Source organism: Desulfovibrio diazotrophicus (assembly GCF_902498985.2).
Lineage (GTDB): Bacteria > Desulfobacterota > Desulfovibrionia > Desulfovibrionales > Desulfovibrionaceae > Desulfovibrio > Desulfovibrio legallii.
Map to the genome: position 1 here is coordinate 2525001 of NZ_OX346397.1, position 57671 is coordinate 2582671.

The following is a 57671-nucleotide window of genomic DNA, read 5'->3' on the forward strand; positions in this document are numbered from 1 at the left end:
GAAGAAGGGGTGCTCTTTTGGGTAAAGTTGATTCACTTAACCAGCCCGAGGGAGCCGCAGAGAAATGGTGGTGGCGACTGTTTACTAAAAACATAGGTCTGTGCCAAGTCGTAAAGACGACGTATACGGACTGACGCCTGCCCGGTGCCGGAAGGTTAAAAGGAGGGGTCAGCGCAAGCGAAGCTCCGAATTGAAGCCCCGGTAAACGGCGGCCGTAACTATAACGGTCCTAAGGTAGCGAAATTCCTTGTCGGGTAAGTTCCGACCTGCACGAATGGCGTAACGATCTCCACACTGTCTCGGCCAGAGACTCGGTGAAATTGAAGTCGCGGTGAAAATGCCGTGTACCCGCAGAAAGACGGAAAGACCCTGTGCACCTTTACTATAGCTTGACATTGGGATTTGGACCAGCATGTGTAGGATAGGTGGGAGACTGTGAACCCTGTACGCTAGTATGGGGGGAGTCATTGTTGAAATACCACCCTTGTTTTTTCAGGTCCCTAACCCTCCACCGTGATCCGGTGAGGGAACAGTGTCTGGTGGGTAGTTTGACTGGGGCGGTCGCCTCCTAAAGAGTAACGGAGGCATGCAAAGGTTCCCTCAGGCTGATTGGAAACCAGCCGTCGAGTGCAAACGCAAAAGGGAGCTTGACTGCAAGAGAGACATCTCGAGCAGGTACGAAAGTAGGTGTTAGTGATCCGGTGGTCCCGTATGGAAGGGCCATCGCTCATTGGATAAAAGGTACGCCGGGGATAACAGGCTGATCGCATCCAAGAGTTCACATCGACGATGCGGTTTGGCACCTCGATGTCGGCTCATCACATCCTGGGGCTGAAGCAGGTCCCAAGGGTACGGCTGTTCGCCGTTTAAAGTGGTACGCGAGCTGGGTTTAAAACGTCGTGAGACAGTTTGGTCCCTATCTTCTGTGGGCGCTGGAGAATTGAAAGGGCCTGTCCCTAGTACGAGAGGACCGGGATGGACGCACCCCTGGTGGACCTGTTGTCGTGCCAACGGCACAGCAGGGTAGCTATGTGCGGAAGGGATAACCGCTGAAAGCATCTAAGCGGGAAGCCTGCCTTAAGATAAGTTCTCCCTGGAGCAATCCCTGAAGGGCCGAGGTAGACTACCTCGTCGATAGGCTGGAGGTGGAAGCGCCGCGAGGCGTGGAGCTGACCAGTACTAATAGCCCGTGCGGCTTGTTTGAAATCAACTTCCTTCCTTCCCTGTCAATTATATTTTTGACAAATTTCTTTGGTGACCATGGAGGAGAGGGTACACCCGAACCCATTCCGAACTCGGTAGTTAAGCTCTCCATCGCCGATGATACTGCATAACGTCATGTGGGAAAGTAGGCCGTCGCCAAAGATTGCTCATAAACGCCCCTCGCCGCTCAACAGCGCGAGGGGCGTTTGTTTTTGCGCGCTGTTCTCGTTGCGGTTGCGCGCGGTACTCGTTGCGGTTGCGCGCTGACCGCGCACTGACCGGCTGTCCTTGCCCGTAAGCCGTCTTAGAGCATTTAACACTTGAAGTGCTCGCTTACGGCAGGCAAAAGCCTGCCTTCTCGCATTTCGTGGCAAGGATTTTCAAGAAAATCCTTGCAGAGCAGTTAGCTCATTTCATTCGCTAACTGCTCTAAAATTTGCCGGCCTGGCAGATTTGTCCTTCGCCAAAGAGCGCCAGCTCGCCGGCCGCAAAGGCCTTCAGGCAGTCCGCCACGCTGGGCAGCCCCGCGTGGTGGTATACGGCCATGCCCGCGGCCTGCAGTTCGCGTAGGGGCCGCAGGCCCAGGCCGCCGGCCAGCACTGCCCCCACGCCCATATCCCGCAAAGCCTGTACCACGGCGGCGCAGTCGCCCTGTTCGTGGTGCAGCCCCGCGCGCACGCGCACTTCGCCTACCACGCCGTTGTGCACGCGCGCCAGAGTGAAGGTGGTGCAGCGCCCGAAATGGGGCTCCGGGGCGGCGGCCAGCCCGCCGGGGGCTTGAGAGGGCACGGCCGCCAGCAATCCGTCCGTCGGGGGCGTGGCTTCTTCTTCCTCAGCGCCGCCCACGGCACAGACGCCGCCTTCAATGCGCAGGGCCTGGCTGTGCACCAGCGCGCCGGCCACGCACTGCCGCGCCCGGCGCAGCAGGCGGCCAAAGGTGTGGCGCGAAACGCCCATGCGCGCGGCGGCGGCGTCCATGTTCAGACCTTCCTGATCGGCCAGGCGTAAGGCCTCCAGGCCGTCCAGGGTAAGCACGGCCTCTTCCAGTTCGGTCATGGGCACGCCGCGCGGTTTGAAATAGCGGGCTTTGGGCAGGCCGCTGACGCGGCGACAGTGACAGGGACGGGCCATAGGCAATCCAAAAGGGGCGTTTGTAGGCTCAGACGCCGAATTCCGTTGCGCCGTGGGGGCTGTCGCCCTCCAGCAGCAGGACGTGGGCATAGCGGCCGCTTTTGCGGGCCTTGTCCGCCAGCTCCCGGCCCAGGGTGCGGCAGTGGGGGCAGGCGTGGCGCGGCGCGAGCAGGCAAAGGGAGCGGGCCACCCGCTCCGAACTGGTTTCCCAGCGGCCCAGACCGGAACAGTCCGGGCAGAGCCGCCAGCTTTCCCGCTGTTGTTCGCGCAGCATATCCGTATCATAAAAAATGTGTTTGGCGCGCGTCCACCAGCCGTCTTGGGCCTGGCCTTCCGTGGGCTGCTTGGGCGGGTGGAAGTAGACGTCCCGCACCTGCTCGCAGAGCCGGGCGATGTATTCGCCCACTTCCGGGCGCTGGCGGGTGGCTTCCGGCGTCCAGCCCGGTTCGCGGATGTCGGTGGCGGGCAGGCCGGCCAGGGCCAGGCAGATGCCCAGGTTGACGTAGGGCAGGGCTCCGCGGATGGCGTACCCGCCCTCCAGTACGGCGATGTGCGGCTTGAGGGCCGCGTTGAGGGCGGCGTAGCCCTGGGCCGAGAGTTTCATGTTGGCCAGGGGGTCGGTAAAGTGGTTGTCCTGCCCGGCGGAATTGATGATCAGGTCGGGCTGGAAATCTTCCAGCATGGGCAGCACAGCGTGGGTGATGGCGTAGAGGTAGCCTTCGTCGGAGGTTTCCGGCGGCAGGGGGATGTTGATGGTGCGGCCCAGTGCGCCGGGGCCGCCGCATTCACGCGGAAAGCCCGTGCCGGGATAGAGGGTGCGGCCGTCCTGGTGTAGCGAGATGAACAGGGTGTGCGGGTCGTTCCAGAAAATGTCCTGGGAGCCGTCGCCGTGGTGCACGTCCGTATCCACAATGGCTATACGCAGGGGGCGGCCGTCGGGGCGGGGATAGTGGTCGCGGATGTATTCCACCATGACGGCTTCATTGTTGATATTGCAGAAGCCGCGGTTGCCGTGCACCACGCGCATGGCGTGGTGCCCCGGAGGCCGCACCAGGGCAAAGGCGCGGTCTTCATGGCCTTCCAGCACCAGACGCGCGGCGCGGATGGCGCCGCCCGCCGAGGCCAGGTGCGAGTCGGTGCTCACCGCGCCCACCGAGGGCAGGCAAAAATGCACGCGGGCGAGCTGCTCCCGCGTGGCAAAGTCCGGCCGGTATTCGGTAATGCCGGGAATGTCGAACAGGCCTTCTTCCAGCAGCTGGTCTCGGGTGTAGAGCAGGCGCTCTTCCCGTTCGGGATGGGTGGGCGCTATGGCCCAGTCAAAGGCCGGAAAAAACACGACCCCCAGCCGTTGCACAGCCTGCAAGGGGGCGGACGCCTGTAGCGCGGATTCAGTCATGGTCGTCCAGATCCTCAAAAATGTCGGCCCCGTAGCGGGCATCGGCCACCAGGCGCCCCATGTGCGCCAGGCCGAGCCCGTAGGCCAGATTGCTTTCCGCCAGGGCGGCGCAAAGGCGGCCATCCCCATCGTGGAGCACAAACAGCCCGCCGGGGCCGTCGGTCCTGCGGTAGACCGCGCAGTGTAACAGGTCGGGATCGCCCAGCCGGGTCGTCAGGGTATAGCCTTCGGGCGGCGCGCCGTGTTCCGCAACGTGCGGGCCCCCTTCGGGCAGGGGCGCGAAGCGCACGCCCGCGCCTTCCGGTTCCAGTACATAGTATTCGTTCATAGGACACCGCCTGTGTAGATTTCGGGAGCGGCTCCCGCGTGGAGCACCCCTGTAAAGCCGGACGCGCAGCCGTTTGCAGCCAACGTAAAAGTCTTGGGAGGGGGAGCATGGGGGCAGGGCCCCTTGCTCAAAAGGCTCCCTTAGAGTGTTTAACACTTGAAATGCTCGCTTACGGCAGGCAAAAGCCTGCCTTCTCGCATTTCGTGGCAAGGATTTTCAAGAAAATCCTTGCAGAGCAATTAACTCATTTCATTCGTAAACTGCTCTAGCGCAAAGCCGCACAAGTCCGCGCTCGCGCTAGTCCAGCCCCCTGCCGCGCCTGCCCAGATGCGTTTCCAGGGCCGAACGGCACTGCAGGGCCACATCTTCGGGCGGCTGGGCCGCGTCAATAATGGCAAAGCGTTCTGGTTCCTCTTCGGCCAGGGCGCGGTAGCCCGTGCGTACGCGTTCGTGAAAGTCCAGGCTTTCGCTGTCGAAGCGTCCTTCGGAAACAACCAGCCCTTTGATCCGGTTGCGCTCACCGGCGCGGCCCAGGCCGCAGCGTACGGGCAGATCCAGCAGCAGGGTCAGGTCCGGCGCAAGGCCGCCTGTGGCCGCATCGTTAAGGCGGCGCAGATATTCCGTATCCAGACCGCGCCCGTAGCCCTGGTAGGCCAGGGTGGAATCGGTGTAGCGGTCGCAGAGCACAATTTGCCCGGCCTCCAGGGCGGGGCGGACGATTTCGGCCACGTGCTGGGCCCGGTCGGCCAGAAAAAGAAAGAGCTCCGCCCGGCTGGAAAGCCCGCGCGTGCGGCCATCCAGCAAAATGGAACGCAGACTGCGGCCCAAGTTGCAGCCCCCCGGTTCACGGGTGAGCACGGGGTCCAGCCCGTGGTCCGCCAGGTAGGCGGCCAGCGCCTCCATGACTGTGGATTTGCCGGCGCCCTCTATGCCTTCAAAAGAGATAAACATTCTTCTTTCACCACCTTCTGGGGAGCCGTCCTGGGGGGCGTCGTTTTTTTGGCGGCGGGCTGCGGCGTGTGCGCGGCCCGATAGAGGGGGCGGCTCAATGTGGCCTGCCAGGGGGTCCAGTCCTGCCCGGTTTCGCCCAGTTGGGCAAAAAGCCCCCGGCACTGGGCCATTTTGGCGTCCAGGTTGTCCGCATAGTGCAGAGCCAGGGCTTCGGGCGTCTGCGGCAGGCGCACGGCGCCGAATTCCAGCGTGCCGTGATGGCTCAGGACAAGGTGCTTGAAATGCTCCTGCAGGGCTGCGTCCAGGCCGGATTTGGCCAGCAGGGGGGAGAGCATCTCCAGCCCCAGCATAAGGTGCCCCAGAAGCCGGCCCTCGGTGGTGTAGTCGTTGGCCACGCCGCCGGAAAATTCCCGGATTTTGCCCACATCGTGAAACAGCGCGCCGGCCAGCAGGGTCTGGCGGTCCAGTTCGGGATACTGGTCGGCAATGCGGCGGCAGAGGGTGAAGACCCCCAGGGTGTGTTCCAGCAGGCCGCCCACATAGGCGTGGTGCACGCTTTTGGCTGCCGGGCAGACGCGGAAGCGGGCGCGCAGATCCGCATGGTGCAGAAAGCCCAGCGCCAGCTTGCGCCACGCCGGGTACACAAACTCCGCCTTGCAGAGGTTGGTGAGCTGGTCCAGCATGTCGTCCAGCGGATAGGGGCTGGCGGGCAGCAGGGCGGCCTGGTCCACTGCGGCGCATTCTTCAGGCGTGAGCAGGCGCAGCTGCTCCACAGAAAGCTGCACCTGGTCGCGATAAAGGCCGGCACGGCCTTCGGCCCAGACCAGCGTGCCCACGGGGATGGCGTTAAAGGCCGCGCTGAGGGGGTGCCAGATCTTGGCCTCCAGCGCGCCGCTGGCGTCGGCCAGGGTCAGCCGCCAATAGGGGCCGTTGCGGGACTGCCCCTGCACGGCCTGACTCACGGCAAACAGCCCTCGCGCCTCGCCGGGGGGGGTAATGTCTTTGACGTAGCAGCCTTTTTCCATATATCTTCCCTGAACGCGGCCGGATGTCGGCGCGCTACTGACCCAAATTTCCCTTGTTTGCGAGGTATTGTCAAATGAAGGTTCTGCTCACCAACGACGACGGCATCCGCGCGCCCGGCCTGCGCGCCCTGTACGCGGCCCTGCGCGAGGCCGGCCACACGGTGTGGGTGGTGGCGCCCATGCGCCAGCAGTCGGGCGTGGGGCACTCCCTGACCGTTTTCGAGCCCGTGCGCTCTATGGATATTGTGGAGCCGGACTTTACGGGCACGGGGATTTTCGGCACGCCCACGGACTGCGTGAAGCTGGCCTTGGGCCGCCTGCTGCCGGAACGGCCGGATATGGTCATTTCCGGCATCAATGCCGGGCCCAACGTGGGGCCGGACATTCTCTATTCCGGCACTGTGGGCGCAGCCACCGAGGCCGCCCACGAAGATCTGCCCAGTATGGCCGTTTCTCACGACCTCAACGGCGGCCCCACCGTGGACCCCCTGCCCCAGGCCCGGCACGCCGTGGCCCTGGCCGAGCGGGTGGACTGGGCTCGTCTGGGCCATCGCCGGGTGCTCAACGTCAATTATCCCGCCCGTCCGCTGGATGCGGCCCTGGGCCTGCGCGTCTGCGTGCAGACCAGTGCAGTGTGGAAAAACACCTACCTGGAGCGCAAAGACCCGCGCGGCGCGCCCTATTGGTGGCTGGAAGGCGAAATCCCGCCCGAAACCATCGAACCGCAGTCGGACAAAGACCTGCTCAGCCAGGGCTACATCACCCTGACGCCGCTCTGCTTCGAGTTTACGGACCGCCAGGGCCTGCAGGCCCTGGAAAGCATGAATCTGGACGCGCGATAAGGACTTTTTGCCTGTTTTGGCGGGCCCCGGCGGCTAACCGACCTGTCCCCGCCCGCATACTCTTGTTGCTGCCGCGAACCGGGCGAAAAGCCCGCCGTGTTCACGCGCCCTTTTTGCCGCACGGGGCGCGGGCCATTCCCCTTTGCGCGGATTTGGTGTATGGAAGATCTTGCCCCGCACGGGCTGTGAAGGTATATTCCCGCCCCGCATCGCCAGTAACCCCCGGAGGAAGTCATGCCCCTTACCAGTCCCAAAGAGATGTTTGCCGCAGCCTATGCCGGCGGCTACGCCGTCGGCGCGTTTAACGTCAATAACATGGAAATCATCCAGGGCATCATGGGGGCGGCCGCTTCGGAAAAATCGCCTGTTATTCTGCAGGTTTCTGCAGGTGCGCGCAAGTATGCGGGCCAGGTCTACATCATGAAGCTGGTAGAGGCCGCCCTGCAGGAAGACCCCTCCATTCCCGTGGTGGTGCACCTGGACCACGGCCCCAGCTTTGAAATGTGCCGGGACTGCATTGACGGCGGCTTTACCTCCGTCATGATCGACGGCTCTCACCTGCCCTATGAGGAAAATATCGCCATCACCAAACAGGTGGTGGACTACGCCCACCCCCGCGGCGTGTGGGTGGAAGCCGAGCTGGGCAAGCTGGCCGGCATTGAAGAGCACGTTTCTTCGGCCGAGCACGTCTACACCGACCCGGACGAGGCCGTGGACTTTGTGCGCCGCACGGGCTGCGACTCCCTGGCCGTAGCCATCGGCACCAGCCACGGCGCTTACAAATTCAAGGGCGAAGCCAGGCTGGACTTTGAGCGCCTGCAGACCATCAGCAATAAGCTGCCCGGCTACCCCCTGGTGCTGCACGGGGCTTCCAGCGTGCCGCAGGAGTTTGTGGCCCTTTGCAACAAGTACGGCGGCCAGGTGGGCGGCGCCAAGGGCGTGCCCGAAGATATGCTGCGCAAGGCTGCGGGCATGGGCGTGTGCAAGATCAACGTGGATACGGATATCCGTCTGGCCCTCACCGCCTCCATCCGTCAGTTTCTTACGGAGCACCCGGAGCAGTTCGATCCCAGAGGCTACCTCAAGCCGGCCCGCGACGCTGTGCAGAACATGGTGGCCCACAAAATCCGCAACGTCATGGGGTCGTCCGGCAAGGCCTAGGGCGCGGGGCGTTTTGCCCCGGCCAGGGCCTTTTCGGCCAGACCCCGGTATATAGCAACATCTTCACGCATTAAGGAGCGCCCCATGCCCGTCAAACTGGGACTGAACGGCTTCGGCCGCATCGGCCGGTATCTGCTGCGGCTCATGGCCGACGAACAGGACATGACCATTGCCGCCATCAATGCCCGCGCCGACAACGCGGCTCTGGCCTATCTCTTCAAATATGACTCCACCTACGGCACGTTTGCCGGCAGTGTGGATCATGATGCGGACGGCATCATCGTCAACGGCCGGCATATTGCCGTCACCCGCTGCAAGGCCGGTGAATGGGAATGGGACCGCCTGGGCGTGAGCCTGGCCGTAGAGACTACGGGCACTATCAAGGACCGTGAAGGCCTGAGCAGACACCTGGATCGCGGGGCCAAAAAGGTGGTCATTTCCGCGCCCGGCAAGGATGTGGACGCCATGATCGTCATGGGCGTGAACCACGATATCTACGACGGCGGCAAGCACAAGGTCATCTCTGCCGCCTCTTGCACCACCAACTGTCTGGCCCCGGCGGCCAAGGTGTTGCACGAGCTCTGCGGCATCCGCCACGGGCTCATGACCACCATCCACTCCTACACCATGAGCCAGCGCATTCTGGACGGCTCCCACAAAGACTGGCGTCGCGGCCGCGCGGCGGCGGTTTCCATGGTGCCTTCCAGCACGGGCGCGGCCAAGGCCGTGGGGCAGGTGCTGCCGGAACTGGCGGGCAAGCTCAACGGCATGTCCGTGCGCGTGCCCACCTTTGACTGCTCTCTGGTGGACCTGACCTGCGAGGTGGAGCGCCCCTGCGACGCGGCCGCCGTCAATGCCGCCTTCAAGGCCGCCAGCGCCGGGCCCTTGGGCGCGCATTTCGGCTATTCCGACGAGCCGCTGGTTTCCATCGACTACAAGGGCAGTACCTGTGGCGGCGTGCTGGACGCCCTCTCCACCCAGGTGCTGGACCAGACCATGGTCAAGCTGCTGCTCTGGTACGATAATGAGGCCGGCTTCACCAACCAGCTGCTGCGCCTGCTGCGCATGGTGGCCAAGGACTGCTGAGCCCGTCAGCGTCAAGGATGCCCATGTTCCTTTGCCCTGAAATCCTGTTTGACGCCGGGCGCGTGCCCACACCCTGCTTTGTGCTGGACGCGGACCGCCTGCGCGCCAACGTCGCCGTGCTGGACCAGGTGCAGCAACGCACCGGAGCCAGAATCCTGCTGGCGCTCAAGGGCTTTGCGGCCTGGGCCACCTTTCCGTTGCTGTCGCGATTTAAAGGTACGGGCCCCCTGTGGGGGGCCTGCGCCAGCTCTGTGGACGAGGCCCGCCTGGCGCGGGAGGCGTTTGGCGGGGAGGTGCACGCCTTTGCCGCCGCCTGGAACGCGCGCGAAATGGCCGAGCTGCTCCCCCTCACAGACCACCTGGTGTTCAATTCCACGGCTCAGTGGCGGCAGTTTCGCCCCGCCATTGCCATGCACAATCAGAGCCGCTGTCCGGACCGGCGTATCCAGTGCGGGCTGAGGATCAATCCGGAGCATTCCGAGGGCGCGGCGGCCATCTACGACCCCTGCGCGCCGGGGTCGCGCCTGGGCATCCGGCGCAAAGATTTTGACCCCACGGCTCTGGAGGGCATCTCCGGCCTGCATTTCCATACCCTTTGCGAGCAGAACGCCGACGCCCTGCAGCGCACCCTGGCCGCCGTGGAGGAAAAATTCGGCCCCTGGCTGTCCCAGTGCCGCTGGATCAACATGGGCGGCGGGCACCACATCACCCGGCCGGACTACGACCTGGACCTGCTCTGCCGCCTGCTTACGGACTGGCGGGACCGTTACCATGCGCAAATCTATCTGGAGCCGGGCGAAGCCGTGGCCCTGAACGCGGGCTGGCTTACAGCCACCGTGCTGGACGTGGTGCAGGCCGACATGCCCGTGGCCATCCTGGATCTGGGCGTGCCTTGCCACATGCCCGACGTGCTGGAAATGCCCTACCGGCCCAATGTGCTTTTTCTGGCCGAAGACGGTTTGCCCTCCCGCGCGGGCCTGCCCGGAAAACAGGCCTGGACCTGCCGCCTGGCGGGCAAATCCTGCCTGGCCGGGGACGTGGCCGGGGAATACTCCTTCAGCGCGCCCTTGCTGCCCGGCCAACGCCTGGCCTTTGAGGATATGGCCATCTACAGCATGGTCAAAACCACCACCTTCAACGGCCTGCGCCTGCCCTCTATCGGTATTTGCGAAGCTGATGCCGCGGGCGGCCAGGGCTTTCGTCTGCTGCGCCAGTTCGGCTACGAAGATTTTAAAGGCAGATTGTCGTAATGCCCAAACTCCCCACAGAACGCCGCAAGGCACGGTTGCTCCAGGTGCTGGCCCACCGGCAGGACGACCTTACCCTGGTGCTGGCCAATATTCACGACCCGCACAATGTTTCGGCCATCTACCGCTCCTGCGACGCCTTTGGGGTCAGCCGCGTGCACCTCTACTATACGGATACCCCCTTTCCCGTACTGGGGCGCAAAACCTCGGCCTCAGCCCGCAAATGGGTAGAAAGTTCCCGCCACAAAAATGCTGCAGATCTCTTCGGCGACCTCAACGCCCGGGGCATGCAGATTCTGGCCACCTCCTGCGAGCCTGGGGCCCGCCCTCTGCGCCAGTGGGACTTCACCCGGCCCACGGCCGTCATCATGGGCAACGAGCACAGCGGCGTGGCCCCGGACCTGCTGCGCCAGGCCCACGGGTCGCTCTACATCCCCATGTACGGCATGATCCAGAGCTTCAACGTCTCCGTGGCCGCCGCCATTATTCTGGCCGAGGCCGCCCGCCAGCGCGAGGCCGCGGGCTTCTACGCCGCGCCCCGCGTGAGCGAGGAGGCCCTGGAAGCCCGCTTGAACGCCTGGCTGGAAAAATAGCTCGCCGCACATAAGAATTTTGCGCAGCCAACAATATTGCGGACCCCAAACCAGCGCTGTTGGGGGCTGGAACGTAGATTGCCTTTGAGAAGAATGCCTTCTCAAAGGCAATCTGCGTTGCGCGCGGGGAAAGCGCTGCGGCCGCAAAAACGCGGGTCAGGCTGCGCTTGCGGCTCCGGGGCGGGCGTCTGCTTACGCAGAGCCGCTAGGGCAGTTAGCGAATGAAATGAGCTAACTGCTCTGCAAGGATTTTCTTGAAAATCCTTGCCACAAAATGCGAGAAGGCAGGCTTTTGCCTGCCGTAAGCGAGCATTTCAAGTGTTAAATGCTCTAGGGCGGGACAACGCTGCAAGGCCCTAAGCGTCGGCAGGGTCGTCGGCGTCTGGGTGTTTTTCAAGGTTTTCCTGGATGCAGCGCAGCACATAGGTATTTTTTTCCATGCTCAGGACCACAAGAAACATGGTGAAAAAGATAAAAACGCCCAAGGCGATCGCTGCCGTGTAAAAGACCACGCCGGACTGCGCTTTTTTGAGCATGACCTGTTCCCTTTCCTGGGCGATGCTCCTGCGCTGCGCGGCAATACTGCTGTCAATCTGTGCAAAATAATCGTCCAGAAAAAGCGCCCAGGTGATGTAGTCCGGGGCGGTCTGCGGCAGGGCCCGGATGCGATCCGCATCGGCTTCAAGGGCCTTGGCCTCCACGTCAAGCTGCGCCAGCAGACTGCTGACGCTGAAATGTGCGGTGTACTGCGTGGCGGCTTTATAAATGCGAAAGCGAAGTTTGTTGCCGGGAGAGAGCTGCTGCGCCTTGTTGGCAAAGCTGACGATGGATTTTTCAATGCTGTTCAGGACGTCCAGGTATTCTGCGGGAATAGCTTCAGGATTGGCGGGCGGGGTCTTGTCCCCCTGAGGGGTGGCGGGAGCCTGCTGTTGGGCCTTTGCCTGCTCCACAGCGGCCTTGGCCTGGGCCCTTTCGCGCTTGAGTCGTTCATAGGAAGGCGTGGGCTGCGTAAACCTTTCTTGCGGGCTGGCATTGTGCAGGTACAGGCCGTAAAGGCCAAGCCCAAAGGCGGTGACAAGACTTATTGAAGTAACAACAAAGAAAAAAAACTGACTGATTTTAAAAAACTTGCGTTCCACAGGCGTTTTCATCGGCGCACTTCCCCTTGCGGCGGTATCAGAAGTTTCTGAGCTGGACTGCCAACTTTGCAGCGAAAAAGACAGGTCTACTGGGAACTACTTCAACGGGCTGAAATCAGCTCCATTTTTCTGAAGCCTTGATTTGATCCAGCAACAGATTTGCTTCACGTTTTTTGTCTGCCTGGGCGAGATGCCGCAGCGAAGCGGCCAGCAATTCTTTCGCCTTGTCGTACTGCCGCCTTTCCATGTGGATTTTAGCCAGGTAAAAATAACAATTGGCGCGTGTTTCCCGGGGCAGAGCCTCGCTCTGCACGGCTTTGGACAAATCTTCAAAGGCCCCGTCGGGCTGGTGCGCCAGGAAGCGTGCGGCCCCGCGTCGGGCATAAAATACAGGAACGGAGGGGTCCAGGGATATGGCTTTATCCATGTCTGCCAGGGCCTTTTCCATCTGGCCCGATTCTCGGTAGGCCAAACCACGCAGGCTGTAGGCCCCGGCATTGATGGGCGTTACGGCAATGGCTTTGTCCAGGGATTTGACGGCGTTTTCATACTGCTGCGCCTGGAAGTAGAGGATGCCGAGTTTTTCGTGATAGCGGCCGTTGTCGGGAGCCAGTTCGGCGGCTTTGGCGCAATAGGTGATGGCTTCCTGCGGATTCTTCTCGGCGAGGCTGTAGAGGTAATAGGCCATGGCCTTGTATTCGTTGCTGGTATGCACGTCGTTGATGACGGCTTTGACCAGGTCTCTGGCCCTTTCGGGCTGGCCTCTTTCCAGCGCTTTTACCGCCGCATTGAGCTCGTCTATGGCATCGGCAAAACAGGGTGAAACCGGCGCAAGAAGCAAACAAAGAAGAAGGAACCCTCTGAGCATGGCATTCTCCGGTAGTGTTGCGGTAATGGGCACAAATATATAATACTATATTTATAATTGCAATATTTTTATATAAAAATAATTAATAAAATAATTTTATGCAGTTAAAGTTTTAATTGGCGTGGGTGTCCGGGGCGGCAAAACTCGGCAGAAGGGGGGATGTGTGCCTGTAAGGCCTGCGGCGCGACAGGCGGCACGGCAGCCCGTCAGGCAAACGGCCTGCCCGTTCGGGGCAGGCCGTTTGCCTTCCTGGGGAAGATTTTTGAAGGATGCGGGCGCCTGGGGTCAGGGAGCTTTTGTGCAAACGCCCTGCCCCTGACAGCTAGGCTTCCTGTCCGTTCTGGAGGCGTGTGAAAAAGGTTTTGCCTTCGTCCGTGCCAAGAATGGTCTGGAGGGCGGCGATCACCTGTGGGTCGTAGCTGGGCGGCGTGGTTTTGAGCAGCTTGAGGGCCGCGTCCACGGGCAAGGCGGTGCGGTAGGAGCGGGGACGGACCAGGGCGCAGAAGGTATTGGCCACGGCCAGGATGCGGGCGTTGGGGCAGATGTTCTCGCCCTGGAGGTGGTCGGGATAGCCGGAGCCGTCCAGGCGTTCGTGCATCTGGGTCATGGCTTCCAGCACGGGCAGGCCAAAGTCAATGCCGGCCAGGGCTTCGCGGGCGTAGTCCACGTGGCGTTCCAGCTGGGCTCGTTCGTCGGGGGTGAGGCTGCCGGACTTGGTAAGCAGCTCTTTGGGCAGCTGGATCATGCCCAGTTGGGAGAGCTTGGCGGCGGTGCGCAGGGTGGCCAGGGTTTCCGGGTCGTCGCGGCCCAGCTGGCGAGCCAGGAGGACGGCCAGCTGGGCGGTGAAGTCGGAATGTCCGCGCAGGTAGGCGTCCACGGCCTCGATGGCGCGCACAAAGGCGTTGACGGCCTGCGTGACCATAAGCTGGGCGCGTTGCTGGGCCAGGGCCAGCTCGGTCATGTCGCTGTAGACGGAAACCACGCCGGTGATGCGGCTCTGTTCGTCGCGGAAAGGCGTGCAGGAGGTCAAAAAGTAGCGGGTCTGCCCCCGGATAGGCAGGGTTTCGGTAAAGCTGGAAAGGCTTTGCGTCTGGTAGACGGCCAGGGTGTGGGTGACCAGGCTGCGGGCCAGGTCCGGACCCAGGTCGGTGTGGGCCATGCCGGGCAGCTGTTCGGCGGGCAGACCTGTCATGCGGGCAAAGCCTTGGTTGGCGTAGAAGAGGCGGCCGTTAAAGTCGTTGAGCACAATACCGGCGGAAAGGGCGGAATTGACGCCGTCCATAATCTGTTTCTGCTGGTTGACCACGCGGTAGAGGCGGCGCAGCTGGTCGGCCACGGCGCGTTCGTTGCGGCCTACCAACCACCACCAGAGGGCAGCCAGCATGATGCCTGCCAGGGCCGTGAACACCAGGGAGGCCAGCAGGGCGTTTTTACGGATATGCGCGTACTGGGCCTCCAACTCCGGAGCGGGCACGCCCTGGGCCACCAGCCAGGGCAGGCCGGGTACGGGTTCTGCCAGACAGTAGCTCTGCCGCCAGTGTTCGGGCAGGGCGTTGTCTTCGCGCATGGCCGGGGGCAGGCGGCCGTTTTCCAGCTGCCAGCCGGGCAGGTTGTGGGGGCCGGTTTGGGGGTCCAGGCGTTGCAGGCTGTTGCCGAGGGCCTGCAGGATGGCCGATTCGCCAGTACGGGAAACGGCCTTGACCACGGGCGATACGTTGGCGCTGAGCAGCAGCACGGCGGGCACGCCGACGCCGGAAGCGTCCATGTAGAGGGGGGTGAACACGGGGTAGGCCATGTCCATGACCAGCAGGCCGTCTTCACGGCGTGCGGGCAGAAAAACGGGCTGTTTGTCGCTGAAGGCTTTAAGCGCGCTCGTGCGCTGGGCCTCGTCCAATTGGGGCGGCTTGCCCGCGGACAAGAAAATTTCGCCTGCGGCATTGAGCAACGAAACCCGGAGAAAACTATTCTTTTCTTTAAAATCACGCAATTGCCGCAACGTCGCAGGCAGGCGCGGGGCCAGGGCCGCCAGGGGCGCGGCGGTATCCTGCAGGGGGGCCGTCAGGGACATGGGCTCGGCCTCCAGCGTGGCCGCCAGCTCCAGAACGGCGGCGGCGGGCTGGCCCGTGTTGGCCGCCTCTGCGGCAAACAGGCGCAGCCAGTCCTGGCCGACAAAAGTGCGGACCTGATCTGTAAGGCTGCCGGACCAGACCGTGAGCAGCGCTACTTGGTTGGCGGTCTGCACGCTGAGGCTCTGGGCCGTTTCATGCCATTGGCGCTGGCGGGCGTTGCGCAGATACCAGTTGGCGCTGACGGCAATGCAGACCACGGCCAGGGCAAACAGACCCAGCATGGCCAGACCGGCGCGGCGGTTGTGTCGGCGGGATTTCTGGTCGGGATTTTCCTGCGTGGACATGTTCCGCACCTCTCAACGTTCCCGCAAGGCGTTTTGTTTGGCCTTGAGAATGGGCTTGAGCAGATAGTCCAACACGGTTTTTTTGCCGATGAGGATATCCGCGGTCACCACCATGCCGGGGATGATGGGCAACAGCTGGTTATGGTAGGCAATGGCGTTTTTGCGGGTGCGCACCTTGACCAGATAGAAGTGGTCGCCCCTTTTGTCCTCGATGGTGTCGGCGCTGATGGATTCCAGCTTGCCTTCCAGGCCGCCGTAGATGGAAAAATCGTAGGCGGAAACCTTGACCATCACTTCCTGACCGGGCCGCAGAAAGGCCACGTCCTGCGGCCTGACGCGGGCTTCCACCAGCAGTGTGTCGTCCAGGGGCACCAGGTCCATGATGGGTTCGCCCGGCTTGACCACGCCGCCTACGGTGGTGATGTAGATCTGTTTGACCGTGCTGCGCACCGGGGCGCGCAGTTCGGTGCGGGTCACTCTGTCGCGCCCGGCGGAAAGACTTTCACGCAGGGAGTTGAGATCCTGACGGCGCTTGTTTATTTCGTCCGTAACGGCGGCGGCCTGTTCGGCCCGGCGGGAGGCGATGCGCTGTTTGGATTCTTCCGCTGCGGCCTGGGCTTTGGGGAGGCTGGCGGCCAGGGCGTCGATCTGCCCCTGCAGCTCCACCACGCGCTGCTGCAGGCCCAGGTATTCCATTTTGGAAAAGTTGTGGCGCTGCACCAGGGCATAGGCCGTGTCGCGCTGTTCCATCGCCAGGGCCAGGCTGCGGTCCAGTTGCAGCTTGCGGGCGCTCTGCTCCTCCACGTCGTGGGTGCGCTGCACATATTGGGAGCCCAGCACTTCAATTTCCGCGTGGAGCTGATCCTGCCGGCTGTGCCAGGCATTGGTCTGGTCGCGCACAATCTGCCGGGCGCGGGCCAGCACGTCGCCGTCCACCTGACGCCCCACCAGCTGGGCGGCCCAGGCGTCCAGATCTTCGGGAAAGGCGGGTTCCTGGTCTTTGAGCTCGGCTTCCAGGCGCAAAATGGCCAGGCTGTTTTCCATGGCCTTATTCACGGCGTCACGGTAGGCGCTTTCGGCCATTTCATTGTCCAGCTGGGCCAGCACCTCGCCTTTTTCCACAATCTGTCCTTCGTGCACCAGCACCGCGCGCAAAATGCCGCCTTCCAGGTTCTGGATGGTCTGAGTGCGCTGAGAACCCACCACCGAACCTTCGGCGTGGGTCACCTCGTCCACATTGGCAAAAGCCGCCCAGAGCAGCAGGCAGAACAGCATGCCCGCCACGCACACGGAAAGGGCGCGGGCCCCGAAGCGCGGACGGCGGGCCAGGGCGGCGTCCACTTCATTGGCAAACTGGATGTCGTCGGGGGTAAGCCCGCGCAGGGGCGCGTCCATGGCCGCAAACAGGCCGGGATTGGGCTGCGGCGGCAGGGGGGGCGCGCCTGCAGGTCCGGCGGCCGCCGCAGGGTTCTGGCCGTGCCCGGCAATCTGGGCCACGGTTTCGGCCAGGCTCTGGCGCAGAGTTTTATCGGGTTTTTGTTCCTGGTCGCCGCCCAGCAGGAGTTCCCGGAAAAAGGCTTTGGCCCCCTGGGCTTCGGGAGAGGGTTCCTGCGGCGTGACCGGGTTTTCGGGCAGGCCTGGCCCCAGCAGAGAGAGGGGCAAGCCGCCGTCCGGCCGGGGCGCTGCAGGCTGGCCTTCGCTTGGGGGCGGGGCGCCGGGCATGGCGGGCAGGGGGCCGGCCTCTGCGCCAGGGGGCTGCGGCAGAAAGGGCAGGCCAAGTTCGCCCCAGGGGCAGGCCTCGCCTTCGCGCAGGGGTACGCGAAAGGCGTCGGGCGCGGGGCCGCTTTGCAGGGGTGGGGGCATTGTGGGGCCGGGGGCGGGCCTTTCGTGCGCGGGGGCTTCCTGCGGGCGCGGGGCGGCCTCGGCAAGGCCTGCGGGCCGGGCGCGCGCGTCGGCGGGGTTGACGTCTGCAGGGCTCATGCCTGTGGTGTTGGCGTCTGCGGGCGGGCGCATCAGGCGTGCTCCGCCGCGGCTTGCTGTGCGCGGTTGACGGTGGCCACGGTCTGCCGGGAGCGTTCGCGCAGGCGCTGGAGCACCTTGTCGCGCGGGCCATCCAGTTTGATTTGTCCGTCTTCCATGACAATAAGCCTGTCCACAATGCGCAGCATGGAGAGGCGGTGCGTGATGAGCACCACGGTGCGGCCGCCCATGGCGGCCTGAAGACGTTTTTGCAGCAGAAGTTCGGAATCCGTGTCCATATTGCTGGTGGGTTCGTCCAGGATGAGCACTTCGGGATCGCGCACCAAGGCGCGAGCCAGGGCCACGGCCTGGCGCTGTCCGCCGGAAAGGGCCCTGCCCTGTTCGCCCACCTGTGCGGCAAACCCGGCGGGATTGTTGCGCAAAAAGTCCGCCACGCCGGCCAGGGCCGCGGCGCGCAGCACCAGATGGTCGTTGATGGTGGGGTCGCCCAGGGCGATATTGTCGCGGATGCTGCCGTAAAAGAGCACCACGTCCTGAGGCAGCACGCCCACGCGGCCACGCAGGTCGGCCCCGGGGATCTGGCGGATGTCCACATCGCCGAACTTCACCGCGCCCTCCTTGGGCTGGTAGAGGCCGATGAGCAGCTTGCCCAGGGTGCTTTTGCCCGACCCCATGGGGCCGATGACGCCCACATGCTCACCCGGCTCGATGCGCAAAGAAATATTGTTGAGGGCCTGGCGTTCCTGGTGGGGGTAGGCGAAGGAGACGTTTTCCATGCTGAAAGAAGGCCGCAGCATGCCGAAATCCATGCAGGTTTTTTCCGCCTGGTTTTCCGAGGGCAGGGTCATGAGCAGGTCCAGGGCCTTGAGGGCCACATGGGAGTTCTGGAGCCGCGTGAGCAGGGAGGCCATCTGCAGCAGGGGGGCCATGCTGCGGCCCACCAGGATGTTGACGCCGATGAGCGCGCCCATGGTCATCTGCCCGTCGGCGATGCGGTAGACGCCCCAGACGATGCAGGCCACGGTGACCACCTGGGTAACCAGCATGGAAAGGGTGACGGCCAAGTTGTTGTATTTGCGGGCCTCGCTGCTGGATTTGGCCGAAAGCCCCACCACCGATTCCCAGAGTTTTTGCATCCGGCTTTCGGCCATGCAGGCCTTGAGGGTTTCCAGGCCGCCGACGATTTCCACCAGCAGGGCGTTTTTCTGCATGTTCTGGCGGTAACCGGCTTCGGCGCTGCGGCGCGAGCGGTGCTGCAGGGTGAGCCCCAGACCGATGAGGATGGGCATGGCCCCCAGGGGCAGGAAAACCAGGGGCCCGCCGATGAAGGCGATGAGCAGAAGAAAGATGACCAGAAAGGGCAGGTCGATGCAGGCCAGCAGACTGGATGAGCTGAAAAATTCACGCAGTTGTTCAAATTCGCGCAGGTTATTGACCAGCGCGCCCGTGGATTCGGGCTTGGCGTCCAGCCGCATGGAAAGGACTTTTTCCACCAGCGCGCTGGAGAGCACAATATCCGCATTGCGGCCAGCCACGTCCACAAAATGGGTGCGCAGGGCCGAGAGCAGAAAGTTGAAAAGGTAGACGATGAAGATGCCTATGGCCAGAACCCAGAGGGTTTCCATGGCGTTGTTGGGCACCACCCGGTCATAGACGTTCATGACAAACAGGGGGCTGCCCACGGCAATGAGGTTGATGACCACGCTGGCCAGGGCCACATGGCGGTAAATGGGCGCGTAATAGCGCAGCACGTCCCAAAACCAGCGCTTGCCGTGCGAGATGCTCAGGCGGTCGGCCCGGTGGTCGGGCGCGGCCTCTACGGCGGCGAACAGGGCGTAGCCGGAATACTCTTCGCGCAGGGCCTCCAGGGGCACCACCTGGCTGGTTTCGCCCGTTTCGGGAAAGATGACCTCGGCCATCTCGCCGTCCAGGGCCGTAAGCACGCAGGAGCGGTCGTTGGTGAGCAGGAGGATGCAGGGCAGAACCAGGCCGGGGATGTTTTCCAATTGCGGGCGGTAGGCGATGCGGCCTGAAAGCCCCACCTTGCGCGCGGCCCGCAGGCAGGCCTGCGGCGTGACCCGGCTGCCCGTGAGCCCGGCCATGAGGGACTGGGGCGAAACCACCCGACCCCGCAGGCGCAGTACAATAGCCAGGCTGCGCAGCAGGCCGGGCATGAAGTCCACGTCTGAAGGACGCAACGGCCCCATGCCCGTTGCGGGGCCGCCTTGCGGCGCACGTTGCCCCTGGTCGGCGGGGGGCGGCCCAGTATCCGGGCGCGCGGCGTGGGGGGGAGCCGTGGCGGTGTTGCGCGACATTTCAGCCCCTGAAGCGGCAGTCTTGTCCATGAAGAAGCCCTGGAGGTTGTGCCGGAACGACCGGCGCGGGCAAGGAAAAGAGTAACTATTGTGCTTGCTGGCGTATAAAAAAGCCGCCCAGGCGGCGCGGCGTTTTGCCCCAAAGTTCTTGGTCTATAACGTAGTTGGCCCGGCCGTGCAAGTTTTACCCTGCGAGGCGGCCACACAAGAGCAAAAGGATACTCCAGAACTGCGGGTTTGCCAAGCCGCCGACGCCGTCCGGCGTGGCCTGCACAGTGTGGTGGGCGCTGCCGCAAGCCGTAAGTTCGTTGGAGCGCAAAAAAAGCGGGGAGCCGCCAGACTCCCCGCTTTGACGGCCACCGGCCGACGCCGTCCGTTGCGGCGAACGGCGCGGCCCGTGGCTCCCCGCGGACTATGCCGCGGGGGCTGGAGGCCAGGGACCATCTTCCCCCCCGGGATGAGACCACCGACCCCCAACAGTGTCCGGCGCGATGCGCCGAGATTATCGGTCTAGGGCATTTCAACTTTGAAATGCCCGGCGGTTGCATAAGCAGCCGCCCGCCGTGGAGGCGCAAGCGCAATTTATTTGCGCGGTTAAGCGCCGGAACGAGCGTGCCGTAACCTTTGAGAATACATAGTCTCAAAGGTTAGCTGCTCTAGTGCGCCCAGAGCAGTTCCGCGTACTTGGGCAGCTGCCAGAGTTCGTCGTCCACCAGACGTTCCAGGGCGTCGGCGTGCTCGCGGCAGGCCTTCATGGCCGGCAGCACCGTGTCGCGGGCGGCCGTAGCCTGCTCCAGAGCGCCCTGGGCTTCCTGGGCAACGGCAACGGCTTTTTCCAGGGCGGCCACGCCTTGCTGCAGGGCCACGATATGGCCGCGCAGTTCGGTAAAGGCGGCCTCTTCGCTGTCCGCCCCGGCTTCGCCCAGCACGGCGCGGGCCTTGAGCACAGCTTCGGCGGCCCGGGTCTGGGCCGTAAGGCTGGGCGGCAGCACCGAGGTACGCAGCATGTCGGCCATAAGGTGGCCTTCGATGCATACGGCCTTGCTATAGTTTTCCAGCAGGATTTCCTGCCGGGAGAGGATCTCGCGTTCCGTGAGGATGCCGTGGCGCAGGAAGACGTTCATGACCTCCGGGTCGGTGTAGTGGGCCAGGGCGTCCACGGTATTGTGGTAGTTGGGCAGGCCGCGGCGGGCCGCTTCTTCCGGCCAGGCGGCGGCGTAGCCGTTGCCGTTGAAGACAATGGGCATGTGCTCCTTGAACAGGCGGGGCAGGAGCTGCTGCAGGGCGCTGTTCAGGTCCGCGCCGCCGGCCACGGAGGCTTCCAGTTCGGTGGCGATGTCGTCCAGGGCGCAGGCCGCGGCGGCATTGAGGGCGATGTTCACCGGAGCCACGGACTGGGAAGAGCCCACGGCGCGGAATTCAAACTTGTTGCCGGTAAAGGCGAAGGGGCTGGTGCGGTTGCGGTCCGAGAGGTCCACGGGCAGGGGCGGCAGGGTGGAGACGCCCACTTCCATGAAGCCGCTCTTTTTGCTGGCCGCGCTTTTGCCGTTGACGATGCCGTCCAGCACATCGGTGAGCTGCTCGCCCAGGTAGACGGAAAGGATGGCCGGCGGGGCCTCGTTGGCGCCCAGGCGGTGGTCGTTGCCCGCGCCCACGGTGCCCAGCCGCAGGGCCACGCTGTGTTTGTGCACGGCGCGCAGCACGGCGGCCAGAAAGACCAGGAACTGGGCGTTGTCCTGCGGGGTGCTGCCGGGGTTGAGCAGGTTGACGCCGTCAGAATCGCTGATGGACCAGTTGTTGTGCTTGCCGCTGCCGTTGACGCCGTCAAAGGGCTTTTCGTGCAGCAGGCAGACAAAGCCGTGTTTGGCCGCCATGTGGCGCATCATGTTCATGGTGAGCATGTTGTGGTCGCAGGCGATGTTGGCTTCTTCAAACACGGGGGCAATTTCAAACTGGCCGGGGGCCACTTCGTTGTGGCGGGTCTTGGCCGGGATGCCCAGGGCCCAGAGCTCGTTTTCCACATCCTGCATAAAGCTCATGACGCGGCCGGGAATGGCCCCGAAGTAGTGGTCTTCCATCTCCTGCCCCTTGGGCGAGGGCGCGCCCAGAAGGGTGCGGCCGGCCAGGAGCAGGTCGGGGCGCAGTACGGCCAGGTTTTTGTCCACCAGAAAGTATTCCTGCTCGGGGCCCACATTGGGACGCACATAGCTGGCCGTATGGTTGCCGAACAGGCGCAGAATGCGCAGGGCCTGGCGGGAGAGGGCGGCAATGGAGCGCAGCAAGGGGATTTTGCGGTCCAGGGCTTCGCCGGAATAGGAGTAGAAGTAGGTGGGGATGTGCAGGGTGGCCCCGTAGGAGGCGGGAATGATGAACACCGGCACGGAGGGGTCCCAGGCGGTGTAGCCGCGCGCTTCAAAAGTGGAGCGCAGCCCGCCGGAAGGGAAGGAAGAGGCGTCCGGTTCACCACTGATGAGCATTTTGCCGGAAAATTCGCTGATGACCTGGCCGTCGGCGGCGGGAGACAGGAAGGCGTCGTGTTTTTCGGCGGTGAGGCCGGTCATGGGGTGGAACCAGTGCGTGTAATGGGTAGCGCCCATTTCAATGGCCCAGTCTTTCATGGCATTGGCCACCACGTCGGCGATTTCCGGGTTCAGGCGTTCGCCGTCGCGGATGGTCTTGGCCAGCTTGCGGTACACGTCCTTGGGCAGACGCTTGCGCATGGTGCTCAGGCCGAACACGTGGCAGCCGAAAAGCTCATCCGTTTTCTGCGTCTTTTTTTCGCAAGGCGTCACGGGCGCGGTGTTTATCGCCTTGAACATGGCCTTTTTCCGGGGGGAACTCATATCCTGTCTCCTTAGCGTTAAAAATCCTGCAAAAAGCGCCTGGCGGGGGGGCGGTTGGCCCGCCCCGCGCGCTTGCCGTTAAGATATTGTCGAATGCCTACAGGGCCTCGTCGCCGCGTTCGCCGGTGCGGATGCGGATGGCGTCCTGCACATCGCTGATAAAGATTTTGCCGTCGCCCACCTGTCCGGTGCGGGCCATGGAAACTACAGCATTAAGCACGTTTTCCACCATGGCGTCGGGCAGGACCACTTCCAGCCTGGTCTTGGGCAGGCAGTCCACCTGCATCGTGGTGCCCCGGTACACTTCCGTGTGCCCGCGCTGTCGGCCAAAACCTTTTATTTCCACATAGTTGAGGCCGTGAATGCCCATTTCGGAAAGCACGTTTTTGACTTTGTCAAACATGCTGGGCCTGATGATGATTTCCATCTTTTTCATGGCTGATTCCTTTCCCTGGAGGGGGGTTACAGGGAGTACCCGCGTTCGTTGTGTTCGCCCAGATCCAGGCCGGTGAATTCTTCTTCGGGGGCCACGCGCAGACCCACTGTGGCGTTGACCACGAAGAGGATGATGCGGGTCATGATGTAGACGAACACCCAGGTGCCCACTATGGACACGAGCTGAATCCAAACCTGCTTGGGGTTGCCGTAGAAGAGGCCGTCGGCGCCATTGACGGCGGCGCAGGCGAAGAGGCCGGTGGCCAGCGCGCCCCAGGTGCCGCCGAGACCGTGGATGCCCACCACGTCGAGGGCGTCGTCATAGCCGAACTTGTTCTTCAGCAGCACGCCGCCGTAACACACGATGCCGCCCACAAAGCCGATGAGCATAGCCGGGAGAATTTCCACAAAGCCCGCACCGGGGGTAATGGCTACCAGGCCCGCCAGCGCGCCGGAGATGGCGCCCAGGCTGGTGGGCTTGCCCGTGCGCACCCATTCCACCAGCATCCAGCCCAGCACGCCGCAGGCGGAGGCCATGTGCGTGGTGACCAGGGCGTGGGCGGACAGGGGGCCAGAAACCAGGGCGCTGCCGGCGTTAAAGCCGAACCAGCCGAACCAGAGCAGGCCGCCGCCCAGCAGGGTCAGGGGCAGGTTGTTGGGCGTGGCCGGTTCAGCGCCGTTGGAGAGCCGCGGCCCAAGGGCCTGGGCGCAGGCCAGGGCAGCCGCGCCGGAAGCCATGTGCACCACCGCGCCGCCGGCAAAGTCCAGGGCGCCCATCTGGCCCATCCAGCCGCCGCCCCAGACCCAGTGGGCCATGGGAGCGTAAGCGAAAATAAGCCACAGGCCGGAAAAGAGCATCATGGCCGAAAAACGGATGCGTTCAGCATACGCGCCGGAGATGAGGGCTACGGTCAGCGCCGCGAACATGCACTGAAAGGCCATGAACAGGGTGTGGGGCAGCTGGGCCGCTGCGGGGGCCGATTCGCCGCCCACGCCCTTGAGGAACAGATAGGAGAGATCGCCGATGACGCCGCCCACGTCTGGTCCGAAGGCCAGCGTGTAGCCGATGAAGGCCCAGAGCACGGAAACCAGCGCCAATGCGCCGTAGCTGTGCATGTGCGTGGAAAGAATGTTGCGTGAGCGGACCAGGCCGCCGTAAAACAGGGCCAGGGCCGGGGTCATGAGCATGACCATGCAGGCGCAGATAAGAATAAATGCAGTATCCGAGGCGTTCATACGGACATCCTTCTGAGGTGTTTTGCGGGGGGGAATGGCTTTGCTGTCGCAATCCGCCGCCGCACCCGGTTCAAAACCTGTTCCTTTACGGGGCTGGCGCCTGTCCCGGACCGGGCTTCCTGCCGCGGTCTTGGAAGGAATAGCACGCACTGTGCCAAAGCCTGATGCAGGGGCGGCAATATACATATAATTTATTTATTTAACTGTGTATTTTAAAAAAATGCGGGAAACGGACAGGAAGGTTGTCCGGGGTGGGCGCAGGTATTTTTCTACATTTATGTTGAAAAATAAAGAAGCCCCTGGGGTCGGAAAAAGACCTTCGGGGCTGCTTTTCAGAAAAAGTAAAAAATTTATAATGTTAACGGAAAAAACAACAATTATACAAAACTGTCGTTTTTATGTGAGGACTTTCGCCGTTTTTGTGACATGTTTATATAACATGCATAAAAATAAGATAATTTTTTCTATCATAAATTTAAGATGGCCCAGCGAAAAAACTACCTTTATGTCGATATCTTGAAACTAGCGCTGTTCTGCAGCGTCCTCCCCTTACGGCGTTGGCGATAGCAGCCGCTGGCCGCTGCAGGGCAGGCAGGCGCACGTCCGCACGCTTGCCGCCGCCGGGTTTTGCGGCGTCGGAGCCGTTTGGGAGCAGGCAGGGCGCGTGCGCCCGAGCCGCTAGAGCAGTTAGCGAATGAAATGAGCTAACTGCCCTGCAAGGATTTTCTTGAAAATCCTTGCCACGAAATGCGAGAAGGCAGGCTTTTGCCTGCCGTAAGCGAGCATTTCAAGTGTTAAATGCTCTATTCGGCGGCGGTCCGTGTCCCGCCGGTTTTGCGGGGCCGGAATGCCTTGTAGGTGATTCCGTATTTTTTCATGCGCAGAGCCATAATGCGTTCCGTCAGGCCCAGGCTGGCGGCGGCCCGCCCCATCTGCCCCTGGCTGCACTCCAGGGCTTCCACAATGGAGGCCCGTTCCAGCTCGTTGAGCTGGTCCTGCAGACTGCCGGAAAACACCGGCCTGGCCGCGCCCGGCAGCTTGCCGCCCGGCGCGCCGTGCTCGCCGTGCAGGGCCGGGGGCAAATGCTGCGGCAGAATAAGGCCCTCACGGCCCAACAGCAGCACCGCACGTTCCATGACGTTTTCCAGCTCGCGGATATTGCCGGGCCATGCGTACCGCTGGAGCATGTCCATAACCGCCAGCGAGAGCCGCACGTTGTCGCGGCCGTTGGCGTGGCCGTATTTTTTGATAAAGTGGTTGGCCAGGGGCAAAATGTCTTCCGGCCGCTGGCGCAGGGGCGGCAGATTGATGGGGAAGACGTTGAGCCGGTAGAACAGGTCGCGGCGAAAGGTTTCCTCCGCCACCATGCGCTCCAGGTCGCGGTTGGTGGCCGTGATGAAGCGCACGTCCACATAGTGGGTTTCCATGCCGCCCAGGCGTTCAAAGGCCCGCTCCTGCAGCACGCGCAGCAGCTTGGCCTGGGTCATGAGAGAAAGTTCGCCCACTTCGTCCAGAAACAGCGTGCCGCTGTTGGCCAGCTCAAACCGGCCTTTGCGCGTAGCGTTGGCCCCGGTAAAGGCCCCACGCTCGTGGCCGAACAGCTCGCTTTCAATGAGGTTTTCCGGAAGGGCCGCGCAGTTGAGCGAAATAAAGGGTTTGTTGGCCCGCGTGCTGGCCGTGTGGATGGCCCGGGCGGCCAGCTCTTTGCCCGTGCCCGATTCCCCCTGCAGAAAAACCGTGGTGGCCGAAGGGGCCACTTGGGCGATCTGGGCGTAGACCATCTGCATGCCTTCGGAATTACCCACAAAACCGCGCGGCCGCAGGGCCGGAACCTGCTCTTCGTCCATCCTGCCCTGCGTTTCCAGGGCCGCGTGCCCCAGCAAGGTGGACACAATGGTCAGGAGGCGCATTTCGTCTTCCAGGGTGGCTTCGTCCACCAGCAGGTGATCTACAGAAAGGGCGCCCACCACCTGATCGTTGAGCCGGATGGGCACGCAGATGAAGGAAATGCCCTCCTTGCCCAAATCGCGCGAACGGGTGCGGTTGAGAAACAGGGGCTCTTCCGAAACATTGGAAATGTACATGGGCCGCCCGGTTTCGATGACCCGGCCCGTAATGCCCTCGCCGCGCACATAGCGGCCGCGTCGGGCCTCGGCGGGTTTGAGCCCGTAGGCGGCCTCAATGCGGATTTCGCCCGTATTGGGCGAGATGAGGGTAATGGCCCCGCGCATCATGTGCAGGTGCTCGGCCATGAGCTGCAAGGCTTTGTCCAGGGCCAGGGCCACGTCTGTGGCCGCATTCATGGTTTCGGAAAGCTCCAGCAGCAATCTGAGCTGCTCTTCACGGTGGTCGTTGCGGCGGCGGTCGCCGGTGTGGTCGGAAGAAAGGGCAGCCCGGCGGGGGGAGGTGTGGCTGGTCGACATGGCGCTCTGGGGGCCCGCCGCCCGTGACGTTGGGCGCGGCAGGGGGCGGGCGAGGGTTAGGCGTTGTGCAGGGTCAGGTACAAGTCGCCCTGCCAGGGGCCCACGCGTTTGCCCAGACCGCGCAGGCGCACGGGCTTGCCCACGGCAAAGTCCGGCGGCAGAGTGATTTCAACGGTTTGCAGTTCTCCGGAAAAAGCCTGGCGGATCTGCAGACGGATCCGTTTGCCCGGGGCCAGATGGGCGGCGGGCAGGGTCAGGCTTTGTTCTTCGTCGATCTGGCGGCGCAGCCAGCCTTTGACCAGACCTGTGACGCCGCCCGCGGCGGCGTCTGCGGGCGGCCGCCCCAGCAGGTTGGCCCGGTGCAGCCTGGTGGCCTTTGCAGCGGAGCGGGGTTCGGGCCGGGCCGCGCGGGGGGCGGGCTCCGCGTCCGGTTGGGGCGGCGGTGCAGTCTGCTGGCGGTTCAGTTCGCTGTAAATATCTTCAAACACACGGCGGGCAAAGGGATCGTTGAGCAGGTCGCGCAGCACGTCGTGCTCCGCATAGGCCGCGCGTCCGGCCGCGCTCTGGCGGTCCGTACTTTGTGTGGGGCCCTGCGTGGCGTCTTGGGCAGGGTCGGCCGTGCCCTGCGCTTCATGCGCGTCGCCAGGCTGTGCCGCGTCCTGCGCCGTGGCGCGCCCCGCCGCGTCCGGACCGGCGGCCTTGCGGGCGTCGGCCGCAGCCCCCTGGGCGCGTTCATTCCGGGCCTTTGCCGCCGTGGCCCCGCCGTCGGTTTCGTCGTCCGTCCCGGCCGCGTCGGGCTTGGTTTGCAGCACGGCAGAAAGGGCCACGTAGGCCTCGTTGAGCAGTTGGAAGCGGCGTCCGGCGTCGGGCTGGCCGGGGTGCAGGTCCGGGTGCAGTTCAAAAGCCCGCCGCCGGTAGGCCCGCTTAAGCGCGGCCAGGTCCGCCCCTTGCTCCAGGCGCAGGATGGCGTAACATTCCTTGAGGCTCGGTTGGCGGGGGGTACTGCGTCGCATGGCGGTTATTTGAGGATCAGCGCGTTGGCTTCACAGCGGGGGTCGTGGGCCAGCAGGCCGTGTTCGTACAAATAGGCGCGCCCGATTTTGGCAAAATCCGTGTGGGACGCTTTAGTGGCGATGCCGGGGCAGTAGTCTTTGGCCATTTCCAGGCTGGCCGGGTCTTCGATATTGCCGCGAAAAAAAGGCCAGGCCCGGCACACGGCGGGCTTGCCCGCGTGCACCCCGCAGCCCGCTCCGGGCCGGAAAAAGATGCAGAAGCCGTCCGCCCCCACGCGCAGCTGCCACTTGCCGCCCAGACGTTCGCAGCAGCGCTGCAGCACGTCCGCTTCCGGCAGGCCCAGATGCCCGGCCAGACGGGTGAGGTCTGCGGGGCTGACCACAATGCCGCCCCTGCCCTGGCAGCAGTGGCCGCACATGCGGCAGTGAAACACGGCGTCAACGGCGCTCATGGCTGGCATCCTTGGGGTTGCGGGTTCTCTTCCCTGGCCTGGCGCAGCGGGCCGGAAAAAAGCGGAGTTATGGCCAGCAGTTTGTTGGTGCTGCCGAAAACATACACTATGTCGCCCGCTTCGAAAACCGTGTCCGGCCCGGGTGAAGCCAGGGTCACGCCCTCACGCAGCACAGCGATGACCGTCACCCCATAGAGCTTGCGCAGCTGGGTCTGGGCCAGGCTGTGCCCGCAGAGGGGCGAGGCCGCGCCCAGGCGCATGGCCTGCACGCCCATGTCCGGCAGGCGCTTGACCATGGAATCCACCGCGTCCACCGAATGGCTCATGCGGCGGATCATGCGGTAATTTTCCTGCCGGATGCGGGCGGCAAAGGTGTCGATGTCCTGCCGGGGCACCAGATACTGGGTGAGTACGCGAGAAAAGATTTCGATGGAGGTTTCAAACTCTTCGGCCACCACCTCATCCGCGCCCAGCCGCCGTAGAGGGGCCACTTCGGCCACGAAGCGGGTGCGGGCGATGATGTGCAGGTTGGGGTTGAAGCGGCGGGCCTCGGTGACAATGGCCCGCACGGCGGCCGGGTCGGAAATGACAATGACCAGCACGCGCGCTCTGGTCACGCCCAGATGTTCCAGCACAACGGGCTGGGAGGCGTCGCCGTGGGCGATGGGTTCTTTGTGGCGGTAGCGGCTGACGGTTTCCGGATTCATTTCCAGAATGGTGTAGGCAATGCCCGATTCGCGCGCTACGTGGGCCAGGTGTTTGCCGCTGATGCCAAAGCCCACGATGATCAGGTGGTCCTGCAGGGGGCAGGCTTCGCCTTCATCCGCTGCGGGCGCTTCCGCTTCGCCCCGGCCGCCGACGATTTTGGCGGCCAGGCGGGGGGCTATGACCATGAGGCCGGGGGTGAGCATCATGGTCAGCACGCTCACGTCCAGAAAATTCTGGTAGGCGTCCATGTCAAAAAGCCCGGCGGCCAGGCCGGAGGCGGCCAGCACAAAGGCGAACTCGCCCACCTGGGCCAGGCTGAGCGAGGTGACTATGGCCGTGCGCAAAGGGTAGCCCTGGATGAGCACGGCGGGCAGGGTGAGCAGGGTCTTGAGCACGATGAACACGGCCGTGTAGCCGATGATGGAAAAGAAGTGCGACCCCAGAAAATCCACGTTGAGCATCATGCCCACGGAGATGAAAAACAGGCTCATGAATACGTCGCGGTAGGGCAGAATGCCCGCGATGACGCTCATGCTGTACTGGGATCGGGCCAGCATGAGCCCGGCCAGAAAGGCCCCCAGCGAAAGGGAAAGGCCCAGAACATTGGTGAGCAGGGCCATGCCCAGGCAAAGGCCCAGGGTGGTGAGCAGCAGAATTTCCCGCGTGCGGGTGCGCACCACGGCTTCCATCAGGCGGTTGAGGCCGAAGCGGGCAAAAAGCAGCACCGCGCCCAGCACCAGCACCACCCAAAGGACGGAAAAGAAGGCTTCCTGAAATGAAAGGCGCAGCGCGCCGGAAAGCAGCGGCACGGCGAGCAGCATGGGGGCCACCATAATATCCTGAAAAACCAGGATAGCCAGAGAAAGGCGGCCCGTGGGCGTGTTGGTGGTGCCTTTTTCCTGCATAATGCGCAGGACAATGGCCGAGGACGAAAGGGCCACCAGGCAGCCCCAGAGGATGCCCTGCTGGTAAGGCATGCCGTGCGCCAGGGCCAGGCCTGTGACGGCCAGCACCGTGAGGCCGATCTGCAGACTGCCGCCCAGAAAGACCGGCCGCTTCAGGCGGTTGAGGGCGTCGCCCGAAAGTTCCATGCCGATGGTGAAAAGGAGCAGGGCCACGCCGATTTCCGCCACATGGTCGATGGCCTGGCGGTCGCGCACCACGCCCAGCAGCGAGGGGCCGCAGAGTACGCCGGTGAGCAAAAAGCCCACGGTGGCGGGCAGTTTTATTTTATTGCAGACGATGGTGACCACAATGGAAAGCAGAAAGATGGTCACAATCTCGTAAAGCAAAGGGACGTCCATGCGGCCTCCGTGCGGCGCAAAATACACGCCGCGCCGCCGTAAGGCAAGTGCGCGGTCTTGGGGATGGGGCGGATTGCGGGGCCCGTCCGCGGCGGGCGTTTTACCGCCTGGGCAGGGCAGAAGGCGGCTTCTTGCGGCGGCTTGCCTGCGGAAAGCATGGGGCAACTGCGGCAAATGCTTATGGATAACAGCCCAGGGCGTTACGACTGCCGACGTTTGAAAAGTTTTTCCAGCGCGCCCGCGTCCCAGCGCAGCACGCAGGGCCGACCGTGGGGGCAGTATTCCCGTTCCGGGGTCTGCAGCCACTGGCGCAGCAGGCCGGCGGCCTCGTCGTCCGTCAGCCTCTGCCCCGCCTTGATGGCGGCCTTGCAGGACATGGAGGCAAACAAGGCCGTAAGGTCGTCCTTGCGTCCGGCCAGGGCTTCCTCCAAAAACTGGCGGGCCTCGGCGCGGCAGAGCACGGGCGGCAAGGCCGTGACCTGCAGTCCCCCGGCCGTGCTCTGGGCGGTGAAGCCCAGGGCTTCCAGGCGTGGGCGCAGGGCGCAGAAGCGTTCTTTTTCCGCCGGGGGCAGGGGCAGGTCCAGGGGCAGGGCCAGAAGCTGCCCCGTGCCCGCAAAGCCGCCCCGGCGCAGCCGGGCGTAGAGCACGCGCTCGTGGGCGGCGTGCTGGTCTACCAAAACCAGCGCCCCTTCCTGATCGCGGAGGACAAGATAGGTGGCGGCCACCTGGCCCAGATAGGCAAAGGGCCCCACCCGCACGGGCTCCCGTCCGCCCCTTGCCGCTTCCGGCGTGACCCCCTGGCCGTGCGCCGGGTCCGGAATCTGGTCCGAAATCGTGTCCTGGTCAAGGGCGTAGGCGGCCTCGTGTTCCGCCAGGCCAGGGACGGCTGCTGCCGCGTCCATAAAGAACGTTGCGGTTCTGTGGGCGTCCTCCCCGGCCGGGTCCGCGCGCCTGTCCGGCACGACCGAGGACTGGACGTCCGGCGCGCGCTCAGGTATGGCGGTGGACGCGCCTGCTGCGGCTGCCGCGGGGCTGTTTGGCAAAAGGTCCGGCGTGCGGCCCGCGCTTTTTTCCGTGGGGTCGTGCCTGGCCTCGTGGACCGGGCCGCCCGCGGCGTCCGTGGGGGCGTCCGGTGGGCTTCCTGCGGCCGCAGGCGTGGGCTGCGCCGCCGGGGCGCGCACCTCCCAGGGCGCGGCGACCGGCGCTTCCGGCTGGGGGGGGCCAGCAACGGGGGCTGGTCCAGACGGCCCCAGAAGCCCAGGGGCCGGGGGGCCTCCTGCCTGTCTTCTGCAGCGCCGAGCGCGGGGCTGTCGGCGGGTGCAGGGCCGTCCGCTGCCGCCCCTTCCTCCCAGCGGCCCGCGGCCAGGTCAAAGGACGTGAGCAGCGCCTCCTGTACGGCGTGGAGCACGGCGGAAAAGACGCCGGATTCATCGCGAAAGCGCACTTCGCTCTTGGCCGGGTGCACGTTCACGTCCACTTCGGCGGGGTCCAGGTCCACAAACAGGACCACCTGGGGATAGTCGCGGCTGGTCAGGCGGCCCTTGTAGGCCTGGCGCACGGCGCTGAGCAGGCGTTTGTCCGTAACGGCCCGGTTGTTGACGTAGAGCAAAATGCGGTCGCCGCGCGGCTGGCTCACGTTGGGCAGGGCGGCCAGGCCGTGGGCGCGGACGCCGTGGCGGGTGGCGTCAAAGGGGCGCAGGGCTTCCACCACCAGGCGGGGCCAGATCAGGGCCAGGCGGCGGGCGAGGTCCTGGCCGGGCAGAAAGCGCAGGGCTTCCCGTTCGCCGGCAAAGAGGGCAAAGCCCACCTCCGGGCGGGTCAGGGCCAGGCGTGAGAGCCAGTTTTGGGCACGTTTGAACTCTGTGCCGGGGGTCTTTAAAAATTTCAGCCGCGCTGGTATGTTGCTGAAAAGATCACGGACATCCACCACCGTGCCCTGGTGCAGCGCCGCCGGGGCCGCGTTTTTGAGGCGGCCGTGCTCCACCTCCACCTGGTGGGCCGGGCTTTGGCCCTGGGGTGTGCGCCGGGAGGAGGTGATGGTGAAGCGCGACACAGAGGCGATGCTCGGCAGGGCCTCGCCGCGGAAGCCGTAGGAGCGGATGCGCTCCAGGTCTTCCATTTGGGTAATTTTGCTGGTGGCGTGGCGGGTGACGGCCAGCTCCAGTTCGTCGGCGGGGATGCCCGCGCCGTCGTCCTGGACGCGGATGCGAGTTTGCCCGCCGTTTTCCAGCAGGACGTCGATCTGCCGGGCCTGGGCGTCGAGGCTGTTTTCCACCAGTTCTTTCACTACGCTGGCGGGGCGTTCCACCACCTCGCCGGCGGCAATCTGGTTACGCAATGCGGGCGGTAGCAAACGGATATGCGAAAAATTTTCGGTCATGGTTGCAGTGTATGCGGGCGTGCGGGGCAAGGCAAGCGGCGGGTGCGGGCCTGCGCCTGGCGGCGCAAAGGGGCTTGCCTTGGCGCGCGCTGTGCTTATGTATGGAAAGGCAGGCTCGGCCTGCGCGCGGCCAGGGTGCTGGCGCGCCGCCTGGCCCGCCGGGAGGTATCCATCATGCGCAACAACCCCATCAGGACCATTGCGGAGCCCTTGCGCGGGCCTCTGGTGCCCAAGGGCTATGACCCGGAACTGCTCTATGTGGAGTGCGGCCGCTGCGGCTCTCCCGTCATGTGGGAGAAGGGCAAGGCCAGCCAGATTCTCGGCCTGGCGGGCATAGACCCGCTGGAGCTGGACGCTTCCTGTATGCTGGTGACGGACGGCTGCCCCATGTGCGGCGGGAAGGGCCACTATACGGTGCAGATTTTTCGGGTGGGCGGGGATACGCCTGCCCGCAGGCCCCCCTACTACGGCAACGCCTGAGGGCTGGGCCGCCTGTGCGCGGCAAGGGGGCAAATGTTTTGGGCTTACGCGTTTGCGCGCCGCGGCGTGTCGGGCGTAAGCCTTGTGCAAACCCGGAGCGGGCCGACCTGCCTGCCGTGTTCAGTACAATGCCTAGAGCAGTTTACGAATGAAATGAGTTAATTGCGCTGCAAGGATTTTCTTGAAAATCCTTGCCACGAAATGCGAGAAGGCAGGCTTTTGCCTGCCGTAAGCGAGCATTTCAAGTGTTACCTACTCTAATGACAATGACAAAGGCCGTCGGGGTGTCCCGGCGGCCTTTGTCGTAGTGTCGGCATGCGGGCTTCGCCGCCCGCTGTTCAGCCTTTGCGTTCCAGCTTGGCCCAGGTGTCGCGCAGGGTGGCGGTGCGGTTGAACACGGGGCGGGCGTTTGTGCTGTCTTTATCTTTGCAGAAGTAGCCCAGCCGTTCAAACTGCACGGCTTCGCCGTCCTGCAGGGCGGCGGCGGCCGGTTCCAGCAGGCCCTGCGTCACCTGCAGGGATTGGGGATTGAGGTTGTCCAGAAAGGTCTTGCCTTCCGGGGCTTCGTCGGGGTGTTCCGTGGCGAAGAGCTGGCTGTAGAGGCGCACTTCGGCGGGCACGGCGCTGTCTGCCGCCACCCAGTGGATGGTGCCCTTGACCTTGCGGCCATCGGGGCTTTGGCCGCCGCGGCTTTGGGGGTCGTAGACGCAGCGCAGTTCGCGCACGCTGCCGTCGTCGTTCAGCACGGCCTCGCGGCAGGTGAGCAGATAGGCGTAGCGCAGGCGCACTTCCGCGCCGGGGGAGAGGCGGTGGTATTTTTTGGGCGGCTCCAGACGAAAGTCGTCGCGTTCAATATAGAGCTCCCGCGCGAAGGGGGTTTTGCGGCTGCCGTAGGCGGGGTCTTCGGGGTGGAAGGGCATGTCCAGCTCTTCCACCTGGCCTTCGGGATAGTTTTCAATAACCACCTTGATGGGGTCCAGCACGGCCATAACGCGCTTGGCGCAGGCGTTGAGGCGCTCACGAATGCAGAATTCCAGCATGGCGTAGTCCACCGTGGAGTCGGCGCGGGCCAGGCCGATGCGGGCGCAGAACTGGCGCAGGGCTTCGGGCGGCACGCCGCGGCGGCGCAGGCCGCTCAGGGTGGGCATGCGGGGGTCGTCCCAGCCGGAGACGTGGCCTTCCTTGACCAGCTGGATGAGCTTGCGCTTGGAAAGCACGGTGTAGGTCAGGTTAAGGCGTGCAAATTCGATCTGCTGCGGATGGTACACGCCCAAAGCGTTGAGCACCCAGTCGTAGAGCTCCCGGTTGTTGACGAACTCCAGCGTGCAGAGGGAATGGGTGATGCCCTCCATGGAGTCCGACAGGCAGTGGGTGTAGTCATACATGGGGTAGATGCACCAGGCGTTGCCCGTGCGGTGGTGGGCGGCGTGACGGATGCGGTAGAGCGTGGGGTCGCGCATGACCAGGTTTGGGGAGGCCATGTCGATTTTGGCGCGCAGCACGTGTGCGCCGTCGGGGAATTCTCCGGCCCGCATGCGGCGGAAGAGGTCGAGGTTTTCTTCCACGCTGCGGTTGCGCCAGGGGCTTTCGCGCCCCGGTTCGGTCAGGGTGCCGCGGTACCGGCGGATTTCCTCGGCCGAAAGGTCGTCCACATAGGCCTTGCCCATCTGGATGAGCTGCTCGGCATACTGGTAAAGGCGTTCAAAATAGTCGGAGGCGTAAAATTCCCGGTCTTGCCAGTCGCCGCCCAGCCAGCGCACGTCCTCGCGGATGGCGTCCACGTATTCCGTGTCTTCCTTGGTGGGATTGGTGTCGTCAAAGCGCAGGTTGCACTGGCCGTGAAATTCTTTGGCCACGCCAAAGTTGAGGCAGATGGATTTGGCGTGCCCCAGGTGCAGGTAGCCGTTGGGCTCCGGGGGAAAGCGGGTGTGCACCTTGCCGCCGAAGCGGCCGGAGGCGTTGTCCTGGAGGATGCGTGCGCGGATAAAGTCGACGCCGGCCCTGGCCGTGTCGGCGGTAGTGGCTGCGGCTGCTGCGGCGGGGGTATGTTCAGAAGACATGGGAGGACTCCGTTGGCTGTGCGTCAATGCAGCCGTCCAATTTACGTCAAGGCGCGGCTGTGGTCAATGCGTTTGGGTTCCGGGCGCTTGACAGGACGCGGCCCCTGGGCTAATGTGCGTCTTCGTCGCCGCGCCGCCAAGGCGCGCGGCAGCGCGGAGAGGTGTCCGAGCTGGTCTAAGGAGCACGATTGGAAATCGTGTGTACGTTAACAGCGTACCGAGAGTTCGAATCTCTCCCTCTCCGCCAGCAGATTTTTACGGGGTTGCCGGTTTCAGGCAGCCCCTTTTTTTGTCCCCGTTTTTGCGGTAGAGCCGCCGGTAGAGCCAGGTAGAGCCGGTAGAGCCCTCATAACCAGGGCCCCGTGCGCATAAAACGTTCACGGGGCCCTGTTGCCTGTTGCCGCGCCCACTGCGCCTGCGCTGCGTCGGCCGGTAGATGCTGCGGCGGCGGGGTGTGCGCGCTACACTTCGCTGATTACGGGCACCACAATGGGGTCGCGTTCCAGCACGCGGCGGAAAAAGCGCCGCAGGGACGAGCGGATATTTTCCTGCAGGCGGTTGATCTGCCCTGGGCGGGCGGCTTCTATTTCGTCCAGCACCAGGCACTTGGCGTCTTCCAGCAAGTGGCTGTAGTGCTGTTCAAATACAAAGCCCTTCGAGATCATTTCCGGCCCGTGCAAAATGCTGCCGGTTTCAGAATCCACCACCAGCACCACAATGACCATGCCTTCGTCGCCCAGGATGCGGCGTTCTTTGAGCACGGCGTAGCCCACGTCGCCCACGCCCTTGCCGTCCACCAGGGTACACTCCACGGGCACGCGGTTTTCAAGCTGAAAGTCGTTGGGCCGCAGGGTAATGGGCTGGCCGTCTTCCAGCAGCACCACGTTGTCCTGCGGCACGCCGCATTCCGCGGCCAGGCGGCCGTGCTTGACCAGATGCTGGTATTCGCCGTGGATGGGGATGAAGAGCTGCGGCCGCACAGCGGCAAACATTTCGCGCAGTTCGTCGCGCTGGGCGTGGCCGGAGGCGTGGATGGCGTGCACGCTTTCATAGAGCACTTCCGCGCCCATGCGGTACATTTCGTTGATAAGTTTGGAGATGGCCTTGGCGTTGCCGGGTATCATGCGCGAGCTCATGACCACGGTATCGCCTTTGCGGATATCGAGCTGGCGGTGGCCGCCCAGCACCATGCGCGAAAGGGCGGAGAGCGGCTCGCCCTGCGCGCCGGTGACCACCAGCACAATCTGGTTGTCGGGCAGGTCGGGCACGCCGTTGTGGGCGTTGAAGAAGGCGGGCGGCAGTTTGGCAATGCCCAGGTCGCGGGCCATTTCAATATTGTTGGCCAGAGATTTGCCGCTGATGACCACGGTGCGGCCGTGGGCGCGGGCCAGGTCAAAAACTTCCTGAATGCGCTGAATGTGGCTGGAAAAGAGCGTGATGACAATGCGCCCCTGCGCCGTGGCAAAGATGTTGTCCAGCGAATCTTTGACTTCGCGCTCGGTCAGCGACCGCCCCTCGCGCATGGCGTTGGTGGAGTCTGAAAGCAGCAGGCGCGCGCCTTCGGGCCCGGCAAAATCGCGAAACAGCCGCAAATCCGTGCCGCTGCCGCTCAGGGGGTGGGGGTCGATTTTAAAGTCGCCGCTGTGCACCACGCGGCCCACCGGGGTTTCCACACCCAGGCCGAAGCCTTCGGGTATGGAATGACAGACGGGAAAGAAGTGGAAGGTCAGGTCGCCCAGGGGCAGCACGGTTTTGGCGCTGACGGGGCACAGTTCCACCCAGTCCAGAATTTCGCGTTCGCGCAGCTTGTGTTCCACCAGGGCCAGGGTAAAGGGTGAGCCGTAGATGCGGGTGCCTTTGAGTTCGGGCACCAGCCAGGGCAGCGCGCCGATGTGGTCTTCGTGCCCGTGGGTCAGCACAATGCCCAGCAGTTTGTCTTTGATGGCGCTCACCGCGCCGAAGTGGGGGATGACCACGTCCACGCCCAGGTGGGCGTCGTCGGGGAACATGAGGCCGCAGTCCACCATAACCACGCCGCCGGGCGTTTCCCAGAGCTGACAGTTCAGGCCGATTTCCCCCAGGCCTCCCAGGGGGGTGATGGTAAGGTAAGGTTCATGCATGCTGTTTGTGTTGTATCCTTGATGCGGTTTGGCGGCGGGCAAAAGCCCGCGGGGTGAAAGAAGGGCGCGGGGCGCAGAAGGCCGTCTGCGGCCGTAAGCCGTGTGGTCCGTAGCAGGGGAAGGACGTTTCCCCCAAAAATTGTCGGCTGCCGGGGGCGCAACGCAGGCAGCAGGGGCCGGGCCGTAGGGGCGGGCAGGCGCGCCTGGCGGTTGCGTAAACGCAGATTCTTGGCGCGGTCAAACGCCGGAAGGCGCGTGCCGTAAACTTTGAGAATGCCTGTTCTCAAAGGCAATCTGCTCCAGCGCGTTGCGCCTTTAGAGCATGTAACACTTGAAATGCTCGCTTACGGCAGGCAAAAGCCTGCCTTCTCGCATTTCGTGGCAAGGATTTTCAAGAAAATCCTTGCAGAGCAGTTAGCTCATTTCATTCGCTAACTGCTCTAAGACGTTTTGTTCCAGAGGCCGTCCGCGTCAGCGCCGGGCCAGATCCGGCTGAAATTCGCCCATGGCCACATAGATCTGGGCCAGGGCGGTGAGGTAGTCGGCCTTGGCGCTGGTCAGCGAGGCCTGGGCCGCGGTGAGGTTGGACGAGGCGTCCAGCACGTCAAAGTTGGTGCCCACCTGTTCCTGATAGCGGGCCAGGGCCACGTTGTAGGCTTCCGTGGCCTGGTCCACGGCGGTTTCGGCCACGGCAATGCGTTTTTCGGCATCGCGCACGGCCAGCAGCTTGGATTTGATGTCGTAGCCCACGTTGAGTTTAAGGTTTTCTTCTTCGTAGCGCACCTTGGTCACCAGCCAGCCGGCGCTTTGGTCGGCATAATAGGTGGTGCCCCACTGAAAGACGTCCCAGGTGGCTTTTGCGCCCACTTCCCAGGTGGTGCCGCGGTAGCCCTGGTCGCCCACGCGCTGCAGGTCCATGGTATTGCCGGTCTGGGCCACGTTGTAATAGGCCTCCACCTGCGGGTAGTAGCCGCTCTGCACGGCCTGCCGGTTTTTGCCGGCAATGGCTACGGATTTGGCGGCAATGTACAGGTCGGGGCGCTGGCGGTAGGCGACCTCCAGGCACTGTTCCAGGCTGCGGGTAAAGGGCACGTGGTCCAGGCTGCCCACATAGCGGGTAGCGGCCTGGGCGGGCAGGCCCAGCAGGGTGTTGAGCCTGGCCAGGCTGGTGTCGCGGCTGTTTTCGGCCTGGATAAGGGTGCTTTCGGCCTTGCGCACGTCCACTTCGGCCTGCAGCACGTCCAGGCGGGGGCGCAGGCCCACGTCGTAAAAGGCCTGGGTAATGCGCAGCTGGTCGCGCAGCCGGGCCAGCGAATCTTCGGCGCTGCGCACGCTTTCTTCATAGCGCAGATAATTCAAAAACTGGGTCTGCACTTCTTCGGTCATGGAAAGTTCGGCACTGCGCAGGCTGGCCTTGTCGCTTTCTGCCTGCAGTGCGGCTTTCTGATAATCCGCCAGAAGTTTAAAGCCGGTAAAGACCGGTTGCGATACTTCCACCCCCCAGGTGTAGACGCCCTGCTTGGGCGGCTGCGAAACGGTATAGGAGGGGGAATAGTCCTTATCGGTTCTGGTGGCGGTATAGCTCATGCCCAGCTTGGGGCCGAACGCGCCGCGGGCGGATTTGCGGGTTTCTTCGGTAGATTTGCTCTGCGCTTCCTGCGAGCCCAGGCTGGGGTTGCTGTGCAGGGCGCGTTCCACGGCCTCGTGCATATTCAGGGGGCGCGTGGGCGGGGTGCGGGGTTTGTCCGCGGCCAGGCTGCGGCCGCCGCTGTACAGGGGGGTAGCCGCAGCCTGGCCGGGGGCGGCGGGGGCCGTGCCGGGCAATGCCAGGGCAGCGCCCAGGGCGGTTGCCAGGGTCAGGGCCGCCAGCCAGGTGAGGCGGGCGCGGCGGGTGCGGCGGGCGGGCCAAAGGGAACGGCCCCGTAAAGGGCGGCGCATGTGGGCAAGGGCAAACATGGGGCGCATGCTACACCGCTGGCCCCGGCTTGGCAAGCGCGGCGGGGCAGCCGCAGCCCTGGCCCCCTGCGGCGCGCCCTGCGGCGCAGGGGCCTTTTTTGCAAGGGGCGGCGGGCCCACTGGTTTGGACCAGGCCTTTTCCTGCGGCCGGCGCGCCTTTGCCGATACTTGTTGTCTGGTGAATTACATAGTTTTTTGATAATAAAAAACTACATCAATACTATAAATGATGCGAAGTTGGAAAGTGATTTTCATTGACCTGTAACCTGTAATGCGATATGCTTCTACCAAGTTTCAAATGTGGGTGCTTCCGCAGGGTTACGTCATTAGCCGACGTTCCTTGCCTTTTGTGCAACGCCAACTCAAGGAGTACGGCATGAGTCAGGATGTTCTGACCAGTTCTGCCACCCAGTCCCAGGTCTTGACCCAGATTCGCCAGGAAGGCGCATCCAACGAAGTCTATTTTGTAGATTCTTCGTTGGATGCGGAAGCCCTCTCCCTTACCGTGGGCGACGATTCCAGGGTCTTTGTCATTGAAAACACGAGCAACGCCTTCATCCAGATGGAACAGGCCCTGCAAAGCCTGGAAAACCCGGCCACGGCCGTGCACATTTACGCCCACGGCGCTGCGGGCAGCGTAACCCTGGGCGGTCAGGTCGTTGACGAGGCGGCGCTCAACGCCAATGCCGCCACCCTGGCGGCTATGGGCGCGGCCCTGGCAGAAGGGGCGGACCTGCTGCTCTACAGCTGCAACACGGCAGCGGGCAGCACGGGCGAGAGCTTCATCAACCGCCTGGCCCGTCTGGCCAGCGTGGACGTGGCCGCCTCTGACGACGTTACCGGCACATCCGGCGACTGGACCCTGGAATACACGGTGGGCGACGTCACCACCAACCCCACCAATCCCGGCATTGACGATGACCTGGCTGCCGGTGAAACCGTTTCCGGCTGGGGCGTCATCAACGGCACTGACGCCGCGGACTCCCTCACCGGCTCCGTCACCAACGACCAGTTTTACGGCAACGGCGGCGCGGACACCATGACGGGCCAGGACGGCAACGATGTCTACTACATCAGCGGGACGGGCACTGCCGGCACCAAAGTGGTGGAAGCGGCCTACGGCGGCAGCGATACGGTCTACAGCCAGGTGAGCAGCTTTGACCTGAGCGCCACCACAAGTGACGACGGGGCTACCAACCCCGACTCCCAGGTGGAATACATCGTGCTCCAGGCCCAGACGGGCATGCAAAACCAGTCCGCCACGGGCAACAACTACAGCCAGACCCTGGTGGGCAACGCCCTGAACAACCAGCTCACCGGCATGGGCGGCAACGACATGCTGGTGGCCGGCGACGGCAGCGACTACCTGGACGGCGGCAGCGGCGACCTGAGCGCCGCCGGCAGCGACCCCGGCTACGATACCCTGGTGGGCGGCAAGGGCGACGACAACTATGTGGTCCGCACCGGCAACGAAACCATTGTGGAAAACAAAAACGAGGGCACGGACCAGGTCTATTCCTTTATGAACTACACCCTGGGCGCGAACATTGAAAACGGCGCGCTGCTGGGTGACGCTGATACCTCCCTCGTCGGCAACGACCTGAACAACGTGCTCGCCGGTAACAGCAGTGCCAACTACCTTTCCGGCGGCAAGGGCAACGACACCCTCTACGGTGATAAGGGGAGCAAGGCGGATACCCTGGACGGCGGCGCGGGCAACGACCTCTACCACCTCTACGGCGGCAGCAGTGATGTCATTATAGACAGCGCCGGCAACGACACCGTGGTCTTTGAAAGCGACAGCGCCGGCGGCTATGCCTTGACCGATGACAGCAAGGTAGAAAATCTTGTCCTGCAGGGCAGCGCCAATGCGGGCTACGGCAATAGCCTGAACAACCGCATTGAGGGCAACGCCACGCAGGGCAGCACCCTGAACGGCGGCGCGGGCAAGGACACCCTGGTGGGCGGCACGGGCAACGATACCTTCTATTTTGACGGTACGGACACCCTGGAAGACGCTGGCGGCGCGGACAGCGTGCTGAGCAGCGGCACCATCGACCTCAACAAGTTCAAAAACGCCGCTATCGAGTATGTGGCGCTGCAGGATGTGGCCTTTGGCGAGAAAGCCAACAACCTCAACGCCACGGCCAAAAAAACCGTTGCCGCCACCCTGGTGGGCAACAGCGGCAACAACAAGCTCACCGGCAGCGATGGGGCTGATACCCTGGACGGCGGCGCGGGCGAGGACACCCTCAACGGCGGCCTGGGCAACGACCTGTATTATGTGGACGGCGACGACCTGGTGCAGGAAGGTAAAAACGGAGGCGTCGACACTGTCGTTGCCTCCGGGGACTACACCCTGGGCGCGAACCTGGAGAATCTGGTCCTTACAGCCGGCGCGACCAAGGGCACGGGCAATGAGCTCGCCAACGTCATCGACGCCAGCACCCTCAGCGGCAACGTGGTGCTGGACGGCGGCCAGAACGCGGCCAATACCGCTGGCGATACCCTCAAAGGCGGCACCAGCCACACCACCTTTGTGGTCAATAACACCAATGACGCCATCGTTCTCACTGGCGGCAGCAACGTCGTCTATGTCAGCTATGAGGTCTTGGGCGGCGCTGAGATGACTGACACCGACTGGCGCAACTACTTCGGCGGCCGGATCACCGGCACCACCACCAACCTTACCTTCGTCTACCGCGGCAATGCTGCGGACAGCAAGGCCGGCGGCGTGAATATCACCGGCAGCGCCGACAACACCTATCTGGTGGGCACGGCCGGTAAGGATACCCTCACGGCGGGGGACACCAGCAGCACCATTGACGGCCAGGGCGGTGCGGATGCCATCCAGGGCAGCTCGCAAGCTGACTACATCTACTATTATGGTGCGGAAAACGTAACTGCTGGCGATGGTGCCGACACCCTGCACGTCATGAGCCTCAAAAAAGGCGATAAAACGCTGGACAGCTCCGACGGCATTCACGGCATTGATGTGGTGCTGCTGGACAACGCCGCCGGCGCAGTGAATATTGGCGGAGATACAGCCCCAGGCCACAATATGACCCTTATAGGCAACGCCTTTGCCAACAAAATTACTGGCACCAATACCAGTAGCGACGATCCTGATGGCGATGGCAACGACAGCCTTGACGGCGGCGCGGGCAACGATACGCTCAGCGGCCGCAGCGGCAACGACACCCTGGACGGCGGCGAAGGCGCGGACAGCATGGTGGGCGGCACGGGCAACGACCTCTACTATGTGGACAATAAGGGCGACAAGGTGGTGGAAAAAGACGGCGAAGGCGTGGACAGCATCTCCACCGCCGGCGTGGCCATCGACCTGGGTTCCGCCAGCTTTAAGAACGTGGAATATGTGGAGAACTCTGGCGCAGCCACCAAGCTCACCGGCACCACGGCTGCGGAAACCCTCGTGGCCGGCGATAATGGCGACACCCTGGACGGCAAGGGCGGCGCGGACAGCCTGGTGGGCGGCGACGGCAGCGACCTCATCTACTACCACGGCAATGAAAGCGTGGATGGCGGCAGCGGCAGCGGCGGCGTTGACACCCTGCTGGTGACCAAGGACGCCACGGCTACCGTGACCATCGACGGATCCACCATCAAAAATATTGAGGTCGTCACCCTGGCAAAGGACGCCACGGCGGCCATAGACGCCAGCGGTGCTGCGGCTCTCACTATCAACGGCAATGCCGGGGCCACCAGCATCACCGGCAGTGACTCTGCTGACGTTATCTACGGCGGCGGCGGCGCGGACAGCATCGCTGCCGGCGCGGGCGACGACTTTGTGGAAATCACCAACAATTTTAGTGCTGGCGTTGCCAACGGCGGCGCAGGCTCGGATACCCTCTCCTTTGGCGCAGCTAACGACAGCATCACCTTCAGCGATGCTGCTGGGAACCTGACCATTGCCAGCAAGGTCGGGAAGACAGTCGCCATCCTGAACCAAATCAGCAACTTCGAGGTCTACACCGGCGGCGCGGGCAACGACACGCTGGACGCCGCCTCTGTCACGGGCGGCATCTCCCTTACGGGCGGCCTGGGCAACGACCTGCTCACTGGCGGCAGCGGCAACGACCTGCTTATTGCCGATGGCGGCAACGACACGCTGGACCTCACACAAGGCGGCGCGGACGGCATCAAGCTGCAAGCTGGCTCTGACCTGAACTACAACAAAAAGGGCACGACCACCATCACGGTCAAGGGCTACGGCCCGGGCGACTACGTCAACGACAGCGTGCTGACGGAAGGTGAGGACAACTGGGAAAAGTCCCCCAACGCCGTGGTAGACAGCAAAAAGAAGACCACCACCTTCACCTATACCAAGGGCAGCCAGACCATCAACGTGGTCTTTGAAGGCATTACCGATCCCAACAGCATCACCTTTGCCCAGCAGAGAACCCTGAGCGGTGGCGTGGCGAACGCGGCTGACAGCAGCTCCGGCATGCCCCTCTTCATCACGGCTACCGGCGGCGGAAACACCGTCTACGGCGGCACGAGAAACGACACCATTACCAGCACCGGCGGCGACACCATCTACGGCAACGTGGGCAACGACAGCATTACGCTGGATAACAGCACGCTGACCGCGGCGCCCTCTTCTGCCACCAGCGTCTACGGCGGCGCAGGTGACGACACCGTGGTGTTGCATCTGCTCAATAGCAATGTGAGCTCTGACATGGCGCTTGATGGTGCTGCGGGCACGGACCTTCTGGAAGTGAAGGGCTCGGGCGCTTCCGTTGCCGCCAACTTCACCTTCGAGGCGGGTGCCGATAGTGTGACACTCTATCAGTCCGGCACTTCCATCGCTGCGGCTACCATTAGCGATTTTGAGCGTTTTATAGCCACGGACAATGCCGATACCGTCAACTTCAATCGCGCGATTGTCGCGGAGGAGAGCTACAGCTTTGCCCTGGAAGGCGGCAATGACAGCATCAGCATCAGCAGCCTTGCTGGCAGCTTGACCATCGACGGCGGCGCAGACGACGACACCTTCAAGGTGGGCGCTGTGGACGAAGGCGGCAGCCTGACCATCGACGGCGGCGAAGGCACCGACACCCTGAACTTCACCACCACCGGCGAGGACGGCGTTACCGTCAAGCTGGCGGCTACGGCTGCGGCTGGCACCATCGGCGTGACCAACGTCGAAACCATCAACGGCACGGATAAGGCCGACAGCTTTAATGTGGGCTCTGGCCTGACGGGTGCCACCCTCAACGGCGGCGCTGGCGACGACACACTGGTGTTCAGCGGCGCAGACAGCGTTTCCGCCAACATCAACGGCGATAGCGCTGCCTACCAGGGCTTCGAGACTGTGGACGTCAGCGGCGTGAGCAATGCCACTGATGGCGTATCCGTCACCAACGCCGGCGCTACGGGCATGACCTTTGTGCTGGGCGCGGTGGGCGATGCCCGCAAGGTTTCCGCCACCGGCGGCAGCGCTGCCGACACCTTTGAGCTTGCTGCTGCCTCCACGGGCACGCTGAAGCTCGACGGAGGCGAAGGCACCGACACAGTGGTGCTCGGTGCGGGCTACACAGGCACGTTTGCCATCGACGGCACGGACATCAAGAACATCGAAGTGGTGGACGCCAGCTCGGTGACGGGCAGCCTGAACATCACCGGCACCGCAGCAGCTGAAACCATCACCGGCGCAGCTGGTGGCGGCACCATCGACGGCAAGGGCGGCGCGGACTCCCTGGTGGGCACTGGCAACGCCAGCAACACCTTCATGTTCTACGGCACTGAAACCGTCACCGGCGGCGCTGGCACCGACACCCTGAAGCTGGCGAGCACCGTCACTGGCACCAGCGTTGACCTCGGTGCCACGAGCATCACCGGCATCGAAGTGGTGGACGCCAGCTCGGTGGAAACAGCAGTGAACATCACCGGCACCGAAGCCGCTGAAACCATCACCGGCGGCAGCGGCAACGACACCATCGACGGCAAGGGCGGCGCAGACGTCTTGGCCGGCGGCAATGGCGACAACCTCTTCAAGTTCTACGGCTCTGAAACCGTCACCGGCGGCACCGGTACCGGCACCGACACCCTGGAGCTGGCGAGCACCGTCACCGGCACCAGCGTTGACCTCGGTGCCACCAGCATCACCGGCATCGAAGTGGTGGACGCCAGCGCGGTAACGGGCAACCTGACCCTCACCGGCAACGCGGATACTGCCACCACCTTCAAGCTGGGTGCCGTGGCTGGTACGGTTTCCGCCACCGGCGGCACCGGCGCTGACACCTTCGAGGTGGGCGGCGCTGTTACCGGCACGCTGACCATCGACGGCGGCACAGGCACCGGCGACACCCTGAACTTCACCACCACCGGCACGACCGGCGTTACCGTCAAGCTGGCGGCTACGGCTGAGGCTGGCACCATCGGCGTGTCCGGCGTCGAAACCATCAACGGCACGGCCAATGCCGACAGCTTCGACGTTACCGGCCTGACGGGCGACTTTGCCCTGAACGGCGGCGAAGGCGGCGACACCTTCAAGCTGGGTGCCGTGGCTGGTACGGTTTCCGCCACCGGCGGCACCGGCGCTGACACCTTCGAGGTGGGCGGCGCTGTTACCGGCACGCTGAGCATCAACGGCGGTGACGGCACCGACACCCTGAACTTCAGCTTGGCCGAAGGCGCGACAGAGGGCGTTGACGTCACGCTGGCGGCTGCGGCTGGGGCTGGCACCATCGGCGTGACCGGCGTCGAAACCATCAACGGCACGGATAAGGCCGACAGCTTTAATGTGGGCTCTGGCCTGACGGGTGCCACCCTCAACGGTGGCGCTGGCGAGGACACACTGGTGTTCAGCGGCACAGACAGCGTTTCCGCCAGCATCAACGGCGCTGAAGATGCCTACCAGGGCTTCGAGACTGTGGACGTCAGCGGCGTGAGCACCACCACCACGGATGACACCGACGTATCCGTCACCAACGCCGGCGCTACGGGCATGACCTTTGTGCTGGGCGCGGTGGGCGATGCCCGCAAGGTTTCCGCCACCGGCGGCAGCGCTGCCGACACCTTTGAGCTTGCTGCTGCCTCCACGGGCACGCTGAAGCTCGACGGAGGCGAAGGCACCGACACAGTGGTGCTCGGTGCGGGCTACACAGGCACGTTTGCCATCGACGGCACGGACATCAAGAACATCGAAGTGGTGGACGCCAGCTCGGTGACGGGCAGCCTGAACATCACCGGCACCGCAGCAGCTGAAACCATCACCGGCGCAGCTGGTGGCGGCACCATCGACGGCAAGGGCGGCGCGGACTCCCTGGTGGGCACTGGCAACGCCAGCAACACCTTCATGTTCTACGGCACTGAAACCGTCACCGGCGGCGCTGGCACCGACACCCTGAAGCTGGCGAGCACCGTCACTGGCACCAGCGTTGACCTCGGTGCCACGAGCATCACCGGCATCGAAGTGGTGGACGCCAGCTCGGTGGAAACAGCAGTGAACATCACCGGCACCGAAGCCGCTGAAACCATCACCGGCGGCAGCGGCAACGACACCATCGACGGCAAGGGCGGCGCAGACGTCTTGGCCGGCGGCAATGGCGACAACCTCTTCAAGTTCTACGGCTCTGAAACCGTCACCGGCGGCACCGGTACCGGCACCGACACCCTGGAGCTGGCGAGCACCGTCACCGGCACCAGCGTTGACCTCGGTGCCACCAGCATCACCGGCATCGAAGTGGTGGACGCCAGCGCGGTAACGGGCAACCTGACCCTCACCGGCAACGCGGATACTGCCACCACCTTCAAGCTGGGTGCCGTGGCTGGTACGGTTTCCGCCACCGGCGGCACCGGCGCTGACACCTTCGAGGTGGGCGGCGCTGTTACCGGCACGCTGACCATCGACGGCGGCACAGGCACCGGCGACACCCTGAACTTCACCACCACCGGCACGACCGGCGTTACCGTCAAGCTGGCGGCTACGGCTGAGGCTGGCACCATCGGCGTGTCCGGCGTCGAAACCATCAACGGCACGGCCAATGCCGACAGCTTCGACGTTACCGGCCTGACGGGCGACTTTGCCCTGAACGGCAACGGCGGCGGCGACACCTTCAAGCTGGGTGCCGTGTCCGATGCCCGCAGCCTTACGGTCACCGGCGGCGAAGGCGCTGACACCTTTACCTTGGGTAAGGTGGATACTAGCGGCGCAGTTTCCCTCACCGGCGGCGCAGGCGCGGATACCTACAACCTGGATGCAACCGGCTACAACAAGGTGACCATCACAGATGCCACCGGAAATGACGCCGATGTCGTCAACTTCTTTGGGGTGGACGACATCACTGACGTGGCCGGGCTCAGCTCGAAACTCGCGGCCATGAAGGATAGCAATGACAACATCTCCATCAGCTTTGACGGTAGTGTTAGCCAGACAAACGTCCTGACGTTCGCTGCTAGTAGCATTGATGGAAATGACACCATGAAGCTGTTCAGCGACAGTGGGACGACGCAGCTGCTGGGCGGGTCTATTGACCTTAAGAGTATTGCGGACGCCCTTACCTCCAATAATTGGACTGCGCTTACCTTCACGCAAAATGTAGATACACAGGTTATCACCGCCACCGCCTAACCCCTAACCAAATCCCAAACCAACCTTAACCGGGGCGTCCGCATCCACCAGGGTGCGGACGCCCTTTTTTGCGGCCTGCGGCGCATGTTGCCCGCGCCAGCGTCTTGCGGGCCCAACCCAAGCCATAACCACTTGGCGGCTACCCCCTGTGTGAAAAATTCTGAAAACTCCCGTGCGTTGCAGTCCCTTCTTGACCAGGGCCGTATCGTTTTATATGTTTTAAAAAACCTTTTAACATCTAGTAATATATATACTTTTTTGTATGTCGGGCCACGGCCCGGACGTGTCGTCCCTGTTTGTCCACCACTTTCAAGCCACCTTGCAAAGAGGGAGAACATATGTCCCAGGCCGCCCCTGTCGGCTCGGCTGACCAAACGCAGGTTTTAGCCCAGGTGCGTCAGCAGGGCGCATCCAACGAAGTCTATTTTGTAGATTCTTCGCTGGATGCGGAAGCCCTCTCCCTTACCGTGGGCGACGATTCCAGGGTCTTTGTCATTGAAAACACGAGTAACGCCTTCATCCAGATGGAACAGGCCCTGCAAAGCCTGGAAAACCCGGCCACGGCCGTGCACATTTACGCCCACGGCGCTGCGGGCAGCGTAACCCTGGGCGGTCAGGTCTTTGACGAGGCGGCGCTCAACGCCAATGCCGCCACCCTGGCGGCTATGGGCGCGGCCCTGGCAGAAGGGGCGGACCTGCTGCTCTATAGCTGCAACACGGCAGCGGGCAGCACGGGCGAGAGCTTCATCAACCGCCTGGCCCGTCTGGCCAGCGTGGACGTGGCCGCCTCTGACGACGTTACCGGCACATCCGGCGACTGGACCCTGGAATACACGGTGGGCGACGTCACCACCAAACCCACCAACCCCGGCATTGACGGCGACCTGGACGGCGGTGAAACCGTTTCCGGCTGGGGCGTCATCAACGGCACTGCCAACGATGACTCCCTCACCGGTTCCGTCACCAACGACCAATTTTACGGCAACGGCGGCGCGGACACCATGACGGGCCAGGACGGCAACGATGTCTACTACATCAGCGGGACGGGCACTGCCGGCACCCAAGTGGTGGAAGCGGCCTACGGCGGCAGTGATACGGTCTACAGTCAGGTAAGCGATCTGAACCTGAGCACCAGCTCCACCACAGCAGCCGATACCGCTAGCGGCAACTCCCAGGTGGAATACATCGTGCTCCAGGCCCAGACGAGCATCCAGAACCAATCCGCCACGGGCAACAACTACAGCCAGACCCTGGTGGGCAACGCCCTGAACAACCAGCTCACCGGCATGGGCGGCAACGACATGCTGGTGGCCGGCGACGGCAACGACTACCTGGACGGCGGCAGCGGCAACCTGAGCAATGCCGGTGACGGCTCCGGCTACGACACCCTGGTGGGCGGCAAGGGCGACGACAACTACGTGGTCCGCACCGGCAACGAAACCATTGTGGAAAACAAAAACGAGGGCACGGACCAGGTCTACTCCTTTGTGGACTACACCCTGGGCGCGAACATTGAAAACGGCGCGCTGCTGGATGATACGGCTAGCGGTGCAGTCCAGGCCATCGCCCTCGTCGGCAACGACCTGAACAACGTGCTCTCCGGTAACGAGGACTCCAACTACCTTTCCGGCGGCAAGGGCAACGACACCCTCTACGGCGATAAGGCTGGCGCTACGGATACCCTGGATGGCGGCGCGGGCAACGACCTCTACCACCTCTACGGTGGCAGCAGTGATGTCATTATAGACAGCGCCGGCAACGACACCGTGGTCTTTGAAAGCGACAGCGCCGGCGGCTATGCCTTGACCGATGACAGCAATGTAGAAAATCTCGTCCTGCAGGGCAGCGCCAATGCGGGCTACGGCAACAGCCTGAACAACCGCATTGAGGGCAACACCACGCAGGCCAGCACCCTGGACGGCGGCGCGGGCAAGGACACCCTGGTGGGCGGCACGGGCAACGATACCTTCTCTTTTGACGGTACGGACACCCTGGAAGACGCTGGCGGCGCGGACAGCGTGCTGAGCAGCGGCACCATCGACCTCAACAAGTTCAAAAACGCCGCTATCGAGTATGTGGCGCTGCAGGATGTGGCCCCTGGCGAGAAAGCCAACAACCTCAACGCCACGGCCAAAAAAACCGTTGCCGCCTTCCTGGTGGGCAACAGCGGCAACAACAAGCTCACCGGCAGCGATGGGGCTGATACCCTGGACGGCGGCGATGGCAAGGACACCCTCATCGGCGGTCTGGGCAACGACCTGTATTATCATGTGTACGGCGACGACCTGGTGCAGGAAGGTAAAAACGGAGGCGACGACACTGTCATTGCCTCCGGGGCCTACACCCTGGGCGCGAACCTGGAGAACCTGGAACTGACAGACAACGCGACCAGGGGCACGGGCAACGAGCTGACCAACCGTATCTTCGTCAGCGGCAGCGGCAGCAGCGGCAGCGGCAGCTTTTTCCTGGACGGCGGCAAAAACGCGGCCACTACGGCTGGCGATACCCTTGTGGGTGGGGCCACCGGCACCGCCACCACCTTTGTGGTCAATAACGCCAACGATGTAATCTCGGTTACTGGCGGCACAAACGTCGTCTATGTGAGCTATGCGGTTGTGGGCGGCGCGGATAAGAGTGATAATGACTGGATCAGCTATTTTGGCGACCGTCTTACGGTGACCGGCAGCGCGACCATCCCCACCTTTGTCTACCGCGGCGACGCCGACGACAGCAAGGCCGGCGGCGTCAGCATCACCGGCAGCGCCAGCAATACCTACCTGCTGGGCACAGCGGGCGCGGATACTATCACTGGGGCAGCTGACTCCAACGTTGGCTGCACCATAGACGGCCAGGGCGGCGCGGACAGCATCATCGGCGGCCAGGGCGACGATTATATCTATTACTACGGCAAGGAGTCTTTTGATCCGGCTGCGAAACAAGGCATCGACACCCTGCACGTCATGAGCCTTAAAGGCGATAACACGCTGAACGGCGCTGACAGCATTTACGGCATTGATGTGGTGCTGCTGGATAACGCCGCCGGCGCAGTGAATATTGGCGGAGATACAGCCCAAGGCCACAATATGACCCTTATAGGCAACGCCTTTGCCAATAAAATTACTGGCACCGATACCAGTAGCGACGATCCTGATGGCGATGGCAACGACAGCCTTGACGGCGGCGCGGGCAACGATACGCTCAGCGGCCGCAGCGGCAACGACACCCTGGACGGCGGCGAAGGCGCGGACAGCATGCAGGGTGGGGCAGGCAACGACCTCTATGTTGTGGACAACAAGGGCGACAAGGTGGTGGAAGCGGCCAGCGAGGGCGCGGACAGCATCCAGACCTACGGCGTGGCCATCGACCTGGGCAAAACGCATAAGAATATCGAATACGTGGAGAACTGCGGCGCGGCCACAAAACTTACCGGCTCCAGCGCGGGCGGGGAAACCCTTGTGGCCGGCGTGTACGGCGACACCCTGGACGGCAAGGGCGGCGCGGATAGCCTGGTGGGCGGCGACGGCAGCGACCTCATCTACTACCACGGCACATACGACGACTATGGCGAAAGTATTGCAGGCGGCAACGGCGTTGACACCCTGCTGGTGACCAAGGAAGCCGTCTATTCTTATCTTAACATAGGTACAAATTCCAGCATATCCGACATAGAAGTGGTCAAGCTGGACGCCGAGGCTAATTACATCAGTGTGGTCGTCAGCGGCCAGGCCGTCACCGTGCAGGGCAATGCCAACGCTGCCTACATCTCCACCGACGACCAGGATGACAGCATTGTGGGCGGCGGCGGCGTAGATATGATTGATGCCGGCGGGGGCGACGACTTTGTGGAAATCACCGCCGCCAGCTTTGTGCAGAAGTACCAGTATTCTTCCGGAACATATGTGGAGCGTGGCGGCGTTATGGGTGGCGCAGGCACGGACACCCTCTCCTTTGGCGCAGCTAACGACAAGATCACCTTCAGCTATGACGCAACAGCTGGCCTGGTCATCAAAAGCGGCACCACCGTGCTTTCCGGCGCGGCCACCGTATCCGGGCAGGAACTCTATGGCGGCATCAGCGGCTTTGAGGTCTACACCGGTGGCGCGGGCAACGACACGCTGGACGCCGCCTCTGTCACGGGCGGCATCTCCCTTACGGGCGGCCTGGGCAACGACCTGCTCACTGGCGGCAGCGGCGACGACCTGCTTATTGCCGATGGCGGCAACGACACTCTGGACCTCACACAAGGCGGCGTGGATGGCATCAAGCTGCAAGCTGGCTCTGACCTGAACTACAACAAAAAGGGCACGACCACCATCACGGTCAAGGGCTACGGCCCGGGCGACTACGTCAACGACAGCGCGCTGATGGAAGAAGGTGAGGGCAACTGGGACAAGTCCCCCAACGCCGTGGTAGACAGCAAAAAGAAGACCACCACCTTCACCTATACCAAGGGCAGCCAGACCATCAACGTGGTCTTTGAAGGCATTACCGATCCCAACAGCATCACCTTTGCCCGCCAGGTAAGCCTGCGCACTGGCCAGGAGAATGCGGTAGACAGCGTCGCCACCCTGCCCCTCTTCATCACGGCCACCAGTGTTTCCGTCGGCGACGGCGCCACCTTCCAGGTGTCGCAGGCTGGTTACGACAAGGTGACCATCACCGATACCGCGGGGAGTGCGGATGCGGTAGAAATGTTTGGTGGTTTGACCGCCGAAGATCTCACCGCCGAGGGCGGCTCCGGCGTCTTTGCCAAGTGGGAGTCCAGCAGCCATACGCTGTCGCTTTCGCTTGACGGAAGCAGCCAGTCTGCGGTCCTCACCTTCACGAGCACTGATGCCTTGACAGCCGACGGAGACACCCTGACCTTCAAGGACAGCAGCGGCAACAGCGTCCTTGCCGGCATCGACCTGGCGGATATCGTTACAGCTTTGGGCACCAACACCGACATGAAGCAACTGAAGTTCACGGCTTCGGACGGTAATGTTACGAATATTGAGATTGCCAGCTAACCAAATCCCAAACCGACCTTAACCGGGGCGGCCGTATCCACCAGGGTGCGGACGCCCTTTTTTGCGGCCTGCGGCGCATGTTGCCCGCGCGCCGGGTCTGGTCTGCCGTTGGATAGTCTGCCGATCTACAGTATCTTTTGTTCAGGGTAGGCCCTGTGCAGCGCGCTGGGGAAGGAAAGTTTTTTGAAGGGATGGGGGGGGTGGGGGGAAGGGGGACTTTTGTTCACAAAAGTCCCCCTTCCCCCCACAAAAAACAAAACGTTTCTACCCGTTAGAGCATTTAACACTTGAAATGCTCGCTTACGGCAGGCAAAAGCCTGCCTTCTCGCATTTCGTGGCAAGGATTTTCAAGAAAATCCTTGCAAAGCAGTTAGCTCATTTCATTCGCTAACGGCTCTAGTGGCGTTCTTCGCCGTCTTCGGGCCACCACCAGCGGGCGCGCTGGCAGAGCAGGTCCACATCGCCGGCGGCGGCGAGGTTGAGCATCTGGCGGTACTGGCGCACGGCCTCGTAGCTGTGAGGGTTGGCCTCGAAGAGGCCGGTGAAAAGGGCGGCGTCTTCGGTAAGCATTTTGCGGGCTGCGTCGCGCCGGCGGCGGAAGGAGGGCGTGAGAAAGGGGAGCAGGTCGTCCTGCCCGGCCAGAAGGGCGAAGTAGGCCAGGTTGGTGATAAAGTTCATGCTCTGGATGCGGGCCATGGCTTCGTCGTGGGTGCGGGCGGTGGTGCGGAAGGTCTGGAAGCCCAGGGCGTGGTAGAAGCCTTCCACCAGGGCAAGGGCCGTTGCCGGGGCACGGCGGCCGGGCACAATGGCCACGGGCAGGGGGCCGCTGGGGTCCGGTTTGGGGCCGAACAGCGGGTGGGTGCCCACTACGGGGCCGGGCCAGGCTTCTTCCATCTGGCGCAAGGGGCGCTCTTTAACGGAAGTGATGTCGGCCAGCACGGCGCTGGGCGGCACGTGCGGGGTAAGGAGGGCCAGGGTGGCGGGCACCACGGCCGCGGGCACGCAGAGCAGAACAAGCCCTGCGTCCGCGCAGGCCGGGGCCAGGGCGGCGGGGGTCAGGGGCTGGTCCACGCCGCGCGCGTTGAGGCCCGCGGCCGCGGCGCGGGCCAGCAGCATGGCCCCCATACGCCCGCGCGACCCCACAATAAGCAGCGGGGTGCGGCGGCAGGCGGCGGCGCAAGGGTCGGCCATGGTTTCAGGGGCCTGGGGGGCTGTGCCGGCCTGCGCCACGCCACTGTGTCGCGCCGTTGCGGCGGGCAGGGCCGCGCCGTCGGGCAGGGTTGCGGGGGCCCGGTGGTCGCGCTTCATGCCAGTTGCTCCCAGACCTTCCAGAAGTGCGGGAAGGATTTGCTGACCACGGCGGGGTCGTCCAGGCGGGCGCGGACGTGGGTTTCGGGCTCGCGCAGGTCCAGCAGGGCCAGGGACATGGCCATGCGGTGGTCGTCGTGGGCGGAAAGGGTCGCGTCTGCGGGCAGACGGGGATGGTCGGGCCGGTTGGGGCCGCGTCCGGCAAGCCCGTGCACCAGCAGGCCGTCCGAAAGCTGGTCCACGGTAACGCCGGTCTTGGCCAGCTCTGTGGCCGGGGCGCTGATGCGGTCCGATTCTTTAAGGCGCAGATGGGCCACGTTGCGGATGCGGGTGGAACCGCCGGCAAAGGCGGCCAGCACGGCCACGGTGGGCACCAGGTCCGGGCAGTGGCCCATATCCAGGTCCACGCCGTGCAGGGGAGAGGGGTAGACGGTGACGGCCTTGGCGCTCGCTTCCAGGCGGGCCCCCATCTTTTGCAGAATGTCCAGCAGGGCCCGGTCGCCCTGCAGAGAGGCGGGGTTGAGGCCCTCCACCCGCACGGGGCGGCGGCCCAGAGCGCCCGCAGCCAGCAGGTAGGACGCGCCGGACCAATCCCCTTCCACGCTGTAGTCGCCGGGCCGGTAGGGGCCGGGGCGGACAGTGACGCGCAGACAGCCCGGTTCGGCGGTTTTGAGGCCGCGCCAGCCGCCGGGGGGCAGGGTTTGCCAGTGCACGTCCGGGCAGGGGCGGGTTTCTACGGTAAAGGAGAGGCCAAAGGCTTCAAGGGCGTGCAGGGTGAGCCCCACATAAGGCCAGGACACGGCCTTTTGTCCGCAAAGGGACACGGCCAGGGGCGCGGGCCCCAGGGGGGCTGCCAGCAGCAGGCCGGAAAAGAACTGGCTGGACCGCTCCATGCCCAGTTCCACTTCGCCGCCGCAAAGGGCGGGCTGCAGGCCCGCGGCGTTGATGCGCAGGGGCGGACAGCCCGGCTGCCCGCTGCAGCGGACGTCCGCGCCCAGGAAGCGCAGGGCCTGGAGCAGCTCGTCCATGGGGCGCTGGTGCAGACGCCCGGCTCCGTGGAGGTAAAAGGCCCCGCGCCCGGCGGCCAGCACGGCCGTGAGCAGGCGACAGCTGGTGCCGGAAGCGCCCACATTGCAGTCCAGGGGCGCGGCCTCTGTGCCGCCCCGGGGCTGCCCGGCCAGGCCAATGACCCGCCAGCAGCCTTCCCCCCCGCCCTCCGCGGGGGGCAGGGGGGTAAAGCGCGCGCCGGCGGCGGTCAGCACGGCGCGGGTGTGGTCCGTATCGTCACTGACCAGAGCGTGGCGCACGGTAGAAACGCCCTCGGCCAGGGCCGCGCCCAGCAAAAAACGGTGGGAAAGGGATTTGGACGCGGGGGCGCGTACCGTTACAGTGGGGAAGGTCTGACTCATGAGATCAGCACTCCGGTTCTGTGGCGTTGAGGTCCAGGCGGTCCAGTTGCGGGCCCGTGGGGTAGCTGCCCAAAATGCGGAAGCTGGTGCAGGCCTCGTGCAGCCTGGTCAGCAGCTCGGCGTAGCGCGGGTCTTGCAGGTCGCATTCCACATCCACAAAAAAGACGTACTTCCAGCACTGGCCGCGCAGAGGGCGGGATTCCAGCTTGCGCATGTTCACGCCGTGGCCGGCCATGAGGTCCAGCACACTGGAAAGCGCCCCGGCCTTGTCCGGAGTGGTGAAGAGCAGGGAGGTCTTGTCCGCGCCGGTATGGCCGGGCTGGGGACCGCTGAGGCGGCCGCCGTGGCGGGCGCTGCCGGGGCCGATGATAACAAAGCGCGTCCAGTTGCCGGGCTCGTTTTCAATGCGCCGGGCCAGTACGCCCAGGCCCAGCAGGTCGGCCAGCTTGCCGTGGCCGATGGCGGCGGCGTCGGGCTGTGCGGCGGCGCGCTGGGCTGCGGCGGCCGTGGATTCCACGGGCACCAGGGCCGCGCCGGGCAAGTGGGCCCGCAGCCAGACCCCGCACTGGGCCAGGGGCTGGGGGTGCGAATAGACCGTGCGCACGGCGGCCAGGGAGGGCGCATTGCTCAGCAGACAGTGCGAAATGCGGGAAAAAAGCTCGGCCTGGATGTAGACCTCGTGCTTGAGGAACAGGTCAAAGCTCACGCCCACCGTGCCCTGGAGGGAGTTTTCCAGCGGCACCACGCCCAGTTCGCACTGGCCGGAGGCCACTTCTTCAAAAACTTCGGCCAGGTCGTTGCAGGGGTGGAACTGGGCGGCGTGGCCCAGGTACTCCACGCCCGCAAAGTAAGAGAACGTGCCCTCCGGCCCCAGATAGGCCACGTTCTGTGGCCGCTGCAGGGCGCGGGAAGAGGAAAAAATCTCCCGCCAGATGGCCCGCAGGTGGTCTTCGGGCAGGGGGCCGGGGTTCTGGGCGGCCAGGCCGTCCAGCACTTCCTTTTCCCGCAGGGGCTTGAAGATGATGCCCGGCACATGGGCCTTGATGCGGCCCACCTCCAGGCTCAGGGCCGCCCGGCGGTTGCAGAGGGTCAGCAGTTGGCCGTCCACGCTGTCAATTTCTTTGCGGATGGCGGCCAGGCGGGCCTGGGGGTCTGTCGGGGCAAGGTCCGCGGCAGGGGCGGGTTGCGCGGCCTCTGCCGGGGTGGGGGCGTCGGCGGAAGCGCCGCGCCAATGGCTGGTGCTTTCGTCCATGCCTAAACCTCCTGAATGTCTTCGCGCACGCGCATGCCGAAATGGCGGCCCGCCTCGTCCAGACGGCAGAGCACCGCATCGCCGGGCTTGAGGCCCACCACGCTCACGGGCGCGCCGTCGGGCGCGGTGAGGCGGATGGTTTCGGCATTCTGCAGGAAGACCGCGCCGCTGCGGGGGCCGTCTTCGGTTTCGGCCTGGGCCTCAATAAGCAGCATGGGCCGCACCTCAATCTTGACCCGGCCCAGAGTGGCCAGGGTGGCCGCGCCCTCCGCGTCCACAATAAGCACCTCCTGCCCGGCGCGCAGTTCGCCCAGGTAGGTGGTCTTGTCGTGGGGCAGACGGGTGTAGGCGTGCACGGCCCCGGCATTGACCCGGAAGGGCCGGGCGGCCACGTATTCGTTGTGTTCCGTTTCGGCGTGCACCAGAAAGGTGAAGGCGCTGGAATTGCCCACCAGCATGCCCTGGCCCCGGTGCAGCAGGGAAAGGGTATCCGCGCAGACGCGGTGCCCCAGACCCACGGATTCCACGCGGGTGATCACCGCGGGCAGGAGGGTTTCCCGCGGCTGCGCCAGCTTGCACTGGGGCACCACCTCTTTGAGCTGCGGGGCCGGGCCGGAAAAAACAATGCCCGCCACGCCGCGTTCCAAAATTCCCGCGGCCAGGCGGGCCTCCTCCAGGGTGCCGGCTTCGGCCAGCACCGTGTCGCTTTGGGCCAGAAGGTTCTCTACGGGGATGACCTCCCAGCCGCGCGCCAGCACCACGCGCTCGCCCTGGCGCAGACGGGCCAGCACGGCTTCTTCGTCGGCCTTGGAAGTCAGGGCGGCCAGGGGGGTATCCTCGTCGGCCCAGACAGCGCCGCGGGCCAGACCCGCCACCTGTTCCACATGTTCGCGGGGGGCGATGACGCCGTCCACGCCCGACTCCAGCGCCAGGGTCACGGCGCTTTTGTCAAAGGGCACACAGCGGAAGTAAATGCGCGACATGGGCTATTCCCCCACCATGGCCAGGG

Annotated in this window: 35 protein-coding genes, 1 tRNA gene and 2 rRNA genes (2 of these 38 cut by a window edge); 11 read left to right on the plus strand and 27 right to left on the minus strand. The window is 63.9% G+C overall.

All coding sequences use genetic code 11. From position 1 onward, the window contains the following. Positions 1-1204 (plus strand): 23S ribosomal RNA (locus J7I12_RS10880) (it extends 1730 nt beyond the left edge of the window). A 46-nt stretch (positions 1205-1250) separates the two neighbouring features. Further along, positions 1251-1365, plus strand: a 5S ribosomal RNA gene (rrf, locus tag J7I12_RS10885). Between the two features lie 267 nt (positions 1366-1632). Here rrf and J7I12_RS10890 read toward each other — a convergent pair. The 5 genes from J7I12_RS10890 to J7I12_RS10910 form a co-directional block, all read right to left on the minus strand. Beyond that, complete coding sequence (locus J7I12_RS10890) at positions 1633-2334, minus strand: DUF134 domain-containing protein (RefSeq protein ID WP_302548719.1); 702 nt, start codon at positions 2332-2334, stop codon at positions 1633-1635. A 28-nt stretch (positions 2335-2362) separates the two neighbouring features. Next, positions 2363-3730: a histone deacetylase family protein gene (locus tag J7I12_RS10895; protein ID WP_118230604.1), complete on the minus strand. Its 1368-nt coding sequence runs from the start codon at positions 3728-3730 to the stop codon at positions 2363-2365. Next, entirely contained in the window at positions 3723-4058 is a 336-nt protein-coding gene (locus J7I12_RS10900) for a hypothetical protein (RefSeq protein ID WP_118230605.1), read from the minus strand. The genes J7I12_RS10895 and J7I12_RS10900 overlap by 8 nt, the downstream gene beginning before the upstream one ends. 297 nt (positions 4059-4355) lie before the next feature. Next, the gene (tmk, locus tag J7I12_RS10905; protein ID WP_118230606.1) at positions 4356-5009 is read right to left on the minus strand and encodes a dTMP kinase; all 654 of its coding nucleotides are present in this window, start codon (positions 5007-5009) and stop codon (positions 4356-4358) included. Then, positions 4985-6034, minus strand: coding sequence for a 3'-5' exoribonuclease YhaM family protein (locus J7I12_RS10910; protein ID WP_118230607.1), 1050 nt, complete (start codon positions 6032-6034; stop codon positions 4985-4987). The genes tmk and J7I12_RS10910 overlap by 25 nt, the downstream gene beginning before the upstream one ends. Positions 6035-6108: 74 nt before the next feature. Here J7I12_RS10910 and surE point away from each other — a divergent pair, with 74 nt between their 5' ends. The 5 genes from surE (at position 6109) to J7I12_RS10935 (ending at position 10963) form a co-directional block, all read left to right on the plus strand. After that, positions 6109-6876 (plus strand): 5'/3'-nucleotidase SurE, encoded by a 768-nt coding sequence (gene surE, locus J7I12_RS10915; protein WP_118230608.1) that lies wholly within the window; start codon positions 6109-6111, stop codon positions 6874-6876. Positions 6877-7110: 234 nt separating this feature from the next. Then, complete coding sequence (fba, locus tag J7I12_RS10920; protein WP_130957887.1) at positions 7111-8037, plus strand: class II fructose-1,6-bisphosphate aldolase; 927 nt, start codon at positions 7111-7113, stop codon at positions 8035-8037. Positions 8038-8121: 84 nt separating this feature from the next. After that, a complete protein-coding gene (gap, locus tag J7I12_RS10925) occupies positions 8122-9123 on the plus strand; it encodes a type I glyceraldehyde-3-phosphate dehydrogenase (protein WP_118230610.1) in 1002 nt (333 codons plus the stop codon). A gap of 23 nt (positions 9124-9146) precedes the next feature. Further along, complete coding sequence (gene nspC, locus J7I12_RS10930) at positions 9147-10373, plus strand: carboxynorspermidine decarboxylase (protein ID WP_302548718.1); 1227 nt, start codon at positions 9147-9149, stop codon at positions 10371-10373. Further along, entirely contained in the window at positions 10373-10963 is a 591-nt protein-coding gene (locus tag J7I12_RS10935; protein ID WP_288907667.1) for a TrmH family RNA methyltransferase, read from the plus strand. The genes nspC and J7I12_RS10935 overlap by 1 nt, the downstream gene beginning before the upstream one ends. Before the next feature lie 356 nt (positions 10964-11319). Here the strand turns inward: J7I12_RS10935 and J7I12_RS10940 are convergent, their stop codons facing one another. The 14 genes from J7I12_RS10940 to mutL all read right to left on the minus strand — a co-directional run bounded on the left by J7I12_RS10940 (position 11320) and on the right by mutL (position 32472). After that, positions 11320-12114: a hypothetical protein gene (locus tag J7I12_RS10940; protein WP_288907665.1), complete on the minus strand. Its 795-nt coding sequence runs from the start codon at positions 12112-12114 to the stop codon at positions 11320-11322. Between the two features lie 103 nt (positions 12115-12217). Continuing rightward, positions 12218-12970 carry a tetratricopeptide repeat protein gene (locus J7I12_RS10945; protein WP_118230614.1) on the minus strand — a complete coding sequence of 251 codons (753 nt, stop codon included), beginning with the start codon at positions 12968-12970 and terminating at the stop codon, positions 12218-12220. 322 nt (positions 12971-13292) lie between these two features. Then, positions 13293-15383 (minus strand): HD domain-containing phosphohydrolase, encoded by a 2091-nt coding sequence (locus tag J7I12_RS10950; RefSeq protein WP_288907901.1) that lies wholly within the window; start codon positions 15381-15383, stop codon positions 13293-13295. Positions 15384-15395: 12 nt separating this feature from the next. Continuing rightward, positions 15396-17396: an HlyD family type I secretion periplasmic adaptor subunit gene (locus J7I12_RS10955; RefSeq protein WP_302149015.1), complete on the minus strand. Its 2001-nt coding sequence runs from the start codon at positions 17394-17396 to the stop codon at positions 15396-15398. After that, the gene (locus J7I12_RS10960; RefSeq protein ID WP_270229419.1) at positions 17396-19678 is read right to left on the minus strand and encodes a type I secretion system permease/ATPase; all 2283 of its coding nucleotides are present in this window, start codon (positions 19676-19678) and stop codon (positions 17396-17398) included. Before J7I12_RS10960 ends, J7I12_RS10955 begins: the two co-directional genes overlap by 1 nt. A gap of 656 nt (positions 19679-20334) precedes the next feature. Next, positions 20335-22521, minus strand: coding sequence for a glutamine synthetase III family protein (locus J7I12_RS10965; RefSeq protein WP_118230616.1), 2187 nt, complete (start codon positions 22519-22521; stop codon positions 20335-20337). A 97-nt stretch (positions 22522-22618) separates the two neighbouring features. After that, positions 22619-22957: a P-II family nitrogen regulator gene (locus J7I12_RS10970; protein ID WP_118230617.1), complete on the minus strand. Its 339-nt coding sequence runs from the start codon at positions 22955-22957 to the stop codon at positions 22619-22621. A gap of 26 nt (positions 22958-22983) precedes the next feature. Then, the gene (locus tag J7I12_RS10975) at positions 22984-24192 is read right to left on the minus strand and encodes an ammonium transporter (RefSeq protein WP_118230618.1); all 1209 of its coding nucleotides are present in this window, start codon (positions 24190-24192) and stop codon (positions 22984-22986) included. An 803-nt stretch (positions 24193-24995) separates the two neighbouring features. Then, the gene (locus tag J7I12_RS10980; protein ID WP_118230619.1) at positions 24996-26615 is read right to left on the minus strand and encodes a sigma-54 interaction domain-containing protein; all 1620 of its coding nucleotides are present in this window, start codon (positions 26613-26615) and stop codon (positions 24996-24998) included. A 56-nt stretch (positions 26616-26671) separates the two neighbouring features. Beyond that, positions 26672-27628 (minus strand): J domain-containing protein, encoded by a 957-nt coding sequence (locus tag J7I12_RS10985; RefSeq protein ID WP_498793688.1) that lies wholly within the window; start codon positions 27626-27628, stop codon positions 26672-26674. 5 nt (positions 27629-27633) lie between these two features. After that, complete coding sequence (locus tag J7I12_RS10990) at positions 27634-28080, minus strand: YkgJ family cysteine cluster protein (protein WP_118230620.1); 447 nt, start codon at positions 28078-28080, stop codon at positions 27634-27636. Beyond that, positions 28077-30092, minus strand: coding sequence for a monovalent cation:proton antiporter family protein (locus J7I12_RS10995; RefSeq protein WP_288907489.1), 2016 nt, complete (start codon positions 30090-30092; stop codon positions 28077-28079). Before J7I12_RS10995 ends, J7I12_RS10990 begins: the two co-directional genes overlap by 4 nt. Positions 30093-30292: 200 nt before the next feature. Continuing rightward, a complete protein-coding gene (locus J7I12_RS11000) occupies positions 30293-30844 on the minus strand; it encodes a hypothetical protein (protein WP_498793690.1) in 552 nt (183 codons plus the stop codon). Continuing rightward, complete coding sequence (gene mutL, locus J7I12_RS11005; RefSeq protein WP_498793692.1) at positions 30763-32472, minus strand: DNA mismatch repair endonuclease MutL; 1710 nt, start codon at positions 32470-32472, stop codon at positions 30763-30765. Before mutL ends, J7I12_RS11000 begins: the two co-directional genes overlap by 82 nt. A gap of 174 nt (positions 32473-32646) precedes the next feature. Between mutL and J7I12_RS11010 the strand changes: the two genes are divergently transcribed. Then, entirely contained in the window at positions 32647-32952 is a 306-nt protein-coding gene (locus J7I12_RS11010) for a hypothetical protein (protein ID WP_118230627.1), read from the plus strand. A 338-nt stretch (positions 32953-33290) separates the two neighbouring features. On the opposite strand, the gene J7I12_RS11015 is transcribed toward J7I12_RS11010, so the two are convergent. Further along, positions 33291-35012 (minus strand): glutamine--tRNA ligase/YqeY domain fusion protein, encoded by a 1722-nt coding sequence (locus tag J7I12_RS11015; protein ID WP_483203479.1) that lies wholly within the window; start codon positions 35010-35012, stop codon positions 33291-33293. Between the two features lie 155 nt (positions 35013-35167). On the opposite strand from J7I12_RS11015, the gene J7I12_RS11020 reads away from it, so the two are divergent. After that, positions 35168-35259 (plus strand) — tRNA-Ser (locus tag J7I12_RS11020). Between the two features lie 214 nt (positions 35260-35473). Here J7I12_RS11020 and J7I12_RS11025 read toward each other — a convergent pair. Next, positions 35474-37132: a ribonuclease J gene (locus tag J7I12_RS11025; protein WP_118230624.1), complete on the minus strand. Its 1659-nt coding sequence runs from the start codon at positions 37130-37132 to the stop codon at positions 35474-35476. A 471-nt stretch (positions 37133-37603) separates the two neighbouring features. Continuing rightward, a complete protein-coding gene (locus J7I12_RS11030) occupies positions 37604-39088 on the minus strand; it encodes a TolC family protein (protein ID WP_498793693.1) in 1485 nt (494 codons plus the stop codon). Positions 39089-39464: 376 nt separating this feature from the next. Between J7I12_RS11030 and J7I12_RS11035 the strand changes: the two genes are divergently transcribed. Both J7I12_RS11035 and J7I12_RS11040 read left to right on the plus strand, forming a co-directional pair. Next, positions 39465-47684 carry a DUF4347 domain-containing protein gene (locus J7I12_RS11035; protein ID WP_498793694.1) on the plus strand — a complete coding sequence of 2740 codons (8220 nt, stop codon included), beginning with the start codon at positions 39465-39467 and terminating at the stop codon, positions 47682-47684. A gap of 338 nt (positions 47685-48022) precedes the next feature. After that, positions 48023-52693 carry a DUF4347 domain-containing protein gene (locus J7I12_RS11040; protein WP_498793696.1) on the plus strand — a complete coding sequence of 1557 codons (4671 nt, stop codon included), beginning with the start codon at positions 48023-48025 and terminating at the stop codon, positions 52691-52693. Positions 52694-53089: 396 nt separating this feature from the next. Here J7I12_RS11040 and J7I12_RS11045 read toward each other — a convergent pair whose 3' ends face one another. From J7I12_RS11045 to J7I12_RS11065, 5 genes are all read right to left on the minus strand, one after another. Next, a complete protein-coding gene (locus tag J7I12_RS11045) occupies positions 53090-53884 on the minus strand; it encodes a prephenate dehydrogenase/arogenate dehydrogenase family protein (protein ID WP_303192963.1) in 795 nt (264 codons plus the stop codon). Between the two features lie 113 nt (positions 53885-53997). Next, the gene (locus J7I12_RS11050) at positions 53998-55410 is read right to left on the minus strand and encodes a 3-phosphoshikimate 1-carboxyvinyltransferase (protein ID WP_302548622.1); all 1413 of its coding nucleotides are present in this window, start codon (positions 55408-55410) and stop codon (positions 53998-54000) included. A gap of 4 nt (positions 55411-55414) precedes the next feature. Continuing rightward, positions 55415-56662: a prephenate dehydratase gene (pheA, locus tag J7I12_RS11055; RefSeq protein WP_302548621.1), complete on the minus strand. Its 1248-nt coding sequence runs from the start codon at positions 56660-56662 to the stop codon at positions 55415-55417. 2 nt (positions 56663-56664) lie between these two features. Beyond that, a complete protein-coding gene (locus J7I12_RS11060) occupies positions 56665-57645 on the minus strand; it encodes a 3-dehydroquinate synthase II family protein (RefSeq protein ID WP_118230857.1) in 981 nt (326 codons plus the stop codon). A 3-nt stretch (positions 57646-57648) separates the two neighbouring features. Next, positions 57649-57671 carry the 3' end of a 2-amino-3,7-dideoxy-D-threo-hept-6-ulosonate synthase gene (locus tag J7I12_RS11065; RefSeq protein WP_118230858.1) on the minus strand. Its footprint extends 775 nt past the window's final position, so the window shows 23 of its 798 coding nt (coding positions 776-798); the start codon falls outside the window, past its right edge; its stop codon occupies positions 57649-57651.

Coding starts and splice junctions, on each gene's coding strand:
- J7I12_RS10950 (WP_288907901.1), bottom strand. CDS start 15,383: ATGTCCACGCAGGAAAATCCCGACCAGAAATCCCGCCGACACAACCGC.
- J7I12_RS10940 (WP_288907665.1), bottom strand. CDS start 12,114: ATGAAAACGCCTGTGGAACGCAAGTTTTTTAAAATCAGTCAGTTTTTT.
- J7I12_RS10935 (WP_288907667.1), top strand. CDS start 10,373: ATGCCCAAACTCCCCACAGAACGCCGCAAGGCACGGTTGCTCCAGGTG.
- J7I12_RS11050 (WP_302548622.1), bottom strand. CDS start 55,410: ATGAGTCAGACCTTCCCCACTGTAACGGTACGCGCCCCCGCGTCCAAA.
- J7I12_RS10965 (WP_118230616.1), bottom strand. CDS start 22,521: ATGAGTTCCCCCCGGAAAAAGGCCATGTTCAAGGCGATAAACACCGCG.
- tmk (WP_118230606.1), bottom strand. CDS start 5,009: ATGTTTATCTCTTTTGAAGGCATAGAGGGCGCCGGCAAATCCACAGTC.
- J7I12_RS10910 (WP_118230607.1), bottom strand. CDS start 6,034: ATGGAAAAAGGCTGCTACGTCAAAGACATTACCCCCCCCGGCGAGGCG.
- J7I12_RS11040 (WP_498793696.1), top strand. CDS start 48,023: ATGTCCCAGGCCGCCCCTGTCGGCTCGGCTGACCAAACGCAGGTTTTA.
- J7I12_RS10995 (WP_288907489.1), bottom strand. CDS start 30,092: ATGGACGTCCCTTTGCTTTACGAGATTGTGACCATCTTTCTGCTTTCC.
- J7I12_RS10960 (WP_270229419.1), bottom strand. CDS start 19,678: ATGTCGCGCAACACCGCCACGGCTCCCCCCCACGCCGCGCGCCCGGAT.
- J7I12_RS10975 (WP_118230618.1), bottom strand. CDS start 24,192: ATGAACGCCTCGGATACTGCATTTATTCTTATCTGCGCCTGCATGGTC.
- nspC (WP_302548718.1), top strand. CDS start 9,147: ATGTTCCTTTGCCCTGAAATCCTGTTTGACGCCGGGCGCGTGCCCACA.
- J7I12_RS11035 (WP_498793694.1), top strand. CDS start 39,465: ATGAGTCAGGATGTTCTGACCAGTTCTGCCACCCAGTCCCAGGTCTTG.
- J7I12_RS11015 (WP_483203479.1), bottom strand. CDS start 35,012: ATGTCTTCTGAACATACCCCCGCCGCAGCAGCCGCAGCCACTACCGCC.
- surE (WP_118230608.1), top strand. CDS start 6,109: ATGAAGGTTCTGCTCACCAACGACGACGGCATCCGCGCGCCCGGCCTG.
- J7I12_RS11010 (WP_118230627.1), top strand. CDS start 32,647: ATGCGCAACAACCCCATCAGGACCATTGCGGAGCCCTTGCGCGGGCCT.
- mutL (WP_498793692.1), bottom strand. CDS start 32,472: ATGACCGAAAATTTTTCGCATATCCGTTTGCTACCGCCCGCATTGCGT.
- J7I12_RS11045 (WP_303192963.1), bottom strand. CDS start 53,884: ATGGCCGACCCTTGCGCCGCCGCCTGCCGCCGCACCCCGCTGCTTATT.
- J7I12_RS10900 (WP_118230605.1), bottom strand. CDS start 4,058: ATGAACGAATACTATGTACTGGAACCGGAAGGCGCGGGCGTGCGCTTC.
- pheA (WP_302548621.1), bottom strand. CDS start 56,662: ATGGACGAAAGCACCAGCCATTGGCGCGGCGCTTCCGCCGACGCCCCC.
- J7I12_RS10890 (WP_302548719.1), bottom strand. CDS start 2,334: ATGGCCCGTCCCTGTCACTGTCGCCGCGTCAGCGGCCTGCCCAAAGCC.
- gap (WP_118230610.1), top strand. CDS start 8,122: ATGCCCGTCAAACTGGGACTGAACGGCTTCGGCCGCATCGGCCGGTAT.
- J7I12_RS10980 (WP_118230619.1), bottom strand. CDS start 26,615: ATGTCGACCAGCCACACCTCCCCCCGCCGGGCTGCCCTTTCTTCCGAC.
- J7I12_RS11025 (WP_118230624.1), bottom strand. CDS start 37,132: ATGCATGAACCTTACCTTACCATCACCCCCCTGGGAGGCCTGGGGGAA.
- J7I12_RS10970 (WP_118230617.1), bottom strand. CDS start 22,957: ATGAAAAAGATGGAAATCATCATCAGGCCCAGCATGTTTGACAAAGTC.
- J7I12_RS10955 (WP_302149015.1), bottom strand. CDS start 17,396: ATGCGCCCGCCCGCAGACGCCAACACCACAGGCATGAGCCCTGCAGAC.
- J7I12_RS11060 (WP_118230857.1), bottom strand. CDS start 57,645: ATGTCGCGCATTTACTTCCGCTGTGTGCCCTTTGACAAAAGCGCCGTG.
- J7I12_RS10990 (WP_118230620.1), bottom strand. CDS start 28,080: ATGAGCGCCGTTGACGCCGTGTTTCACTGCCGCATGTGCGGCCACTGC.
- fba (WP_130957887.1), top strand. CDS start 7,111: ATGCCCCTTACCAGTCCCAAAGAGATGTTTGCCGCAGCCTATGCCGGC.
- J7I12_RS10985 (WP_498793688.1), bottom strand. CDS start 27,628: ATGCGACGCAGTACCCCCCGCCAACCGAGCCTCAAGGAATGTTACGCC.
- J7I12_RS10945 (WP_118230614.1), bottom strand. CDS start 12,970: ATGCTCAGAGGGTTCCTTCTTCTTTGTTTGCTTCTTGCGCCGGTTTCA.
- J7I12_RS10895 (WP_118230604.1), bottom strand. CDS start 3,730: ATGACTGAATCCGCGCTACAGGCGTCCGCCCCCTTGCAGGCTGTGCAA.
- J7I12_RS11030 (WP_498793693.1), bottom strand. CDS start 39,088: ATGTTTGCCCTTGCCCACATGCGCCGCCCTTTACGGGGCCGTTCCCTT.